Source organism: Rothia sp. 27098_8_27, assembly GCF_041432805.1.
GTDB classification, from domain to species: Bacteria; Actinomycetota; Actinomycetes; order Actinomycetales; family Micrococcaceae; genus Rothia; species Rothia mucilaginosa.
The window spans coordinates 1-57671 of the sequence record NZ_JAPWAJ010000005.1; the positions used below are offsets into that span (position 1 = coordinate 1).

The 57671-nt window shown below is 59.5% G+C and carries 44 protein-coding genes and 1 pseudogene (1 of these 45 running past the window's edge); 27 read left to right on the forward strand and 18 right to left on the reverse strand.

Going from position 1 to position 57671, the window contains the following annotated elements; genetic code table 11:
• Positions 1-162 precede the first annotated feature (162 nt).
• Complete coding sequence (locus tag O3675_RS06475; RefSeq protein ID WP_371571625.1) at positions 163-510, forward strand: hypothetical protein; 348 nt, start codon at positions 163-165, stop codon at positions 508-510.
• Positions 511-1033: 523 nt separating this feature from the next.
• Positions 1034-1699 (forward strand): hypothetical protein, encoded by a 666-nt coding sequence (locus tag O3675_RS06480; RefSeq protein ID WP_371571627.1) that lies wholly within the window; start codon positions 1034-1036, stop codon positions 1697-1699.
• Between the two features lie 110 nt (positions 1700-1809).
• On the opposite strand, the gene pdxT is transcribed toward O3675_RS06480, so the two are convergent.
• Together pdxT and pdxS are read right to left on the reverse strand one after the other, a co-directional pair.
• A complete protein-coding gene (gene pdxT, locus O3675_RS06485; RefSeq protein WP_070675261.1) occupies positions 1810-2448 on the reverse strand; it encodes a pyridoxal 5'-phosphate synthase glutaminase subunit PdxT in 639 nt (212 codons plus the stop codon).
• 115 nt (positions 2449-2563) lie between these two features.
• A complete protein-coding gene (pdxS, locus tag O3675_RS06490) occupies positions 2564-3469 on the reverse strand; it encodes a pyridoxal 5'-phosphate synthase lyase subunit PdxS (protein WP_005507298.1) in 906 nt (301 codons plus the stop codon).
• Positions 3470-3882: 413 nt separating this feature from the next.
• On the opposite strand from pdxS, the gene O3675_RS06495 reads away from it, so the two are divergent.
• Positions 3883-5400 (forward strand): MATE family efflux transporter, encoded by a 1518-nt coding sequence (locus O3675_RS06495; protein WP_371571629.1) that lies wholly within the window; start codon positions 3883-3885, stop codon positions 5398-5400.
• 89 nt (positions 5401-5489) lie between these two features.
• Here O3675_RS06495 and nadE read toward each other — a convergent pair whose 3' ends face one another.
• Positions 5490-6323, reverse strand: coding sequence for an ammonia-dependent NAD(+) synthetase (gene nadE / locus O3675_RS06500; RefSeq protein ID WP_005507295.1), 834 nt, complete (start codon positions 6321-6323; stop codon positions 5490-5492).
• A gap of 288 nt (positions 6324-6611) precedes the next feature.
• Here nadE and O3675_RS06505 point away from each other — a divergent pair, with 288 nt between their 5' ends.
• Positions 6612-6914: a recombinase gene (locus O3675_RS06505; protein WP_314644983.1), complete on the forward strand. Its 303-nt coding sequence runs from the start codon at positions 6612-6614 to the stop codon at positions 6912-6914.
• A gap of 107 nt (positions 6915-7021) precedes the next feature.
• On the opposite strand, the gene O3675_RS06510 is transcribed toward O3675_RS06505, so the two are convergent.
• The 3 genes from O3675_RS06510 to O3675_RS06520 form a co-directional block, all read right to left on the reverse strand.
• Entirely contained in the window at positions 7022-11062 is a 4041-nt protein-coding gene (locus tag O3675_RS06510) for a S8 family serine peptidase (RefSeq protein WP_371571630.1), read from the reverse strand.
• 360 nt (positions 11063-11422) lie between these two features.
• Positions 11423-15409 (reverse strand): S8 family serine peptidase, encoded by a 3987-nt coding sequence (locus O3675_RS06515; RefSeq protein ID WP_371571632.1) that lies wholly within the window; start codon positions 15407-15409, stop codon positions 11423-11425.
• 245 nt (positions 15410-15654) lie between these two features.
• A complete protein-coding gene (locus O3675_RS06520) occupies positions 15655-19602 on the reverse strand; it encodes a S8 family serine peptidase (protein ID WP_371571765.1) in 3948 nt (1315 codons plus the stop codon).
• A gap of 363 nt (positions 19603-19965) precedes the next feature.
• On the opposite strand from O3675_RS06520, the gene O3675_RS06525 reads away from it, so the two are divergent.
• The 7 genes from O3675_RS06525 to O3675_RS06555 all read left to right on the forward strand — a co-directional run bounded on the left by O3675_RS06525 (position 19966) and on the right by O3675_RS06555 (position 27890).
• Positions 19966-20592: a hypothetical protein gene (locus tag O3675_RS06525; protein WP_371571634.1), complete on the forward strand. Its 627-nt coding sequence runs from the start codon at positions 19966-19968 to the stop codon at positions 20590-20592.
• Positions 20589-21428, forward strand: coding sequence for a type VI secretion protein (locus tag O3675_RS06530; RefSeq protein WP_371571635.1), 840 nt, complete (start codon positions 20589-20591; stop codon positions 21426-21428). The genes O3675_RS06525 and O3675_RS06530 overlap by 4 nt, the downstream gene beginning before the upstream one ends.
• Positions 21429-21544: 116 nt before the next feature.
• The gene (locus O3675_RS06535; protein ID WP_371571637.1) at positions 21545-22501 is read left to right on the forward strand and encodes a hypothetical protein; all 957 of its coding nucleotides are present in this window, start codon (positions 21545-21547) and stop codon (positions 22499-22501) included.
• Between the two features lie 183 nt (positions 22502-22684).
• A complete protein-coding gene (locus tag O3675_RS06540; protein WP_371571639.1) occupies positions 22685-23647 on the forward strand; it encodes a pyruvate ferredoxin oxidoreductase in 963 nt (320 codons plus the stop codon).
• 267 nt (positions 23648-23914) lie between these two features.
• Positions 23915-24385, forward strand: coding sequence for a DUF4870 domain-containing protein (locus O3675_RS06545; RefSeq protein ID WP_371571641.1), 471 nt, complete (start codon positions 23915-23917; stop codon positions 24383-24385).
• Between the two features lie 236 nt (positions 24386-24621).
• Positions 24622-25914 carry an adenylosuccinate synthase gene (locus O3675_RS06550; RefSeq protein ID WP_049327414.1) on the forward strand — a complete coding sequence of 431 codons (1293 nt, stop codon included), beginning with the start codon at positions 24622-24624 and terminating at the stop codon, positions 25912-25914.
• Between the two features lie 374 nt (positions 25915-26288).
• On the forward strand, positions 26289-27890 hold the full coding sequence (locus tag O3675_RS06555) for a glycosyl hydrolase family 28-related protein (protein WP_070675297.1): 1602 nt from the start codon (positions 26289-26291) through the stop codon (positions 27888-27890).
• 56 nt (positions 27891-27946) lie between these two features.
• Here the strand turns inward: O3675_RS06555 and O3675_RS06560 are convergent, their stop codons facing one another.
• Positions 27947-28651 (reverse strand): S-layer homology domain-containing protein, encoded by a 705-nt coding sequence (locus O3675_RS06560; RefSeq protein ID WP_070675301.1) that lies wholly within the window; start codon positions 28649-28651, stop codon positions 27947-27949.
• 261 nt (positions 28652-28912) lie between these two features.
• Here O3675_RS06560 and O3675_RS06565 point away from each other — a divergent pair, with 261 nt between their 5' ends.
• Positions 28913-29950, forward strand: coding sequence for a magnesium and cobalt transport protein CorA (locus O3675_RS06565; protein WP_298700675.1), 1038 nt, complete (start codon positions 28913-28915; stop codon positions 29948-29950).
• A 37-nt stretch (positions 29951-29987) separates the two neighbouring features.
• Here the strand turns inward: O3675_RS06565 and O3675_RS06570 are convergent, their stop codons facing one another.
• The 3 genes from O3675_RS06570 to O3675_RS06580 form a co-directional block, all read right to left on the reverse strand.
• Positions 29988-30671 carry an integrase gene (locus tag O3675_RS06570; protein ID WP_371571643.1) on the reverse strand — a complete coding sequence of 228 codons (684 nt, stop codon included), beginning with the start codon at positions 30669-30671 and terminating at the stop codon, positions 29988-29990.
• Positions 30672-30957: 286 nt separating this feature from the next.
• Entirely contained in the window at positions 30958-32010 is a 1053-nt protein-coding gene (locus O3675_RS06575) for an iron chelate uptake ABC transporter family permease subunit (protein ID WP_049340173.1), read from the reverse strand.
• Positions 32011-32035: 25 nt separating this feature from the next.
• A complete protein-coding gene (locus O3675_RS06580; RefSeq protein WP_371571645.1) occupies positions 32036-33325 on the reverse strand; it encodes a FecCD family ABC transporter permease in 1290 nt (429 codons plus the stop codon).
• A 123-nt stretch (positions 33326-33448) separates the two neighbouring features.
• Between O3675_RS06580 and O3675_RS06585 the strand changes: the two genes are divergently transcribed.
• From O3675_RS06585 to O3675_RS06625, 9 genes are all read left to right on the forward strand, one after another.
• Entirely contained in the window at positions 33449-34468 is a 1020-nt protein-coding gene (locus O3675_RS06585) for an ABC transporter substrate-binding protein (RefSeq protein WP_371571647.1), read from the forward strand.
• Positions 34469-34754: 286 nt separating this feature from the next.
• Complete coding sequence (locus O3675_RS06590; RefSeq protein WP_371571649.1) at positions 34755-35666, forward strand: YwqG family protein; 912 nt, start codon at positions 34755-34757, stop codon at positions 35664-35666.
• Between the two features lie 41 nt (positions 35667-35707).
• A complete protein-coding gene (locus tag O3675_RS06595; protein WP_371571650.1) occupies positions 35708-36628 on the forward strand; it encodes a YwqG family protein in 921 nt (306 codons plus the stop codon).
• Between the two features lie 410 nt (positions 36629-37038).
• Positions 37039-38499 carry an O-acetylhomoserine aminocarboxypropyltransferase/cysteine synthase family protein gene (locus O3675_RS06600; RefSeq protein WP_371571652.1) on the forward strand — a complete coding sequence of 487 codons (1461 nt, stop codon included), beginning with the start codon at positions 37039-37041 and terminating at the stop codon, positions 38497-38499.
• Complete coding sequence (locus O3675_RS06605; protein ID WP_005507272.1) at positions 38499-39005, forward strand: CoA-binding protein; 507 nt, start codon at positions 38499-38501, stop codon at positions 39003-39005. The genes O3675_RS06600 and O3675_RS06605 overlap by 1 nt, the downstream gene beginning before the upstream one ends.
• Positions 39006-39325: 320 nt before the next feature.
• Positions 39326-40324, forward strand: coding sequence for an Abi family protein (locus O3675_RS06610; RefSeq protein ID WP_070615447.1), 999 nt, complete (start codon positions 39326-39328; stop codon positions 40322-40324).
• 483 nt (positions 40325-40807) lie between these two features.
• Complete coding sequence (locus tag O3675_RS06615; protein WP_311469068.1) at positions 40808-41626, forward strand: transporter substrate-binding domain-containing protein; 819 nt, start codon at positions 40808-40810, stop codon at positions 41624-41626.
• Positions 41627-41648: 22 nt separating this feature from the next.
• The gene (locus O3675_RS06620) at positions 41649-42323 is read left to right on the forward strand and encodes an amino acid ABC transporter permease (RefSeq protein WP_005509185.1); all 675 of its coding nucleotides are present in this window, start codon (positions 41649-41651) and stop codon (positions 42321-42323) included.
• Positions 42316-43065 (forward strand): amino acid ABC transporter ATP-binding protein, encoded by a 750-nt coding sequence (locus O3675_RS06625; RefSeq protein ID WP_005509186.1) that lies wholly within the window; start codon positions 42316-42318, stop codon positions 43063-43065. Before O3675_RS06620 ends, O3675_RS06625 begins: the two co-directional genes overlap by 8 nt.
• Before the next feature lie 99 nt (positions 43066-43164).
• Here the strand turns inward: O3675_RS06625 and O3675_RS06630 are convergent, their stop codons facing one another.
• Positions 43165-43956 (reverse strand): trimeric intracellular cation channel family protein, encoded by a 792-nt coding sequence (locus O3675_RS06630; protein ID WP_371571655.1) that lies wholly within the window; start codon positions 43954-43956, stop codon positions 43165-43167.
• 452 nt (positions 43957-44408) lie between these two features.
• Here O3675_RS06630 and O3675_RS06635 point away from each other — a divergent pair.
• Together O3675_RS06635 and O3675_RS06640 are read left to right on the forward strand one after the other, a co-directional pair.
• Positions 44409-45535, forward strand: a pseudogene (locus O3675_RS06635) (multidrug effflux MFS transporter).
• Positions 45536-45632: 97 nt separating this feature from the next.
• Positions 45633-46277, forward strand: coding sequence for an L-alanine-DL-glutamate epimerase (locus tag O3675_RS06640; RefSeq protein WP_371571657.1), 645 nt, complete (start codon positions 45633-45635; stop codon positions 46275-46277).
• A gap of 138 nt (positions 46278-46415) precedes the next feature.
• Here the strand turns inward: O3675_RS06640 and O3675_RS06645 are convergent, their stop codons facing one another.
• The 3 genes from O3675_RS06645 to O3675_RS06655 form a co-directional block, all read right to left on the reverse strand.
• Entirely contained in the window at positions 46416-46856 is a 441-nt protein-coding gene (locus O3675_RS06645; protein ID WP_371571659.1) for a GNAT family N-acetyltransferase, read from the reverse strand.
• A gap of 158 nt (positions 46857-47014) precedes the next feature.
• Positions 47015-47545, reverse strand: coding sequence for a carboxymuconolactone decarboxylase family protein (locus O3675_RS06650; RefSeq protein ID WP_049327399.1), 531 nt, complete (start codon positions 47543-47545; stop codon positions 47015-47017).
• A gap of 3 nt (positions 47546-47548) precedes the next feature.
• A complete protein-coding gene (locus tag O3675_RS06655; protein ID WP_005509190.1) occupies positions 47549-48130 on the reverse strand; it encodes a peroxiredoxin in 582 nt (193 codons plus the stop codon).
• Positions 48131-48356: 226 nt separating this feature from the next.
• Here O3675_RS06655 and O3675_RS06660 point away from each other — a divergent pair, with 226 nt between their 5' ends.
• Complete coding sequence (locus O3675_RS06660) at positions 48357-49007, forward strand: GNAT family N-acetyltransferase (RefSeq protein WP_371571661.1); 651 nt, start codon at positions 48357-48359, stop codon at positions 49005-49007.
• A gap of 17 nt (positions 49008-49024) precedes the next feature.
• On the opposite strand, the gene O3675_RS06665 is transcribed toward O3675_RS06660, so the two are convergent.
• Positions 49025-49342, reverse strand: coding sequence for an acylphosphatase (locus O3675_RS06665; RefSeq protein ID WP_303938200.1), 318 nt, complete (start codon positions 49340-49342; stop codon positions 49025-49027).
• Positions 49343-49607: 265 nt separating this feature from the next.
• Between O3675_RS06665 and O3675_RS06670 the strand changes: the two genes are divergently transcribed.
• Together O3675_RS06670 and O3675_RS06675 are read left to right on the forward strand one after the other, a co-directional pair.
• Positions 49608-51194 (forward strand): DHA2 family efflux MFS transporter permease subunit, encoded by a 1587-nt coding sequence (locus O3675_RS06670; protein ID WP_371571663.1) that lies wholly within the window; start codon positions 49608-49610, stop codon positions 51192-51194.
• Positions 51195-51544: 350 nt separating this feature from the next.
• Entirely contained in the window at positions 51545-52669 is a 1125-nt protein-coding gene (locus O3675_RS06675; RefSeq protein ID WP_371571665.1) for a zinc-dependent metalloprotease family protein, read from the forward strand.
• 122 nt (positions 52670-52791) lie between these two features.
• Here O3675_RS06675 and O3675_RS06680 read toward each other — a convergent pair whose 3' ends face one another.
• Positions 52792-53643, reverse strand: coding sequence for a hypothetical protein (locus tag O3675_RS06680; protein WP_005507255.1), 852 nt, complete (start codon positions 53641-53643; stop codon positions 52792-52794).
• 232 nt (positions 53644-53875) lie between these two features.
• Between O3675_RS06680 and O3675_RS06685 the strand changes: the two genes are divergently transcribed.
• Positions 53876-54964, forward strand: coding sequence for a C4-dicarboxylate ABC transporter substrate-binding protein (locus O3675_RS06685; protein WP_314689653.1), 1089 nt, complete (start codon positions 53876-53878; stop codon positions 54962-54964).
• A 163-nt stretch (positions 54965-55127) separates the two neighbouring features.
• Here the strand turns inward: O3675_RS06685 and O3675_RS06690 are convergent, their stop codons facing one another.
• Positions 55128-57251 carry an AMP-binding protein gene (locus tag O3675_RS06690; RefSeq protein WP_371571667.1) on the reverse strand — a complete coding sequence of 708 codons (2124 nt, stop codon included), beginning with the start codon at positions 57249-57251 and terminating at the stop codon, positions 55128-55130.
• 417 nt (positions 57252-57668) lie between these two features.
• A protein-coding gene (locus tag O3675_RS06695) for an ABC transporter permease (RefSeq protein ID WP_049350468.1) crosses the window boundary here: on the reverse strand, positions 57669-57671 show its 3' portion. Its footprint extends 840 nt past the window's final position; only the last 3 of its 843 coding nucleotides appear in the window; its start codon lies beyond the right edge, outside the window; its stop codon occupies positions 57669-57671.

Genomic DNA, 57671 nt, shown 5'->3' on the forward strand with positions numbered 1-57671 from the left:
TGTTTACCTCTTGAATAGGGTTCATGTTAGCTGTAAAGTAACCCACAATACGTAATATACGTGTTGCACATTACTTGTTTTTGAGAAGTTTTCACCAATGATGGTGCGCCATCAGCTCGTCACCGGCGTAGCGAGCGAACCCCAACATGAAAGGTGGTTCCCATGTTCTTCGGTATTTCTCTAATCCCGCTGGCGGTTTTACTTATCGTGGGTCAGCTGAAGAAAGCACCCCGAAAGTCGCCGAATGACCCGGGCTATCGGGAGCGGAAAGAGCAGGCGCGAAAGCATCTACGTACTCTGGATGTGCTCGGCGTGGGTTTTGCTCTTGCCCTGATGATTATTCAGTGGGGTGGCCCCCTGATGACGATTGCCTATCGGGCAGTCATTATTTGGGGGGTTCCCAGCCAGCTGTATAGGCTCTGGCAGAAGTTCAATGTGCCGCGTGGGGTACTCTTCGCGTGCGCTGTCGCGCTGATCATTATTGAGTTTGGGTTGGCGCTCCTGCCCTAACCCGCACCCTATAACAGTTGTGGCGGTGACCGAACAATGGTCACCGCCACAACTCTTTTTGGGATTAGACAGGGTTAGATTAGGCAGGAGCAGATTAGACGGGGTTGTCGGGGCTGGGCAGGGTTACCACCTCAGACCAGCGCGTATCCTGAGCGGCCGCACGGTTCGCGTCGCTCTTCTGCTTCACATCAGCGGGTGCCTGCTGCGCCGTAGCGGCAGCGTAGGTGTGATTAGCCTTGGTCTTCTCGTATAGCGCCAGGCACTCGGCTTCTGTTGATTCAGTCTCGGTGTAGCGTGTGGGTTATTTCGTAAATACTCACAAGGAATGGCAAAAATTTCAGCAAATTATCTAGGGTATTCAATCGTTGTTAGTGGGTTATCGCTTGTCAGACGTATTTATAGGGGAAGGAAAAGGCAATATTGGTTTTACTGAAAAAGACACATATTTTCATTGACCATATGTCAAATCTGTAGGTATAGTGGGGCGCAATACCTTACTACACCCACGTTATGAGGTGGCCACATGGCTCTCACCCCGAAGACCTTCTCCGACCGTCGCAGCGTTGTACGATGCGGTACCATCGCGGCTGTCCTGCCCCTGTTCCTTGCCGCCTGCGGTGGTGCAAACACCGCGGCAAGCAGCACCCCCTCACCCTCCACGGCGAGCGCCTCAGCAACGGCAAGCACCACGCCAACCGTCAGCTGCTCCTCATACTCCGCCGAAGCTATCGCCTCAGCAGAAGCCGCCAAGCCCGTTCCACGCACCGATGAACAGTACCCCGCGTACATCCAGTACCGGCACATCCTCGCAGACGGCGCCCACATCATTGAGCCCAGCGAAATCGACAGCAACTGCCACGCTGCACTCAAAGCAGGGCGGAGCACCCTCCCCGAATACGTTCAAAACATCGATACCTACAACGCCCGCCCCAGCGTCGGACTCACCGATCCCTTCGCCGGTAGCGAGTACCGAGACATCAAGAACCGCAACGAATTCATTCCCCACCGCGCAGATCTGGAAGAAGCCGCTTACCCCGAGATGATTATTCGTCTCTACGAAAAGTGGTACGAGGCAGCCCCCGCAGACATCAAGACGCTCAGCGACGCGAACCGTGCACGATTCTTCGCCACGAGCGCCTACCAGCAGTGGAAGGCCCAGCCTCAAACCCCCAGCAGCTCCCGCCCATAAGTCCACTCACGCATAAGCCCGCGCAAAAAGAGTTGTGGCGGTGACCGAACAACGGTCACCGCCACAACTCTTTAAACGCTCATTACCGGGCTTATTTTTTGGGGGAGGGGCTACTTGCCCTTCACCTCGCGTGCCAGAGCCAGCAGCTCCTCATGCACCGTCGTATCGCCCGTAACCTCCGGGTGGAAAGAAATACCAATCAGGTTGCCCGAACGCACACCCACAATCTTCCCCTCATGACGAGCCGTCACCTGCACACCCTCACCAGTGCCGGTCACAATCGGCGCACGAATAAACGCCGTATCAATAACCACCGCATCACCGGCAGGGGTCAGCCACGGCAGGCGCACCTCCGCAGAATCAACCTGCGAACCAAAAGCGTTACGACCCACCGAAACATCCAAAACACCCAGCGACTGCTGACCCGGTGCCGGATCATCAATACGCTCCGACAACATAATCAGGCCAGCACACGTACCCAGAGTCGGCAGACCCGAAGAAATCGCCTCAATCAGCGGCTCACGCACACCAAAAATACGGGTCAGACGGTCAATCGTTGACGACTCACCACCCGGCAGAACCAGCGCATCCAGACCCTCAAGCTGCTCACCGGTACGCACCCAACGCACCTGCGCGCCCAGGGACTCCAGCATCTCCGCATGTTCACTCACGCCGCCCTGCAACGCCAAAACACCAACCGTCAAACCCTCACCCGGCAAAACACCGGTAGGCTGAACCTTCTCAACCATCACCGCTCCCTTCACAAAACAACAAACACAACAAACACAAGGAGGGTGGGACCCGCCTCAGCGAACCCCACCCCCTCATCAAACACTCACCCCGAATACGGGGTGCGCGCACGAATTACCAGCCGCGCTCCGCCAGGCGGTGCGGTGCCGGAATGTCAGCAACGTTAATGCCGACCATAGCCTCACCCAGACCGCGAGAAGCCTCAGCAACCTTCTCCGGGTCATTGTAGAAAGCAGTAGCCTTCACAATAGCCTTCGCACGAGCAACCGGGTCGCCCGACTTGAAAATACCGGAACCAACGAACACGCCGTCAGCACCCAGCTGCATCATCATTGCAGCGTCAGCGGGGGTAGCCACACCACCAGCGGTGAACATGACCACGGGCAGCTTGCCGGTCTGAGCAACCTCACGAACCAGCTCGTACGGTGCAGCCAGTTCCTTAGCCTTCACGTACAGCTCATCGGGCATGGTGTTGTACAGGCCCTGTAGCTCAGCAATCTGACGCTTAATGGTGCGGATGTGCTTGGTCGCCTCAGAGACGTCACCGGTGCCAGCCTCGCCCTTAGAACGGATCATAGCGGCACCCTCGGTGATGCGGCGCAGAGCCTCACCCAGGTTGGTAGCACCACACACGAAAGGCACCTTGAACTGGTGCTTATCAATGTGGTTCACGTAGTCAGCGGGGGAAAGAACCTCAGACTCGTCAATGTAGTCGACCTTCAGGGTCTCCAGAATCTGAGCCTCAACGAAGTGGCCGATGCGTGCCTTCGCCATGACCGGGATCGAAACAGCATCAATGATGCCCTCAATCATGTCCGGGTCAGACATACGAGCCACGCCGCCCTGCGCACGAATATCCGCAGGAACGCGCTCGAGAGCCATGACGGCAACAGCGCCAGCATCTTCAGCGATCTTAGCCTGTTCGGGGGTGACGACGTCCATGATGACGCCGCCCTTGAGCATGTCGGCCAGGCCGCGCTTAACAAGCGGGCTGCCGGTTACGGTGTTGTTATCAGTCATGACCTTATCTTCTCACGTTCTGAGTGTTCGCGCGCACTCACGGAGGCGGATTTTCTGTTCTCTGACACAGTACGACCCCAAGTTCACGTCAGAATGACACAAAACGTCATGAAAAGCGGTCAGAGTAGGGCGGTTCGTGGGTTGAGCAGGCCCGCCGGATGCACGGGGCCGCCTCCCATAAACTCACACCCCGAGCGGCCATACGGCAGGTTTTACTCACGGTGAGCATCTACCCACCCGCGCTGAACATCGGTAGAATATAGAAGTTACGCCCGCACTCACCCCCACGCGGAAGCCTCAACGGCCCAGGGAACGAGCAAGACATTTCGGGCACCCCGGCACCCGCACATTCGCGGACATCAGCCGTCTATCTGACGCACACAAGTGACCGGACCACGCAGACCAAGGAACCTATGACGTCCCACCAGACTGAAAACAACGCGCCCAAAAACGGCGCACCCAACAACACCGCACCCTCCGCAGGACACGGCCCGCACGGCGCAAGCGAAGATCCGCAGAACATCTACCTGCTCAAAGACGCCCCCATCCTCAAGGCGCTCCTCTCCCTCGGCGTGCCCATGGCGCTCGGCCTCGCCATCACCAGCATCTACAACGTGGTGAACTCCTACTTCGTCGGCCACTACGGCAGCGTCGAAGAACTCGCCGCAACCGGCTACGGCGTGCCCGTCTTCGGCGTCATCATGGCAATCGCCGGCCTGTTCGGTCTGGGCGCCTCCACCCTCGCTTCCCGAAAGCTTGGCGAAGGCCAGCCCGCACACGAAATCCACCGCGTCACCTCCTTCGCCCTGTACTCAGCGCTCGGTGCCGGCGTTGTCGCCGCCATTATCGGCTTCATCCTTGCCGACCCGATTACCGGCATCATGGGTGCCTCCGGCGGCTCCTACGAACCGACCCGCATCTACGTGCACCTCATGTTCCTCGGCGCGCCCCTCGCGATTGGTATGTTCACCCTCGAACAGCTCGTGCGCTCCGAAGGCTACGCCAAGCAGTCCATGTACGGCATCATCGTCGGCACCGTCGTCACCTGCATCTTCGACGTGCTGTTCATCGCCATCATGGGCATGGGCGTCGCCGGTGCCGGTTGGGCAATGCTGCTGGCGAACGGCGCGTCCATGCTGTACTACCTGCTGTTCCTGATGCGTCAGAGCGAGAACTTCTCCGCGAACATCCGCGACTTCTCCCTCGACCCCGCCATCATCAAGCCCGTGGTCGCCGTCGGTGCCGCCGAGCTCATTCAGAGCCTCAACCTGATCTTCGCCGCCCTGCTGCTGAACAACCTTGCCGCCAGCTACGGTGATGACACCGTCGCGGCGTTCGGCCTGGCAATGCGCCTGAATATGGTGCCCGAAATGCTGTGTATGGGCCTGTGCATGGGCGGTATTCCGCTGTATGCCTACGCGTACGGTGCCCGCAACGGTGCCCGCGTGAAGGAGGCGCTGCGCACCGCAACGATTCTGTCTGTGGCAACTTCCGTGGCGCTCACTATCCCGGTGCTGATTTTCCGCCGCGAACTGCTTGCCGTGGTTGGTGATGAGCGCCTGGTCTCCACCGGCGAAGAGGTCTTGGTCGCGCTGATGCTTGCCGCCGTGTTCAATGCGGTTAGTATCGTGTTTGTTTCCTGGTTCCAGGCGGCCGGTAAGGGCGGCCCGGCAATGCTGATGACCCTCGGCATTGCGCTGCTGTTCTTCCCCGCCGTGTACTTCGGCAACATGTGGTTCGGCTTTAAGGGCCTGACCTGGGCGTTCCCCTTCACCCAGGTGCTCGCCTGCGCGCTGGGCCTGGTGCTGTTCCTCGCCACGGGTGGCGCGAAGGTACCGCCCGCTGAAGCTGAGGTTGAGACTGAAGGTTCTGAGGAATCTGACTCTGAGGCTGCCCAGGTTTCTGGCGCACAGCCCGAACAGAAGGCATAGTCCTCGGTCTGCATAAGCATAGTAAAAGCCCTGGACTCCCACCAAGGGAGTTCGGGGCTTTTACGTTAGTTCTTATGCCGGTTGAGGCGCTAGTTCTTCCACCAGGAATCAAAAATCGTCACCGGAGTAGTGCGCTTGTGGCGGCTACGCAGGTAAATCTGCTCCAGCTTCGCAGCTGCCGCCTCGTCGATTTCCTTACCCTCCAGGTAGTCATCAATCTGCGGGTACGTCAGACCCAGCTCATCCTCATCGGTACGGCCGGGCACGCCGTCCAGCAGGTCAGCCGTCGGCGGCTTAGCCCACAGACGCTCAGACGCACCCAGCACCCGCAGCAGCAGCTGGTTCTGGCGCTTATTCAGGCCGTACAGCGGTAGCAGGTCCGCGCCGCCGTCACCGAACTTCGTGAAGAAACCCGTAATGGACTCCGCCGCATGGTCGGTACCCACCACCAGGTAGCCGGGGCCGCCAGCAATCGCGTACTGGGCGATCATGCGGGCGCGCGCCTTCACATTGCCCTTGTTGAAGTCGCTCATCTGCTCGCCGGTCGCGGCAGCGTAGGCGGTGTCGAAGCCGTCGACAGCCTCCGCAATATTGAAGGTCAGGGAGCGGGTGGGCTGGATGAAACGCAGCGCCTCCTGCGCGTCCTCTTCGTCGTGCTGCACACGGTAGGGCAGGCGCACCGCCACGAACTCGGTGGTGCGGCCACGCTCGTTGAGGCGGTCGACCGCCAGCTGGCAGAGGCGACCCGCCAGAGTGGAGTCGATACCGCCGCTGATACCCAGTACCAAGCCGCGGCTTCCGGTGGCTTCCAGGTAGTCGCAGATGAACTGGATGCGGCGCTCCACTTCTTCGCGTGCCTGCTCTTCGGTCATGTTGGGCTTGACGCCCATTTCACGGATGATCTGTGCCTGTAATTCACGCATGACTTAAGTGTACGCTCCACCTTATAACCCGCGCGGTGAACCGCCGAGGGAGGCGAGGTAGTGTTCCACACGGTCCGTTCAGCGCGGCGCACGCGGCGGGTTCAGTATCGTTTCAGCCCTGAAAATACACAGCATACTCACCGGTAAAAACCCTGTGCGACAACCCGTGCAGCTGTTAGCATGAACATACGGTTCAAATACCGTTCAAAACAGCCGGTGATGAGGGAAAACGCCGCCACACCTGCTACGCCACAGAACACGTCAACCAAGGACGGTGAAGATAGCACCATGGCAAAAACAAAAACTGAACTCTACGACGAGCTCGTAGACATCGAAACCAGCCTCGAAAACCACCCGCTTACCTCCGGGAAAATTGCGGAGGCGAACATCATCATCGAGCAGATGAAGGAGCAGGGCGCCACCCAGGAAGAGATCAACGAGGCACTCATCCGGCAGGGGCTGCCTTCCCTCGTGGAGATAGGCAAGAGTACCTTGACGCAGTCTTTCAGCCTCTGGAAGCTGAGTCACCGCAAGTTAAAGGTGGAAGCCGCCATTGAGAAGCTCAACCGTAAAGAAGCCCGCCAACGCTAACTAGGCCGCCTCGGGCAGCGTGAGGCAAGCAAATACCCCCGGCAGATGCGTACGGCATCCACCGGGGGTATTTAGCGCTCAAATATAACGCTTCTATAACGCTCCGACTAGCGGTTATTCAGCACGCGCACGTTGTAGCGGTGCAGGAACGCCGCCATCGCGCCACGCTCAATCGGCTGAACCGGACGGAACGAACCATCCGGCCAACCCGTCGTAATCCGCTGATCGGCCAACCACGCAATCTCGCGGTAGAACTGGCTGCCGGTCGACACGTCGCTAAACGGCGACACCGCAGGAGCCGAATATGCCGGCGAACCCGCAAAACGGTAGAAGAACGCCGCCATAGCATCACGATTCACCGCAGCATTCGGACGGAACGTACCATCCGACCAGCCGGTCGTAATACCGCGGGCACGCATCCACTCAATCTCCTTGAAGAACGGGTGATCACGCGGCACATCCTTGAAGCTCGGAGTGGACGGTGCAGTGAACTGCGGCGAACCTGCCATACGGTAGAAGAACGCCGCCATCGCGCCGCGCTCCACCGAACCGTTCGGGCGGAACGTACCATCCGGGTAGCCGGTCGTAATACGACGCTGAGCCAGCCAGTTAATGTCATTCACGAACGGGTAATCCGCCGGAACATCCGTAAAGTGCGCGCTCGCGGCGGTATCCTCAGAGTTCGACGAGACACGCAGAACCTGCGCACGCTCACCCGCAGCCCCATTCACGCCGGACAGGTCGCCGGTCGCATTGTGCATGTGCAGGAACAGCGCAGAAACGTTCTTCGCGTCGCCGTTACGGTGCGCCACCAGCTGCGCGGAGGGTGCGTCCACGAACAGGTTCGGCATGCCCGCCTCTTCGCCGCTGAACCACAGCTTCGGCGCCGCATAGTTGAACACCACCGAATCAGTCGTATCAACCACGGTCGTAGCGGAGAACGCGCTCGAAGTGGTCACCGAGTACGAAATCTCGGTGGACTCGGCATTCGGGTCCAGACCCAGAACGCTCAGCGGAACAGTCATCACCAGGGTGTTCGAATCCATGATGTTGGTGTCCGTATCACCCCAGGTGCCGTTCAGCGGGTACAGAGCGTTCTCGATCGCCACCCACTTGCCGTTGCTGCGCTTAGAAACCTTCACCAGCGGGTAGTCCAGGCCCTTCTCACGCACCGTCTGCAGGCGGTAGTCGCTCGTGCCGTCCTTGTTGGTATCAACAAACACGTAGTAGGTGCCGCGCGGGGTCACCTCCTGCCAGTTACCCCAGGTGGAAATACCGAAGGACAGGCGCGCATCGGAGGTGTCCTTGCCGGCAGCCTTCAACTCAGCCACGTTCGAGGCGGCACCCACGTACTGCAGGTCCATGCGGGAATCCGAGCCGATACCCAGCTTCGCGGTCGGGATGCGCGGGCTCGAAGCGCCCAGCTCAAAAGCACCCAGCAGGGAGCGGTAACCGCCCTGATCCACCGCGGTACCCTGCAGGGTCAGGGTCTGCTCGGTCGCGCCGGAACCCTCCGCATCGAAGGCGATATCGGAGCCAGCCACACGCATCGCGGAGACAGGCTTCGGTGCCACGTGCAGTGGCATGCGCAGGGTCTTCACTGCAGCCGACGAGTCAGCATCGGTCAGGATCAGGCGGCCCGAAGCGCTCGCAATGTACTGGCGGGCACCCGAAATGGTCACCGTACCGGTCGAGTAGTTCACCGAATCCTGGTTCGGGTACATGGACGGGTCGCGGGTCTTCTCCAGCTTCGACGGGTCAATGCGCACCGTCACGGTGAACGTTGCCTTCTGACCGGCACCCACAGACACGGACTGCGGGTAGGAGAACTCCACACCCGGGATGCTCATGCTGCCGTCGTAAGATACGGCGTAGGTGTGCGCCACCGAGTCGGTGTTCTCAACGCTCACGCGGTGCTGCAGGGTCTGCACACCGGCGTTCGGGGTGTACTCGAGCACGCCGAAAGTGTCCGAAACCTGTTCGGGGCGTGCCGCGTTGAACAGCATGACGCGGTCAGCTACCGCCGCACGCGTGTTGATGCGGCCGGTACCCACGCGGTCCACCGCGTAGGGGTTGCCCCAGGCGTCTTGCATGTGGTGGTCGGCGGTGTTCATGATGGCGGTCTTAATCATGCGCGGACCGTACTCCGGGTGCGCCTGCATGATCAGCGCCGCAACACCGGCAACAAACGGCGTGGACATGGACGTACCGGTCTTCACGCTCGAACCGGTGCCGCTACCAACCTCGATGGAGGAAATGTTCGTGCCCGGTGCCGCAACGTCCGGCTTGGTGATGCCGTGCGAACCGTGCATGCCGCGCGCGGTGGAGGTGTTCGCCTGATCCAGCTTGCCGTTGGGCACGCGGATTGAGTCGCGCAGGTTCTCGCCGAGCTGCAGGGTCAGCTCACCCGAATCGATCTGCGCGGAAAGGCGCTCCACCTGGCTCTTTGCCAGGCGCACGCCCGGAATGGAGGAGTTACCGCCGATAGCGGTGTCACCAACCTCAGTGTTCGAGGTGAGCACCACGCCGGTTGCGCCCGCCGTCTGCAGGTTGTCGAAGCGTACCTTCGAGCCGCAGGGTGCGGTGCCGTCAGCGTCCGCCCAGTCGATGAGGGCCCACTTGCCCTTCAGCGCTGCGGCTTCCTCTTCGGTGAACGCCTCGCAGGCGTAGCGGTTACGGGAGGCGGCACGCACCACAGTGCCGCGCAGCTGCTCCTCGGTCGCCTTCGAATAGTCGAAGCTCACCGAGTAGTCGCCGTAGGTGTCCGCCTCATTCGCGGGGGAGAGAATCTTCACGCGGTCCACCAGCTGGGTCGAGCCGATGGAGTTCGCCACGGTCAGGCCGTAGGCGCTGGTGCCGGGGCCGCCCGAGTTGGAGTAGGTGTCGCCCACGGCGTTGTAGTTGTTGGCGTTACCCGCCGCGACCACGGAGAGGATACCCTCGCGGTAGAGGGAACCGACCGCGTAGTTCACGGTCTCATCGAACACGCCGAACTCGTTGCCGAGCGACAGGTTCGCGATGTCGGCGCGGTCGGAGAAGTCGCCGTCGTCGTTGGGGTCGAGCACACGGTCCAGGCCCTTGGGGACGAACGCGGTGGTGCCCTTACAACCGAAAATGCGCAGGCCAATCAGCTGGGCGTCCGGCGCGGAGCCGGGGCCGATCTTCATGTCCTTGAGCTGCTCTTCGGTGAGCTTGGAGTAGTCGCCGTGGAAGGTGCTGCCGTCCGCGTTCACACCGTAACCTGCCGCGGTGCCCGCCACGTGGCTACCGTGGCCGCCGCAGTCGAGCGGGTTGTTATCCGGGTGGGGAGTGGAGGTTTCCTTCTTACCGGAGTTGTAGTCGTCACCGACCAGGTCGTAGCCGCCAAGGAACTTCTTCGGATCGTAGGTGCCCTCGGGAATCGTGTCGGATGCCTTCGCCTTCTCGAAGGCTTCCTGCGTGCCGGGGCCGCCCAAATCGGCGTGCGTGTAGTCGATACCGGTATCAAGCACGACAATCTTCACGCCCTTGCCGGTGTAGCCGGTGGAGGCGGGGTTCGCCGGGCTCTTCGCCCACACGGAGAGCGTGTCCGTATCAATGAGGGTGCCGCTGTTCTGCGGTGCCATGTCCTCAATGATGCTGATGCGTTCCACATCGTCGCGGTTCGCGAGCGCACGAATCTGCTCGACGTTACCGTAGAGCGCCACGCCGCGCATCGTGTTGTGGGTGGTGTACAGGACCTGCGCGCCGGATTCCTTCGCCGCGGAGGCGCCCTGCTGCTGCACGCTGGCGCGGATTGCCTGCACCTGTGCTTGCGCGTTGACGGGTGCCTGCGCGCGGGAGCGGACCGCGTCCGGCTGGGTCTGGGCGTACGCACCCTGACCCTTGAATCGGACGAACACGGCGCGTTCGCCGGTGGCGCCGTCCAGGCTGGGGGAGAGAACTTCGTTGTTGTTCTCGCCGGTGCCGGTGTTCTGGTGGGGTGCATCCCGGTCTGCGCCGCGTACTACGCCCGGTGCCGCGTAGGCGGCGGTACCAAACGGCAGGGCGGTCAGCCCGAGGGTGAGCCCCAGAGTGAGTGCGCCGCAGCTGCGTGCCAGCTGCTTGAGGCGACCCGGCTGTGTGTGCCGGGCGGCTCGCGCGGGGGTAGCTTCAGGGAAGGTTGCCACTGAATGCTCCTTTTTAGTGATGGTGCGTTTCTTAGTGGTTTCTGCACCGAGGTTCTGCGCGGAGAGATATACGCCGAGGGGGTTCTGCACCGAGAGTGCTTCGGTGCGTCTGCACTGTGTTTCCAGTGCGCCTCCAGTGCGTCTGTGCGGCGTGAACGTCAAGGTTCATGCCGATGGTGAAGAAACCTTCACTTATTGTCTCAACGATTCTTTATATAACCTAGTCAGAATCGTATAACGGAACATTACGCGTAAATAGAAAGCACCCGACCACAGAAAAAAGGGAGCCGCACCGCCGCAGATAAACTGCAACGGTACGGCTCCCTCGGTAGAACCTATAGGTTCTTAGATTCCGGAACCCTAGATTTCAGGGCTTTCCTTCAACACACCCGTGCTGTAGCGGTACACGAACGCCGCCATAGCGTCGCGGTGCACCGGCTCTACGGGGCGGAACGAACCATCGGGCCAGCCGGTGGTTACGCCCTGCTCAGCCAGCCACGAGATCTCGCGGTAGAACTGCTTGTCGGTCGGAACGTCCGTGAAACGAGCCTGCGCGGGGGCAGTGTAATCGGGCGAACCGGCGTAACGGTAGAAGAACGCAGCCATCGCGTCACGGTTCACCGAACCCTCCGGACGGTAGGTGCCATCAGGCCAGCCGGTGGTGATGCCCTGAGCCTTCATCCACTCAATCTCCTTGTAGTAGGGGTGGTTGAGCGGAACATCCGAGAAGCTCGGAGTGGACGGTGCGGTGTACTGCGGCGAGCCGCTCATGCGGTAGAAGTACGCAGCCATGGTTGCGCGGTCCATGTTGTTCAGCGGGCGGAAGGTGCCATCCTGGTAGCCGCGGTCAATCTGACGGGCAGCAATCCACGTGATTTCACGGTAGAACTGGTTATCCGCCGGAACGTCGGTGAAGCGTGCATCGTGGATGGTACGCGCCACCTTCACGACCTGCGCACGGTCGCCAGCGGCAACACCGTTAGCGGTCTTACGGCCGCTCAGGTCACCGGTCGCGTTGTGCATGTGCAGGAACAGAGCCTGACGCTCCTTGTTGTTGTTCTTGCGGTGAACGGTCAGCTGACCGCCGTCACGGTCCACGAACAGGCCGGGCACGCCCGACTCCTCACCAGTGAACCAAACACCGGGGTTGAAGGGGGAGTACTCGATAGCCGAGGTGGTGTCCACGTAGGGGTTGCCATCGTTGTACCAGGTGTCGGTCTGCACCGTGTACTTGATACTCTGAGCCTTCTCAGCGGTCAGGCCCAGGTCCTTCAGCGGCACACCCAGAATCATGGTGTTGGTGTCCATGATGTTGGTGTCGGTGTCGCCCCAGGCGCTGTTCAGCGGGTAGCGAGCCACCACGGTGGATGCGTTACCGGAGATGGACCAGACCTTCACCAGCGGGTAGTCCAGACCCTTCTCGCGGGTCACCTCCAGAACGTAATCTGCGGCGGAGTCGTTATTCGTATCAATCTGAACCTGTACCTGACGGCCCCAGTGCATGCTATCCCAGGTGCCCCAGGTCGAAATACCGAAGAACAGAGAACCATCGTTCGGGTTCTTGCCGGCAGCCTTCAACGCCGGAGCATCCGAGGCGGCACCCACATACTGCAGGTCAACAGACTGGTTCGACGGCAGCTTCAGCTGACCGGACGGAATGCGGTCACTGACCGCACCCAGCTCAAACGCACCCAGCAGCGAACGGTAACCGCCCTGGTTCAGGGTCGTACCGCGCAGAGTCACCGTGGACTCCTTATCGGCAATACCCTTGTAATCAATACGGGAGGCATCAACACGCATCTTCGAGACGGGCTTCGGTGCCACGTGAATCGACTGGCGGATCGCCTCGCGGCCATTCTCAGAGAAAATCAGGCGACCAGAAGCACTCGCAATGTACTGGCGCTTACCAGCAGCCAGAGTCTTACCGGTCGTCCAATCCTGAGCAACCTGGTCGGCGCTCATCGCCGGGTCCATGGTCTTCTCCAGCTTGGACGGGTCAATACGCACGGTCACGGTCACGTTCTTACGCTCACCGGCACCCACGCTCACCTGCTGCGGGTAGGAGTACTCCACACCCGGGATGGTCGTGCTTGCCTCGTAGCTCAGAGTGTAGGTGTGAGCCTGCGAATCGGTGTTGTCCAGCACGATTTCACGCTGAACAGTCTGAATACCCGAATCGGGGGTGTACTCCAGCACACCAAACGCGGTCGAAACACGCTCGGGGGTCTTCGCATCGTACGCAATAACCTTGGTGTCCACGGCGGCGCGAGCATTCACCATGCCCGTACCCACACGATCCACCGCGTACTCCACACCCTGCTCATTCTTGATCGGGGTGGACGCGCCGTTCATCAGCGCAGCCTTAATCATCTGCGGGTTGTAATCCTGATGCGCCTGCATCACCAGAGCGGCAACACCGGCAACATGCGGGGTCGCCATGGAGGTACCGGTGAAGGAAACACCCTTATTACCCATACCCACAGCAGCAGAGACAATCTCAGTACCCGGTGCCGCAAGGTCAGGCTTAATGAAGCCATCAGAACCGTGCTGACCGCGAGCACTCGAGGAATTCAGATCAAAAGCGTGCGAGTGGGTGCTACGACCCGAAGCCTTGTAGTCCAGGTTCATCTCAACGGTCACCGGACCGGCAGCCAGAGCCTTCTCCAGGTCCTTCGTCGAAGAAGCAGTCAGACGCAGACCCGGAATGGTCGCATTACCGCCAATGCCGATGGTGTAGCGCTCAGCCTTACCGGCCATCACCACGCCAAGACCGCCGGCAGCCTGAACGTTATCGAAACGCACCTTCGAACCGCACGGGAACGTCAAATCGTCCTGATCCCACTCGAAGTAAACCCACTTACCCTTCAAAGCCTTCGCCTCTTCAGCGGTAAAAGCCTCGCAAGCGTAACGGTTACGCTTCGGCGCGGCAACAACCTCGCCGCGCAGCTGATCAGCGGATGCCTTCGAATAATCGAAGTTCACCGAGTAATCACCCTGCAACCACTCCAAACCAGTCTTCGTGGTTGCGCGGACACGGTCAATCGGCTGAGTGGAGCCGTAGGCGTTCGCCACCGACAGCGCCGCAGCCGCATTCGCCGGGCTACCCGAATCGGAGTAGGTGTCGCCCACACCGTTGTAGTTATTGGCGTTACCGGCAGCGGCCACAGTGAACACACCCTGGCGCGCCATCGTATTAATCATGTACGACTCAGGGTCGTCAGCCGGGGCGAACTCGCCACCGAGAGACAGGTTCACAATGTCGGCGCGGTCAGAGAAATCACCGTCACCATTCGGGTCCATCACGGTATCAAGCGCCTTCATCACAACACTCGAATTGCCGTAACAACCGAACACACGAATCGCCAAAATCTGAGCCTCAGGAGCAGTACCGGGGCCAATGGACATGCCCTTCAGCTGCTCCTCCGTCAGGTTCTTGTAATCGCCACGGTAAGTCGTACCGTTCGCCGTCACACCGTAACCGGCGGCAGTACCCGCCACGTGCGTGCCGTGACCGCCAGAACCGAAACCATCCGGGCGGCAATCCAGCGGGTTATTATCCGGCTGCGGAGTCGACTTCTCAGCCACCGACGCATTGTAGTCATCACCGACCAAGTCAATGCCGCCAATGAACTTATTACGATCAATCAGACCCGAATCAGCGGACGGAAGCTCCGTCATCGCCTTAGCCTTCAGGTACGAATCCACCGTACCGGGGCCACCAAAATCAGCGTGCGTATAGTCAACACCAGAGTCAACAACCGCAATCTTCACGCCCTTACCCGTGTACCCCGTATTCTCACGAGTCCACGTGGCAAGAGTCTTCGTATCAATCTCGCTACCGGAGTTCATACGCTCCTTCGCGATAATCGGCGAAATACGCTCCACATCCGGGCGCTCCGCTAACGCACGAATCTGCGCAGCATCACCAGTAATCGCTGCACCACGCATCGCATTATGCGTGGTGTACATCAGCTTCGCGCCAGAAGCAGCCGCCACAGACTGAGCCTGCGACTGCACCTGAGCTGCAATAGCCTGCACCTGCGCCTGACGGTTCGCCGGCGCCTCCTTACGTGCCAGAACAGCCGCGGACTGGGTCTGCTCATACGCGCCCTTGCCCTTGAACTGCACATACACGGTGATTTGGCCTTCAGCCTTCTGCAGGCCCGGGCTGATACGCGAGGCAGCGTCACCGGATGCGCTCGCAGTGCTTCCTTCGACCTGCTGGGGGCTCTGAGCGTGAGCTGCAGAGAAAGTGGCGGGAACGCCGAGAGTAAGGGCAAGAGCTGCACTCAAACCGGTCGCACCGACAGCCTTCATTCTGCGGCGTGGCGCATGAGGCGTTGTCATGGAATCCTCCTTCGGATTTTCTATTTTTCGATGGTGCTGTGTGCTCTGTGGTTGTGTATCGGTGATGTGTGGAGGCGGCCCCACCGGCAGACGACGAGTGAGTGCGTCCGCCGGTGAAACCGCCACCAAAACTTGAGAGGTTCCGGGCTCTTCAGGCCCCGGAGCCTGTCGGTTCTGGGTACCCCTCCCACCCCATGCAGGAGGTGGGAGGGGACCCGAACCGTTAGCTACCGGTTAGCTACCGTCTAGCGGCCGGCCTGGTTAGCAACCTTCTCGGTGTAGCGGTAGATGAACGCCGCCATTGCGTCGCGGGCAATGGGGGTCACCGGGCGGTAGGTGCCGTCCGGCCAGCCGGTGCTGATGCCCTTCGAAGCCAGCCACGTGATTTCACGGTAGAACTGGTTATCGGTGGAAACATCGCTGAAGTGGCTGGTTGCGGGCAGATCCACGTGCGGGGAACCCGCTGCACGGTAGAAGAACGCAGCCATGGCGTCACGGTTCACCGGTGCGGAGGGGCGGAACGTGCCGTCCGAGTAGCCGGTGGTGATGCCCTGAGCCTTCATCCACTCAATCTCCTTGTAGAAGGGGTGCGTGGTGGGCACATCCTTGAAGCTCGGAGTGGAGGGGGCAGTGAACTGCGGGGAACCCTGCATGCGGTAGAAGAACGCCGCCATTGCGCCACGTTCCACGGACTCCAGCGGGCGGTAGGTGCCGTCCGGGTAGCCGGTGGTGATGCCGCGCTGAGCCAACCAAGAGATCTCGGTGTAGAACTGGTCGCCGCGCTTCACATCGCTAAAGCGGGACGGAGTAATGTACTCGGTCTGCTGCTCCTTGATGTTCAGCACCTCGGCGCGGTTGCCCTTGGCGCCGTTGGTGCCGGAGAGATCACCGGTGCCGTTGTGCAGGTGCAGCAGCAGTGCCTTGGCGGGGGTACCGGATTCGCCGAGCGCGGGGATTGCGTCAGCGGAGCGGTGCGCCGTCAGGGTGGTGGTGGAGGCATCCGGGTGGAGGCCAGCCACGGCGGAGGAGTCGCCGCTGAACCACAGCTTGGGGCTGAAGGGGCGGTACTTGATCCAGCCGGTTTCGCTGACGTTACCCCACTCGTACTGGGTGGTTGCGCTGACTCGGTACTGGATGTCCGGGTTGTTTGCGCTGGTCAGGCCCAGGTCCTTGAGGGGTGCACTCATGATGAGGGTGTTGGTGTCCATCATGTTGGTGTCCACATCACCCCAGGCACCGTTGAGCGGGTAGTAGCCGAGCTCGACGAGGTTGCCGTTCTTGTAGCCGTAGAGGCGAACCAGCGGGTAGTCCAGGCCCTTAGCGCGGTCGGTGACCAGCTTGTAGTCGGCGCGGTTGTTGCCGTCAGTGTCGATTTCTACGGTGAAGGTGTTCTCGTAGGAGACAACATCCCAGTTCGCCCAGGTGGAGATACCGAAGCGCAGGGTGCCGTCATCAGCGTTGCCGCCGGCTGCCTTCAGCGCGGGCGCATCCGAGGAAGCACCGACGTACTGCAGGTTCGCCTTAACGTTGCTGTTCAGCGACAGGGAGGTGGGAGCCACACGGTCCACGCTCGCACCGTACTCGAAAGCACCGAGCAGGGAGCGGTAGCCGCCCTGGTTGACCTCGGTGCCGCGCAGCGAGATCTGGGACTTGGTCCAGCCGGTGTCTGCCTTCTGAGCCTCCTCGCTGGAGGGCTTCTGGGTGAAGGTGACGGTGTCTTCGGCAGCGTGCATGGTGCTCACGGGCTTGGGTGCCACGTGAACGGGCAGGCGCAGTGCCTTGGTGCCGTCTTCGGTGAGGACGAGTCGGCCGGATGCGCTGGCAATGTACTGACGGTACTGTGCGGGAACGGTTTCGTTGCCGGTGTAGTAGTCAGTTGCGTTCTGGGTGGTGTCCATTGCTGCGTCGCGGGTCTTCTCCAGCTTGGACGGGTCGATGCGCACGGTGACTTCGAACTTCTTAGTTTCACCGGGTGCGAGGGTGACCGCGGAGGGGAAGGAGTATTCCACGCCGGGAATATTAGTGCTTTCAGCGTAGGACAGGGCGTAGGTGTGTGCCACGGAGTCGGTGTTCTCGACCGTCACCTCGCGGGTGAGGATCTGAACGCCAGCATCCGGTGCGTACTCGAGCACGCCGAAGCTCAGGGACACGGTGCCGCTCTTGTCAGCGTTGTAGACGAGGGACTTCGACTGCACGGCAGCGAGGGTGTCGACTCGTCCGGCGCCCACACGGTCCACCGCGTATGCGGCACCGGATTCGGTGCGCACATCGTGGGTTGCGGTGTTCATGAGGGCGGACTTGACCTGTGCGGGGGTGTAGGTCGGGTGGCTCTGCATGACCAGGGCAGCGGAGCCGGTTACGTAGGGTGCCGCCATGGAGGTGCCGCTGAAGGTCACGGAGTTGTTACCGGTCGCCACCGCCGCGGAGGTGATGTACGAGCCGGGTGCCGCAATGTCGGGCTTGGTGTAGCCGTAGCTGCCGTGGAAGCCGCGGGCACTCATGGGGTTCAGCTGATCCAGCTTATTGGTGTCCACGCGCAGGGAGGACTTCAGCTCGTTGCCGAGGCGCACGGTCAGGGGCTTGCCTGCCGCTTCTGCTGCGGTGATCTGTGCACGCAGGTCCTTAGCGGCGGATGCTGCCAGGCGGAAACCGGGCAGGGTATCGTTACCCGCGATGCCCAGGCCGGGCTCTTCGTCGTTGCCTGCAAGCAGCACGCCCTTGGCGCCTGCCGCCTCCAGGTTGTCGAAGCGCACCTTGGAGCCGCAGGCGAGCTCACCGTCGTCTTTAGCCCAGTCGATGAGCACCCACTTGCCCTTTACAGCTGCCGCTTCGTCGGCGCTGAGGGCGTTGCAGGCGTAGCGGTTGTTCTCGGAGATTGCGGTGAGTTCACCGGTGAATTCCTTGGTGCCCGCCTGTGCCCAGGGGTAGGAGACGCTGTAATCGCCGCGTACCTTGCGGGTGGTGCCGGTGGCGGGGTCGGTCAGCTCTGCCGCATCCACAGCACGGGTGGAGCCGTAGGCGTTAGCTACGGTGATTGCGCTGGCTGCGGTGGCGGGGTGACCGGAGTTGGAGTAGGTGTCGCCGCGCAGGCTGTAGTCGTTGGCGTTACCTGCGGAGATCACGGAGAGCACACCGGCGCGGGTGAGCGCGTCAACGGCGTAGGCTTCGGGGTCGTCCTGCGGGGAGAATTCGCCGCCCAGGGACATGTTGACGACGTTCACACGGTCGGAGAAGTCGCCGTCACCGTTGGGGTCGAGGGCACGGTCAAGCGCCTCAATAACGACGTTGGTGCTGCCGCTGCAACCGAAGACGCGGAAGGCGTAGATTTCAGCGTCGGGGGCGACGCCGGGGCCAATCTTCATGGTCTTGAGCTGCTCTGCAGTGAGCTTGCTGTAGTCGCCGGTGAAGGTCGTGCCGTCGGAGTTCACGCCGTAGCCTGCCGCGGTGCCCGCCACGTGGGTGCCGTGGCCGCCGGTGGTGCAGTCGAGCGGGTTGCCGTCGGGGGTTGCGGTGTTGGTGCCGTCGTAGGCGTCACCGACGAGGTCGTAGCCGCCAGCAACCTTGGTGCGGTTGATGAGTCCGGAGTCTCCGGAGGGCAGCTCGGTGAGCTTGGATGCCTTCTCGTAGTCTTCGAGCTTGCCGCTACCGCCGAAGTCGGTGTGGGTGTAGTCGATGCCGGAGTCGATGACGGCAATCTTCACGCCCTTGCCGGTGTATCCGCCTGCACCGGCGGGGTTGGTGGTGCCGGTCCAGGTGGCGAGGGAGCCTGCGTCAATAGCGGCGCCCGCGTTCTGGCGGTACTTGGGCAGGATGGGTGAGATTTTCTCTACGTCGGGGCGGTTGGCGAGTGCCTTGATGGACTCTGCGTCACCGCGCACTGCCACGCCGCGTACTGCGTTGTGGGTGGTGTAGAGGACCTGCGCGCCGGACTGGCTGCTGACTTGCTGTGCCTGGCTCTGCACCTGGGAGGCGATTGCCTGCACCTGTGAGCTGGTGTTGACGGGTGCCTGCACGCCGGCGCGTACGCCTGCGGGCTGGGTCTGTTCAAAGGCGCCCTTACCTTTGAAGCGGACGAAGGCGGTGACGGTGCCGCTGGCGTTCTTCATGCTTTCGCTGAGTACTTGCTTGACGGCGTCGGGGTCTTCCGCGGCATGGGCTGTGGTGCCCAGGGCTGCGAGGGGGCTCAGCGCCATGCTGAGGGTGAGTAGCCCGCTGCCGATTCGGCGTCGATGCGACCGGCCGCGGGGGTTTGGGGAGGCGGTGTGTTGCACGGTGCTCCTTTGCTTGGCTCCCGGGGTGTTTCTGGGAGGCTGGTGTGTTTTTCTGGTGGGTTCCAGCTGAGCTTGAACACACTAGATGTGAACTAGGATACACCTCAAAATGGCTTGTGAAGCGTTTATTACTTCTAAATGCATCAAATTGTGGACATGTTCGACCCTTTTCTTTTTCACGCTTTTCATTTGCACTCGGGTTCAGGTTCTTTTCAGGTTCGGTTGTTACTGTAAAACCATCTATTGAACATCTATCAAAAATGCTGGGATAGGGAGGGTCGAATCATGGTCAAGCGACGCGTTTCCACTGAGGATTCTGTTCTGCTGATGTCCTCCCAGGTTATTTACGGTCGCCCCGGCCCACGGTTGGAACGCATCCATAGGGGAGAGGTGCAGGGCATCCTCACAGAGTACAGCTCATCCGCCTGGCAGATTGGCGAGGTGGCAGGCTACGCCCCCATGGAGAAACCACCCGAAACCCTGGATATGAAGAGCCTTTTCACCGACTGGAGCGGCTTCACCTGGTATGTCCTGGGGCCGCTGCTTCGGATGGTGTTCTGGTCATCTTTCTTTATCGTGCTGATGAGCCCGATACTTTTCAGCCTGGGTTTCAGGGGAGTGGGCGAGGAAATGGCGATGATACTTGTCATTTTTTTGATTCCGCTCTTTTATTTCCCTCCGCTGATTTTGCTTGTGGGCTTTGTCGGCCTCGTCGCAGAAATCTGGTTGCTGCTCCTCTGCGCAGGAAAGTTTCTGAATGCTGTTGGGGATGCTGTCGAATCGACGCGCCTGCTCGTTAGGCAGCACAAGGTTCAGCAGGATTTTCAATTCCGGCTGGTGTACGAGTGCACCCCGACCACTGTTAGTTCACCCGCGGTATCACCGCATCACACTGCTGAGGAGGAATCATGACCACCGATAAGAACCAGCCCATCGACGACCAACCCGTTTCCCCTCATCAGCGTGTTTTGAAGATGGCACCGCAGGTGCATTACGGTCGCCCCAATTCGCAGCTGATGCGCATCCACGTGGATGATGTTCAGGGGACTCTCCTCAAGGAAGAATTACCGGAGGAGCACGGCGGCGAGCTGGTCGGGTACAGCCCCCTGCCGGTTCCTTACCGTAAGCCTGGCACTGGTAGACGCGTGGTGGAGGCGCTGGCGTACCTAGCATTGGCTATTGTGGCGGATCCTTTCGCCTATCTCTTGGGTGGTTCTATCCTGAGCGAAGAAACCCTGACAAATCTTTTTGTGGCGTCCTTCGGATTTGCGATGCTGAGCTTCGGCATTCTTCCGCTGGTGCTGTTCATCTTCTCCCTGGGCGCTGTCATCAATTTTCTTGCTGTGATGGTGAGTTCCATCTGGAGGCGTGGGGACGAGGAGAGGTTCACGTTCCGGTTAGTGTATGACTGCACCCCGTCCGAGAACCTGGATTCTGAGGCGCATCAGGAGGGTGACGATTCACCTCATCAGCTCATTGACCAGCCGGTGCTTGACGCTGGTACTCCGCCCACTTCGTTCCAGAAGAAGGAAGCGCGGTTTCTGTTCTTTGCCGTTTCCGTGCTGAACCCCTATATTGCGGCGGGGATTCTCTCCATTACGGGACTGTTCGGGGCGGGGCCACTGGTCGCAGCTCTCTTTGTGACGGTGAATCAGGTGAGCGCAGGACTCATGGGGATTCCCGGCATTATCTGGTGCATGGCGTGGATTCTGAGCCTTGTGCGGCTTATCGAAGCGGACGAGGCTTAAGCAGACCAGCCACTGGCTCAAAGAACAGCCGCGGGATTGAGCCCCCGCACACTGAACACACAATGTAGACAACACAGCAGACACATAACAGCAGACAAGCATTGGAGGAGGTTGCCGTGGCGGAGCATAGCGAAGCACCGAAAAACCCGCAGAACCCGACCGAGAAGAGCGATGGTAAGTATCAGCCCCTGTGGGATACGGATCAGCCCGCCCCCGATTACTCGGCTTTGCTGCTTCATGGAACGCCGGTTGCCGCGCCGACCGGGGAGATTCCCGAGCCGGTGAAGGAGGTCCTGGCGATACAGAAGGTTCGTTCTGCATCCGCGCCTGCCGATACGGTTACACCCGCCCTGACAGCGCCCAGTCCCGCTGTGCCCGATTCTGCAGCGCCCGCTCTGTCGGTTTCTGCTCCCGCACCCTCTGCGCAGGCTGCAAACTTTTTCCCGTCGGCGACAGGGCACCCGGTGCTGAACCGACCGCTGTACGGTCGCCCGGGCCCTACGATGCGCCGCATGTCCCCCATGGGCACGGATGCTGGCGCATCTGCACACCGGCAGGTGCCGACCGCTTTTCCTGCCTGGATGGATGAGAAAGTAGTCGGTACTCCGCGACCTATCGGGTATATCTCAGCAACCCCACTTGCGGGCAAGGTGCGCGGATCAGACCTGTGGCGTAAGGCCTGGCCTGAGCTCATCGCCCTCTTCTTTATCGGGGTGGTGTTTAACCCGCTCACCTATATCCTCTTAGCTGGTGATGCTGGCGGGCATCTCTTATACATCTTCTTGATACTTACCACAGTGACTTTCGGCCTTCCGCTGTTGCTGTGGGTTGGTGCGCTGACTTATACGCTGGTCCGAGTGAGCCTAAAGTACCGGGCGCTGAAGTGGGAGGCTATGCCTCTCGGGTCGTTCTGGTTCTACCTGGTGTATGACCGCCTGCCCAGGGATGCCGAGGAGATGCAGTGGATCCTGGGTGCGGCGTCTTCGATGTCTTCGGTGGCGCCAGCCCCTCAGCCGCCGAGTGCCCCGAGCCCTACCTCAAGCCCTGTTCCAAACTCAGCGGATGCATCGTAGCCGCCTTCCCGTGGGTCCCTGGATTCTTGTAGCGCTGAACCCCCGACAGTGTTAACACATGCGTGTTGGCGCTTGTCGGGGGCTTTTTCTCAGCTTTTATCGGGCAGGTTTCAAGGGACTGCCCAGCGCACGCTGGTACGGTGGTGCCGCTAGGAGTATGTCTGGTAAGCGAAGGAGACGACCATGGCAGACCGACTCACTGAAAAGAAGGAAGCTGCAAAGAAGGACGAGGCATACCAGCCCCTCTGGGACACCGACCAGTCCATCCCGGAATACATGGCGCTACTCATGGACCAGCAGACCTCAGAACAAGAAGACGCTGAGCTGCACGAAGCCTCCGACAGCGAAGACTCCGACGGTAGCAACGAACCGGAAGACGCATCAGAAGATGCTCACGAAAACGAAGTAGAAAACCACCCGGTAGCGCTCGCCTTCACTCAGTCCACCGGGCCCGCCCAGCCCACCCAGTCCACCGGGTCCGCCCAGCCTGTACTCTCTGCCCGTGAGCGGGCGCAGGCAATGCAGACTCAAACGATGCACGCCTACGGCGAGTACGTTCAGTTGGAATCCCTCGGTTTGAGCCCGGGCGCTATCCTGCCGGTCATCCCCGATCTGCTCTTCGGCACCCCCGACTCAAAACTCATCGAAATGCGCCTGCTCGACCGCTCCCACGACGAGTCCGCACCCATGCAGGCGTGCGCCGCCCACCTGAACCCGGTCAAGGTTGAGGAGAACCCCACCTCGCGGGCGGCAATGATCCAGCCGGTAGGCTACGTTCCCATCAATAATCCGTTTGCTGGCTCCAACATTGAAGAGATCGAGAGTCAGCGCACATTCTGGAAGACCGTGCTTATTGTCCTGCTGATACTGAACCCGTTTGTGCTGGTTCCTCTGGTGAGCATGTTCGATAGTAGTGCCGGCATGTCGATGCTGCTCTTCTTCATCACTATCGGTGTTGGATCATTGTTTGTGGTGCCGATCCTATGGATTATAGGTATTGTTCAGGCGGTGAAGCATAAGAACCGGCTGAGGGAACTCCTCCAGAAAATAGAGACGGCACATGTCGAGTTCTGGTACTACCTGGTGTACAACCGCCTGCCGGACGACTACACGGGTATCAACGGCTACACGAAAGAACAGAAGTAGTCCCCACACCGTATAACGACTGCCCCTCCACGCACGTAACACCGCGTGGAGGGGCAGGGCGTCTTTTTTGTGTCATATTCGGGTTTCTTTGTCTGTTGTCCGGCGAGGGTTAATATTCCATTTACTTTGCCTTGATAGGGTGAAACCATCACGAGCGTTGCGACTAAGCAGAGCGAGGCGGGCACCCGCCGAAAACGGCGAGTTAGCCTGCCGCCGCACCTCAACGATTAGCTGTATCCACTCATCGATAGATTAAGGAAAAGAACGATGTCCCAGAACCCGAACCCTGAACAGTACAACCAGTACTCCCAGCAGGCACCCTCCTACTCGCAGGCGCCGGGTCAGCAGCCCAACGGTTACGTAGTCTCCTCCAAGGACGACCAGAACATGGCGATGCTCGCGCACCTGGCTTCTGCGATTCTGTCTCTGCTGTCCTTCGCATCCGCAAGTATTCTCGCGCCGCTGGTCATGTGGTTCATCTACAAGGACAAGCCCGGTTACGGTTTCACTAAGGAAGCATCCCGCCGCGCGTTCAACTTCAACTTCTCCCTGTGGGTCATCAGCATGGCTTCCTGGCTGCTGATGGTGGTGTCTTTCGGCATCCTGGGCATCATCCTGTGGGTTGTCCCGCTGGTTGTGGCTATCCTGATGGTTATCTTCCACAGCCTGGCTGCTATGGCTGCGAACCGCGGTGAGCAGTACACCTACCCGATGACCTTCATCGAGATCATCAAGTAGTCTTCATAAGCTCATACCGGTAGCGCCCCCGTCCGAATATCGGATGGGGGCGTTGCCGTGCCCGGTGAGGCTCACCGGCACCGGATCCGGCACGCCTAAAGCCCCGTAACACGGGACTTAAAGGGGCGGGCACGGTATCATTAGAAGAGGTGTGCCTACCCGGATCATGAGGCGGTAGGTCGCCGCCGCGCCGTGAAATCCGGTGCGTATCTTCAAGGCTTTCAAGGAGCACAAAAATGTCAGCTGTCGTGATTGTGGGCGCCCAGTGGGGCGATGAGGGTAAGGGTAAGGCAACCGACCTGCTCGGCCCCCGCGTAGACTACGTGGTCAAGCCCAACGGCGGTAACAACGCCGGTCACACCGTGGTGGTGAACGGCCAGAAGTTTGAGCTGAAGCTGCTGCCCGCGGGTATTCTGAGTGATAACGCCGTCCCCGTGATTGGTAACGGCGTGGTTGTTAACCCCGAGGCTCTTTTCGCTGAGATTGACGGCCTTGAGGCCCGCGGCGCTGACACCTCCCGCCTGAAGATTTCCGCTAACGCACACCTGGTCGCACCCTACCACCAGACCATGGACAAGGTGACCGAGCGTTTCCTCGGCAAGCGCGCTATCGGCACCACCGGCCGCGGTATCGGCCCCGCCTACATGGATAAGGTTGGCCGCCTCGGCGTGCGTGTTCAGGACATCCTGGACGAGTCGATCCTGCGTCAGAAGGTTGAAGGCGCACTGCGCCAGAAGAACGAACTGCTGGTGAAGGTCTACAACCGCCGCCACGTTGAGGTTGACGAGATCGTCGAGTACTTCATGTCCTACGCTGAGCGTCTGAAGCCGATGATTGTAGACACCACCCAGCTGCTGAACAAGGCACTGGACGAGGGTAAGACCCTGCTGATGGAGGGCGGCCAGGCAACCTTCCTGGACGTTGACCACGGCACCTACCCGTTCGTGACCTCCTCCAACCCGACCTCCGGCGGCGCATGCGTCGGTTCGGGTGTGGGTCCGACCCGCATCTCCCGCGTGATCGGTATTCAGAAGGCGTACACCACCCGCGTGGGTGCTGGCCCCTTCCCGACCGAGCTGTTCGATGAGATGGGCGAGTTCCTGCGCACCACCGGCGGCGAGTTCGGCGTGAACACCGGCCGTCCGCGTCGTTGCGGCTGGTACGACGCCGTGCTGGCGCGTCAGGCTGTGCGCATCAACGGTTTCACCGACCTGTTCATCACCAAGCTGGACGTTCTGACCGGCCTGGAGAAGATCCCGGTCTGCGTGGCTTACGACGTTGACGGTGTGCGCCACGACGAGATGCCGATGACTCAGACCGAGTTCCACCACGCTAAGCCGATTTTCGAGTACTACGACGGCTGGACCGAGAACATTTCGGATGCGAAGAGCCTGGATGAGCTGCCCGAGAATGCCCGCAAGTACGTGCTGAAGCTGGAAGAGATTTCTGGCTGCCGTATCTCTGCGATTGGTGTGGGCCCGGACCGTGACCAGACCATCGTGGTCCGCGACCTCATCAACGAAGACTAAAAACTGACGCGAAGGACCCCTGGCGAGGCTTTAAGTGCCTCATCGGGGGTCCTTTTAGCTGCGATAATTTGTAACATACTGTCTTATTTAGGGCACTATTTTGAATTAGTGTCATTCTGACGTTGATAAATGCTTATAGTAATGAGTAGACTTTTCTGTAGTCAGGGTTAAATAATTATCTAATATGAGGTTTATCTTTAAATGAATAAATCCAAAAACCATAAATACGGATAAAATTTATTTTGCGTGAGTGATAAGATTAGATTATCCAAGATATACCGCATCGGTATACAGGATTTAAGTGCTAATGCGTCATAAAATACTTATGTGCTGGATGCATTTAATATTCTCACTCAACACGATTGGAGACAGCGATGTCTGCATTATCGCGCCGCTCAATGATTGCTGGCGCCGCATTGTCAGTTCCGTTTGCCTCAGCAATGGTATATGCTGATGCGCATGCTGATGAAGTTCAAGGTGGAATTACTCCGCAAAATCACACGAAAAACTACATTAATCTCCTGAGTAATCCGCAGGTGAAAGCTGATGGGTCTCAAGATTGTACTCAGGCCATTAATGATGCAGTAAGGACTTTGGCTTCAGCTGGAGGTGGAGCTCTAGAAATTCCTGCTGGAAAGTACAGGGTCAGTGCTCCTTTTATTCAGCTACTTGACCGGGTTGAAATCTTTGGGCATGGTAAGGCCACACAGATTATTGCTCATCCTGGCGGTGGCCTAGTGCAGAAGGACGAAGACGAAGCGGAGTGTGTTGGTGTTTTCCACGTTGGATCTTACCTTGTTGCTGGACCGGAAAAGCCAAAGCCAGGTGATAAGGGGGCCAATCAGTGGTTCTCTGAGGCCCCTATGCGTTTTGGGGTTCGTGATTTAGTTATTCGTACGAATGCTGATAATGTCCGTCTAAATCGGGATGACCCTTATAGTCGGGCTCGGCACACTCCCATTATGAAGGGTGTGGCGGGAGTTATTTTGCATACGTACTATGCAAATAAAAACTATCGGCCTGAGCCTGAAGCAGTTGCAACACTAGAGAACCTTGAAATCTGGGATACAGATATGGGAGTTGCTATTTTGGGTCTCCATGACCGTGCGATGAAGGTCCATGACATTCGCGTGCGTATGACATGGAGGCAGGGATTCCTTGTGGGTAAACCTATTGGTCATAAGGCAATTAATGTGGATGGTATCGGTGCAGCTGATAATAAGTTCAGTATGTTGGATGTATCCGATGCCAACAAGTGTGGCAGGAATTATGCCGGCATTGAGGTCTACGCTTCGCAGTGTAAGTTTTCACAGTCAACGAGTTGGTATAACCACCGGTATTCGTCTGGAGAATCGCTGTATCAGTCGCGCCAGGAGGGGAAGCCACATTACGCATATGCAGGTAAGGCTGGTGCAGGCTGGTATGTTGCGGCAAGCCGTAATATGTTTATCGGATGCACTGCTCAAGAAAATGGGGGTCATGGCTGGGTAAGTGATTTTGAGCGTAATATCTTTGATGGTTGCATTGGCGAATCGTCCAGCTACTTCGATACAGTTCATGGTCAAGCTCAAAATAATCAAGCAGCCAATTGGTACATTAGCAATTGGTCGCATGAATGTAAGTTCATCGCTCCACGTTCCGATAATCCTCATAAGGTAGGTGATGGTGCTGTAAAAGCGGAGAAAGATGTACGTGCTGCACGGTGGGGCTTCTACTTTGAGCAAAATTGTAGGGATATTGTGGTAGCTGGTGGTGATGTCTATGATGAGCATCGTAAGAAGCATCCAGATAATTACCCATGGAAATTTCACTTTGGCCCGTGGCGTGCAGGGTATATGGATGTCACAATTAATAACTTTGTCATGCGGTATGGAATGCATGACATTGAAGAAGAATCCAAGAAAAACCGGAAATATTTTGACAAAAATTCTAATTACAGTCGCGGTATTTATGAATCTAATTCTGTGGAATTTTAAATAAACATTTGGGGCTCTATATCAATATCATTATTGATATAGAGCCCCAAAATATTCTATAAGATTCCCATCAAATCCAATCTGTAGAGGGTATATAGAATATCTGAAAAAGTAACTTCATCATTATCGATATACCCACAGCTCATGTTTGGTGAACCATACCAGCTACGTGCCTTGTGCATGTCGCTATTTTCTTTAACGCAATGTGCGTATTCTTCGGGGATGGGGGTAAGGTTGACCGTCGGCTTACCGTGCATTCGATAAAGGAAAATGAGCGCAGTATCAATGTACGCGGTGGCGTCGTAATGGAACTTTCCGTCTCCCCATCCGCTGCTGATACCTTCACGAGTAGCCCAGATAGCAATAGGGTAGTGCGGGTCATTGACCGAGATATCGCTGTACGGTGAAGTAGCAGGAAGGTCCTTAACCACGGGCCTGCCCTTCACATGGTACAGAAACTCAAGAAGCTGCCCACGAGTCATCGCAGGCTGGGGAGCATTCTTATTCTTCTGAAGATAAAGACGGCGGCCGTGAGTAATAAGTCCAGTGCACTCCGCCCAAGCGATCACCTTATCCTGATAATCACCCGGGGTATTGTACTCAGACTCATTAATGCAGGTGACTTCCAGTTCATCACCCGGAAAAGGAGAAAAAGTCTTAGGGTGTAATTGCGCCGCAGAAGCAGGCGCCACCGCAGACAACAAGAGAGAGGCAGCGGCAAAAGTACACGCCGCCCCCTTCACAAACGGTTTCAACAGCATCGTTGACTCCTCAAAAGAAAATAGTGGTTGGTTCTAAGACAATCACAGTCTTATTAACTAGAAGTTTAGACTTTATTAGTTCTCAAGGGAAGGTTGAAACTCTATAACCCCCAGATATCTTAAAAAGAAAATCCAAGACTCACCACAACACCCCAGCCTCCAGCGCCTCCGAACCTGCACATGTGACCAGGCGGGGCGTGTGCCGTATGCTGGAAAGAGCGCCCACACACGTGGCGCCAAAGCGTTCAGAGGAGGAGAACGATGACCTACATTACCGGAGCCATCTACCCCAGCGGCGACCGCATCCGCATAGGCGCACCCGAAGAAGAAACCCTCAACGCCTACCAGCAGCCCAACACCGCCGTAGCCCTCGGATACGCCAACCCCGACATCCACGAACTACACGCCCTGCAAAAAACCTTCAACCTGCACGAACTCGCCATCGAAGACGCCGGACGAGGCCACCAGCGCGCCAAACTAGAACGATACGGCGACTCCCTCTTCACCGTCATCCGCCCCGCCATCTACCTCGACAAAGAAGAAGAAGTGCGCCTCAGCGAACTGCACCTCTTCACCGGCCCCCGCTACACCCTCGCACTCGTCCGCGACGAACAACGTAGCAACCAGCGCATCAACGACCAGTTCAACCTGCTCTACGCCACCCCCGATGCATCCCCCGCCCGACTGCTGCACCGCATCCTCGACAGCACCGTCGACGGGTACGCACCCGTGCTCGATGGCCTCGAAAACGACAGCGACGAAATCGAAGACATCCTCTTCTCCCACAGCGAGCGGCGCGACGCCAACTCCCTCGCACGGCGCATCTACGAACTGCTCAACCAGGTCATCGACTTCCAGCGTGCCTGCCGACCCCTCGAATCCATGATCGGCCGCATCATCGAAGGGATGCGCACCGGCGCGCTTGACCCCTCACCCTACCCGGGCGTATCCGACGAAGAAAAGAACGAAGAAGCGGTCGAACTCGCCCGGCAATTCCGCAACGTGCTCGACCACGTAACCCAAACAAAAGAACGCCTCGAAGACCTTCGCAGCTCCCTCGAAAACGCACTGCGCGTGCACGACACCCTGCTCGGTCAGCAGCAGAACGACGACACCAAGAAAATCTCCGCCTACGCGGCACTGCTCATGGTGCCCACCATCGTTGGCTCCGTGTACGGCATGAACTTTGAGGTCATGCCCGAACTCAAATGGGAGTTCGGCTACCCCGCCGCGCTGCTACTCATGGTGGGTTCCTGCCTGCTTCTCTACTGGTTCTTCAAGAAGAACAAATGGCTCTGATATGCGCGTATGCCGCATAAGGCATACACGATATACCTTATGCGGCGCGGTCGTACTGGGCACGCATCGCGCGGCGGCAATCACGACGCTCACGCTTGAACTTCTTACACACAGCCTCCGAATCGGCAAACATGTAGAAGTCCTCCGGCTCAGCCGACAAACCCAAAGTCGACAGCTCAACCAGCGACAGCATCGCGTAGAACATCTCACGGCGCAGCTCAAAATTGCAGGCACCCGGAGCGGACTCCACCGCGAACACGCCGCCGGTGCACTCTAGCGCGCGCATTGCCCAGTGCTGAGTCCACAGGTCACCATTGACCGGGCTCACGCCCAGGCGAGTCAGCGCCAGGCCGGTGCCCTGCACACGCTCAAAGCGCAGGCACATCTCCAGGTCCTTCTCCAGGGGGAACACGAACAGCAGAGCGTTCTGCGCCGCCGCACGCAGCTCAGCCAGGTTCGCCTCGTAACCGGAAGCACCCTGAGTCAGGTGACGCATTACGCGGCCCATCGTCGAAGACGCCGGTGCGGTGCGGAAGCACGAACCGTCAGCCACCAGCTGCTCCAGAACGCCGCGGAGTTCCTCCACGTTGAACCGCTCCATGCGGACGATGGTGCCCGCCTGCATCAGCAGGTTGAACTCTGCATCACGGCACAGCTGCTCATCGGCGGTGCAGGAAATCTCTGCGTGTGCGTACTGGCTCTCGTGAGTGGTGTTTTCCATGACCGTTCCTTCCGTAGATGCTGAATCAACCTAGCGGCAACACCGCAGGAGACGGCGTGCCCGGTCGGAAGGATCGTCCCTTCCAACACCTACACTCTATGAGCGACCCCTGACACGATAAGCAGTTTTTAATCAACCCCGGGGTAAAACTGGGAAAATTCCGAAAAATTCTGAAGCCGCCCGCGAAACCCAGTGAAACCGCCCGCGAAGCCCCGTGAAACAGAGAAAACCGGGTGCCCCCACAGTGGGGAACACCCGGTCACTCATACGGAGTAAGACGGCGCAACTAGCGCTGACGGTACAGCAACCACAGCATATACACGCCACCCAACGCGCCCGTCACCAGGCCCACCGGAATCTGGAACGGCGCCAACGCACGAGCCGACACAAAATCAGCCAGCACCAAAATTACCGAACCCAGCAACGCCGAATGCCACATCGCCATACCCGGAGTGTTCCACAGGCGGCGCGCAATCTGCGGGGCAACCAGCGCCAAGAAACCAATCGGGCCGGCAACAGAAATCGCCACAGCCACCAGGAGTACGGCGGCCGCCACCAGCATGTTCACGGTCCTCTTCACCGGCAGACCCAAACCCGCTGCCAAATCGTCGCCGAGCTCCAAGACGCGCAGGCGATGCGTCAGCATCAGCACCAGCGGAATAGCCACCAGCAACAGCACCGCCTGCACCGACATCTGGTTCCATGAGAGGGCATTCAGCGAACCGTGCTGCCAGGTCTTCGCCGCCTCCGCCTTCTCCAAATCACCGCGCGTAATCAGGTAATCATTTACGGAACTGAGCATCGCACTCACCGCAATACCAATCAGCACCATCTTCTGACCCATCGTCGCGCCACCGCGCACACCCGCCAGAAGCATCACCACAGCCGCCGTCGCAAAACCGCCAATAATAGCGCCCATGCCCATACCCACGCCGGTAGAACTCAACGACCCAATCAGCACCACAGACAGGGCACCGGTCGCCGAACCCACCGTGAAACCGATAATATCCGGCGAACCCAGAGCATTACGCGAAACCGACTGAAAAATAGCGCCCGACAAGCCCAAAGCCGCACCCACCACCACGGCGGCAAGCATACGCGGCAGACGCTGATTCAACACCAGCTGACGCTCAATCTCCGTGCCCTCACCCTGAAAAATCAGGCGAAACACCTGATCAGGGCTCATCTGATAACTACCAAACACCAGGGAGGCGACCGCCGCCACCACGAGCACCGCCACCACCAGCAGGGTACGCGGAATAGGGGTGCGGTAACGCCCAGGGATACGCACAGACCCGGCAACAACAGACCCGGCTACAGAACGAGACACAACGCTCACAATAAAACCTCTCAGAAACCGGGACCTACGAACCAGATACGCCAGTCGAACCAGACGAACCACCCACAACAGGGCGGTGAGCACGATGCGCACCGTGCTCCGACACGTGAGCCGGGCCCGCCTCGTCGTGCGCCTGCGCCTTCGAACCCAAGCGGCTCTTCTTCGCACCGCGCGCACCGGCACTCAAACGCAGCACCAGAACCATCAGCACCGGGGCACCAATAAAGGCGGTCACAATACCCACCTCAAGCTCACTGGGCATGACCAGAACGCGACCCAAAATATCGGAGGCAAGCACCAACACCGGGCCGTACACCAGCGACAGCGGCAGCACGCGTGCAATATCGGAACCCACCAGCAGGCGAACCACATGCGGCACGACCAGACCCACAAAACCAATTGGGCCCGCAACCGCAGTCGCCGCACCACACAGCGCCATGATTGCAATAATCGTCGCGCCACGCACCATCGTCACCGGCACGCCCAAGCCGGCTGCCGCATCCTCACCGAGTGCCAGGGCACGCAGAGGACCGATTAGCATGAACGACAGCACCATACCCAATGCCACAAAGGGCAGCGCCGAGAGAACCTGCTCAAAGGTGCGGTTCTCCAGCGAACCCACCACCCAGAAACGGTGCGAATCAAAAGCCTTCGAATTAAACATCGTGATAATGCCGGTAATCGTGCCCAGGCAGGCATTCACCGCCACACCCGTCAGCACCAGACGCGCCGTCGAATCCAGGTTCGGTTTAGAATCCACCAGGCCCATGACGAACACCAGCGCCGCCGCCAGACCCGAACCGGCCAGCGCCAGCCAGAGCTGAACGAACGGGGACGACACCCCAAAAACGCCCACACCGACCACCACGGAGGCGGCAGCACCCGAGTTCACACCCAGCAGACCCGGCTCAGCCAGCGGGTTACGGCTCAACGCCTGCATGAGCACACCCGACACCGCCAACGCGGCACCCACCAGCAACGCCGCGGCGGTACGCGGGGCACGCTTCGCCCAAATCAGCTTCGACTCGATGGTGTTCGCCTCCGGGTGGAGGAAACCGTCAATCGAGCGGTCCAGGGTGAACAGGCGCGAACCCACCGTAAACGACAGGGCGCAAAGCAGCACCAGCAGAACGCCGCCAATAATGAGCGCAACCGCCAGACGCGAGATAGACTTGCCGCCCTGACCGCCCGAGGAGGCGCCAGATACGGCGTCCGAAGAAGCGGAGAGGGCACGAATTTTCGCCAGGGAGGCAGCGCTGACGGTGGAGCCTTCGCTGACGGCGGGTCCGGAAGGGGTGGTGGTCTGTGGGGTCATATGCCTTGGAGGTGGTGGGGGAGCGGTGCGCTCCCGTGCGGACGGAGGATGCTTAACGTATCAATAGATGAGTATTAAGTATCGCATATGCATATATGAGGTTATCCTAATAAAATGGCAAATATGACGAACAAGATCACCCGCCGCTCCTTCGGCGCACTCGCACTCGGTTCCTTCGGTGCCCTCGCCCTGGCGGCATGCGGCTCCTCCAACACTTCCGGCTCTTCCTCCGCGTCTGCTTCTGCGACCGGTAAGAAGGTGGCACCCTCCGCCCTGCCCTCCGGCATGGGCACCACCGTTGTTGACGGCGAATTCCCCCGCACCGTCAAGCACTTCCGCGGTGAAACCACCATCAAATCCGCACCCTCCAAGGTCGTGATTCTCTCCACCGGTCAGCTCGACGGCGTGCTCTCCCTGGGCATCGTACCCGTCGGCGCGGCAACTGCCGGTGACGCCGACCTGGTCCCCACCTACCTGAAGACCAAGTTCTCCGATAAGTCCGCAGAGCTCGACAAGATTGCCAAGGTCGGCAAGCGCACCGACCCGGACGTTGAGGCCATCGCAAACCTCAAGCCCGACCTGATCCTTATCAACAACACCAACAAGAAGGACGAGCTGTACGAGTCCCTCGCCAAGATCGCGCCGACCGTGGTCACCGAGGGCACCGGCATCAACTGGAAGCAGGACTTCCTGCTGATTGCCGCCGCGCTGGGCACCACCGAGAAGGCTGAGAAGCTCATGGAGGAGTACAACACCAAGGCGAAGTCGGTCGGTCAGAAGACCGGCAGCGAGAAGACTTTCTCCTTCCTGTACGCTTCCGCTGACCGCACCCGCATCTTCGCGAAGTCCTCGTTTGTGGGCTCCATCTGCGCGGATGCGTCCCTGGCACGTCCCGCAGCTGCGCAGGTTGAGAAGACCTCCATCGACCTGAGCTCCGAGCAGCTTGACCAGGCTGATGGCGACTACCTGTTCTACGGTGTGCAGGGCGGCGACGAGTCCAAGCTGACCGGTGAGGCACTGTGGAGCACCCTCAAGGCTGTTACCGAGAAGCACGCGCACAGCGTGGATGCTGACATGTTCTTCCTGAACGCTGGCCCGGCTGCCGCGCTCGGTGTTCTGGAGACCATCGAGAAGGCGCTCTAAGCCTTTCGTCATCTCGTGTAGAGAGTCGTGAGAGACTCACCGGAAAGCCCCGTCTACTTACCCCGCGCGCATATTGTGCGAGGGTGAGGAGGCGGGGCTTTCTGCACGCTCTGCACCAGCGTTTCTGCCCGCCGGATGCACGGGTGACCTGCACGGGTGACCGAAACCGGTGCGCGCCCGCCCGAAATAGGGTCTAATGGGGGTAGAAGGCGCCGCGGTACCGTTGCCTCACGCCTTCACACGGAACATTTCACACCGATTAATTCACCGACGAAACGAGTACATCATGCCGATGAATAACCCCTCCGAAGAGACCCTGGCGCAGGCACGCAGCGTCATTGACGCGCTCAACGAGCGTGGCGCTCGCAAGCAGGCGATTCGCCTGAAGGTAAGCCGCCCCGATGCGCCGCTGCCGCAGACCGCCTCCAAGTTTGGTGGCCGCCCGTACCTGCCTGCTGGCGAATCCGCACCGACTAATGAGAAGGGCGAACCGCTGGGCATGATTGCGCAGATTAACTGCGCCGACCTGCCCGAGAATGACCTGTACCCGGCGACCGGTATGCTGCAGTTCTGGATTAACCCGAACGATGAAGAGTGCTTGTGGGGTTACGACTACGAGAACCCTCTTTCGCAGAAGAATCACCGTGTTGTCTACTACGAGACGCTGGATGAACCGAACCCGGATGTGCAGTTCCCGGTTCCATTCCCGACCATCGACTGGGGTGATTACGGCTGGCCTCTGGGACCTGAGGGCATGGATGTTTCTGAGGCAACCACCGAGTACGCACTTGCCTTCGAGACCTGGGAGCAGGGCTTCCTGGACGGCGGCTACGAAATCTACGACCAGTTCGCTGACGCCTGGGACGAGATGTACCCGGACCAGAAGCTCCCCGAAGAGCCGAACGCACGCGATGACGCCTCCTACAACCTGCTGGAACCCTTCGAATCGGAGGAGAGGGATTACTCGCATATCGGCGGCTACCCCTCGTTCGTGCAGGAGGACCCGCGCGACGAGTTTGAGGAGCTGCGCGGCCACACGGTGAACCTGCTGACCATCGAGTCGGAGTGGGGCGAGGACGCTGAGGAGGGCGTGTACGTGATGTGGGGTGATGCCGGCGCGGCGAACTGGCTGATTACTCCGGAGGCGCTTGCCGCCCGCGATTTCTCGCAGGTCGTCTTTGAGTGGGCTTGCGGCTAGGCACCGTACTACTTTCACATCATCAATGAGGAGATTCTAAGATGCTCGACAACAAGCCCTTTAAGGACATCGAAAAGCAGGTGAAGCACGTTATTGACCTGCTCAATCAGGAGGGTGCCCGCAAGAAGGCTATCGCCCTGAAGCCTTTCGTTCCCGCTGAGCCGCTTCCGCAGACTGCCTCCAAGTTTGGTGGCCGCCCGTACCTGCCCGCTGGCGAGTTGCCGCCGACCAATGAGAAGGGTGAGCCGCTGGGTATGATTGCGCAGATTAACTGCGCTGACCTGCCCGAGAACGACCTTTTCCCGACCACTGGCATGCTGCAGTTCTGGATTAACCCGAACGATGACGAATGCATGTGGGGTTACGACTACGAGAACCCGCTGTCGCAGAAGAACCATCGCGTTATCTACTACGAGACCCTGGGCGAGCCGAACCCGGATGCACCGTTCCCGAACGTGGATTGGGATGAGGGCGGCTGGCCCATCGGCGGTTTCGACTGTGAGAGCGGCCCGCTCGAGATTGAGTACGGTGTGACCTTTGAGGTGCGCGAGCAGGGTGTGACCGCCTCCGGCTACGACTACTACGACGTTTTCGGCGCGAAGTGGGATGAAACCTACCCGGATGAGAAGCTGCCCGAAGCGCACGAGAACCCGTACAGGAACCAGCCGCGCCGCGAGGCCATCTATGAGCTGACGGAGCCTTTCGAATCGGATGAAGAGTACTCCCACATGGGCGGATACCCGTACTTCGTGCAGAATGACCCGCGCGACGAGTTCAAGGAGCTGCGCGGCCACACGGTGAACCTGCTGACTATCGTCTCCGAATCGGAGAACGAGGAGAACGAAGACGAGGAGATTGAGATCATGTGGGGTGACGCCGGTGCGGCGAACTGGCTGATTACTCCGGAGGCGCTTGCCGCCCGCGACTTCTCGCAGGTCGTCTTTGAGTGGGCTTGCGGCTAAGAATTAGCGGTACAACTTTATGCAGGAATGTTGTGAATTTATTCTTCGCAACGTCATAACAACATCATGGCAAGACTTGTCATGATGTTGTTATGATGCGCTGTCTTCATCACTCTTAGAATTTTGAAAACACCGGAATTGCAGGCTAAAACTGGGCATTCCTGTCGGTCTCATTGACCGCGCATCATAACAACCGTCATAACAACTTCTGTTATGACGGCTGATATGATGCCCCGCTAAGACCCGTACGGCAGTCCCCGCTCACCAAAAATAGCCCCGTCATAATCCGCAATAAACGACATATAGGTACCCGCACTTGGTGCACCCCGCCGCGGGTGGCACAGTATAAAGTCGAGCCACTATCGAATCCCCGCCCATCCCCGGCGGGCAGATACACCAGGAGCAAACCAATGGCTGAACACACTTTCGGCTTCCGCACCCGCGCACTGCACGCGGGCGGCACCCCCGACGCCGAGCACGGATCCCGCGCGGTCCCCATCTACCAGACCACCTCCTTCGTCTTCAAAGACGCTGACGACGCCGCGAACCTCTTCTCCCTGCAGAAGTACGGCAACATCTACTCGCGCCTGTCCAACCCGACCGTCGCCGCGCTGGAGGAGCGCATCGCCTCCCTCGAAGGCGGCATCGGTGCGGTAGCGACCGCCTCCGGCATGGCTGCCGAGTTCATCACCTTCGCGGCTCTGTGCCAGCAGGGCGACCACATTGTGGCTTCTTCCCAGCTGTACGGTGGCACCGTCACCCAGCTGGACGTGTCCCTGCGCCGCTTCGGCATTGAGACCACCTTCGTGCCCGGCACCGACCCCGCCGACTACAAGGCGGCACTGACCGAGAACACCAAGGCGATCTACACCGAGATCGTGGCGAACCCCTCCGGTGAGGTTGCCGACCTGGAAGGCCTCGCAGAGGTCGCCCACGAGGCGGGCATCCCCCTGGTCGTGGACGCAACCCTGTCCACCCCCTACCTAATCCGCCCCATCGAGCACGGCGCGGACATCGTCATTCACTCGGTCACCAAGTTCCTGGGCGGTCACGGCACCACCCTCGGCGGTATCGTCGTCGAGTCCGGTCGTTTCAACTGGGGTAACGGCAACTTCCCGTCCATGACCGAGCCGGTTCCCTCCTACAACGGCGTGTCCTGGTGGGGTAACTTCGGTGAGTTCGGTTTCCTGACCAAGCTGCGTTCTGAGCAGCTGCGTGACTTCGGTCCGTCGCTGAGCCCGCAGTCCGCGTTCAACCTGCTGCAGGGTGTTGAGACCCTGCCGCAGCGTATGGACGCGCACCTGGCGAACGCTAAGCAGGTTGTCGCCTGGCTGGTTGAGGATCAGCGTATCGCCTACGTGAACTACGCCGGTCTGGAAGACCACCCGCACCACGAGCGCGCGAAGAAGCTGCTGCCGCTGGGCGTCGGTTCCGTGTTCTCCTTCGGCGTGAAGGCGACCGAGAAGGCTTCCGGCCGCCTGGTCGGTGGCGAGTTCATTGGCGCCCTGCAGCTGGCAAGCCACCTGGCGAACATTGGTGACGCCCGCACCCTGGTGCTGCACCCGGGTTCGACCACGCACCAGCAGCTGACCGCTGAGCAGCTGGCTGCTGGCGGTGTCGGTGAGGACCTAATCCGCATTTCCGTGGGTCTGGAAGACGTTGAAGACATCATTTGGGACCTGGATCAGGCGCTGACCTACGCAACCGGCCTGAACCACGCCGGTGAGCGTGTGGGCGAGTCCAGCGCAGACAAGGTTGTGGAGGCTGAGGAGGCGGTCGCCGCCGCTAAGGCCGCCGAGGACGCTGCCGCCGCTGAGGCTGCTGCTGGCGCATCCTGCTCCCTGCCTACTACCACTCAGGAGGAGAAGTAATGACTGAGAAGCGTACCTGGGTGGGTCCTTCCGCCCCTGAGCGTCTGAACATTCTGCGTAATACCCGCACGATCGCGATTGTGGGTATGAGCGATAAGATTTCGCGTGCCTCGTACTTTGTGGCAACGTATCTGCAGTCGGCGTCGCCGTACAAGCTGTATTTTGTGAACCCGATTCTGGCGGCGAAGGGCAAGCTTGTGCTGGGTCAGCCGGTGTACCCGGCGCTGCAGGACCTGCCGGAGGTTCCGGATCTGGTGGAGATTTTCCGCCGTAATGAGGACCTGCCGGGCGTGGTTCAGGAGGCTGTTGACCTGGGCGCGAAGACCGTGTGGATGCAGCTGGGCTCTTGGAGCGAGGAGGCTGCCGCGATTGGTGAGGCAGCCGGCCTGAACGTGGTGATGGATAAGTGCGTGAAGATTGAGCATGCGCGTTTCCACGGTGGCCTGCACCTGGCTGGTTTCAACACGGGCGTGATTTCTTCGAAGCGTCAGGTGCTGTCGAAGTAAGCAGCCTGTGCTGTGTAAGCCGCTGCGGCTTGTAATTACAAAAAATCAGGCGCTCGTTAGCGTTTGAATGGAAGGGGGCGTACCCGGGGACCATCCCGGGTGCGCCCCTCCTTCTTTGATAGTGGTACAGTGACATAAGTAACCAGAAGGTAACAGGATAAAATGCCGAGTCTCCTTGAGGAGAGAGCGGCTCAGTGTTATTGTTGTAGTAACAGCCCCCCCTCCGCCTCTGGGTTTACCTAAGCGCATCTCGAGGGGGTCCTTTTTTACGTACTTGGTTCTACGGCGAACTAAAAGCAAGGAGCATCAAGACTGTGCGTATGGAAACGCAAGTATTTCTGCCTTCAATTAAGAAAAGGCTGGAATATATGGTGTCTAAAGGATATTTTTCTGAGGAACCTGTATTGGCTAGCGGCGACAGTGACATGTTGGAATATACAAATTTCCACTATTTGTTGGGGTACTGCCGTAATTACCATAAACTCAAGAAAGAAGGGGCTATACCAGGTAAGCCAGCCCTTTCAGAAGTCTTGGATATAGTCCGTATGGATACACAAGTTTCATCATTAATCTATAACTACTTAAGGCAGGCTGAGCAGGCGCTACGTACCGCATGGGTGCATGTTTTTTGTGATGAACGTAGCCCCTTCGAGTATCTCAATCCAGATGCTTATTACTCTACGAATCAGAACAAGACGGGGGAAACACTCACAAGGGATATGATGCGGCATATCCTGCGATACCGTGAACCCTATGTTCGTGAGCGGATTGAAAAATGGTGGAAATCTTGCTCTAGAGATCCCCACACACGGTTGGAACATTTGGAAGACTGGGGAGATATCGAAGAGCTTCGAAAAAAGATGCAGAGAGAACTCCCTCTATGGTCAGTTGTGGATTCGTTCTCTATGGGGGTTCTTTCTCGTGCAGTTAGTCAGAGCATCTTAGTCGCTGCAGAGGAATCTGTAGACATTGAAAAGATGATGCTCTATAAAAAGACTGCGGAATATATGGGGATAAACCATAAGCACTTTGAGGGCCGTCTTAAGTCTCTAACCACTCTGAGAAACCGGGTAGCTCATGGTTCTCGTCTCTGGATGATGCCAACGACTGACACCTCTGCGAAGCCAAAAATTTTTAAGAAGGACCTCCGCGAGGCGGACCGGAAGGGTATGCTGGTCAGCTTCGCTAACGTTGCTCTCCTGCAGGGAAACGCTCGTCGTCAGCGGGAAGCTTGGGACGCGATAAAGGCTCTAGTGGAGCAGAATCAAAGCTACTGCGTTGGCGTAGGTTCGCAGAAAATCTTCGAAAAACAGCGATAGTCCTGCAGCTACCTTGCATTATGATGCTGGCGTTCTCGTGGGACTAAGAGAGGGGCGTACCCGGGGTGATTCCCGGGTACGCCCCTCCTTCTATGCCCGGTGTAATGCCCGGTGTAGTGCCGGGTGTAGTGCCCGGCAGGGCATCCGGCGTGTTTGGGCGAGATTGAGGGCGCAGCATCGCCCCTAGTGGAGGGCAGTTCAGCTTTAAGGTAAACCTACCCTTATGTTCTGGGGTGCTGAGCCGGTATCCTAGTGTGGAGCCCGGCGGCCGGTACTCAGCACACACGCGTACCGACCGCCGGGTTTTCCTCTCTTGCAGATTGTGACGGAATATTACGTTGAATTCTTTCCCACCGGGAATAGCTGTACGATAGCCAGCGTTGTACCCGCAGAGTAAGGGGCACACCGCATGATGCCCCCGGGTTAGCGCAGAGTGACAACCCGCACCTACAAGAGCATCGACTACGACGCAAAGGAAGAAACATGTCCGCAATGATTAACCGCCGCACCGTCCTCGCAGGCACCGCCTTCACCGGCCTGGCTGCACTGCTCGCAGCGTGCGGTTCGTCCAGCAGCAGCACCGCATCCAGCACCAACAAGCTGGAGGCTATCAAATCTGCCGGCAAGATCCGTGTGGGCCTGGAGGGCACCTACCGCCCCTTCTCCTTCCACGACTCGAACGGCGCCCTGGTCGGTTTCGAGAAGGAAATCATCGACCTGGTCGCTAAGGATCTGGGTGTGACCGCAGAGTTCACCGAAACCCCCTGGGATTCGCTGATCGCCGGCGTGGACGCTGACCGCTACGACATCGTCATCAACAACGTTTCTGCAACCGACGAGCGTAAGCAGAAGTACGACTTCTCCGTACCCTACCTGTACTCCGAGCCGAAGGTCGCCGTGAAGAAGGACTCCTCCCTGCAGAACGTGAGCGAGATTTCCGGTCACTCCTCGGCGCAGTCTGAGACCTCGAACTTCCGTAAGATGGTGGAGGCGAAGGGCGCCTCGATCGTGGTTGTTTCCGGTTTCGACGAGGCTATCGAGCAGGTCCTCTCGGGCCGTGCAGAGATGACCGCGAACGACTCCGTGTCCTTCGCTGAGTACTTCAAGGAGCACCCGGACGCTAACCTGCGCCTGCTCTCCGGTGACCTGGGCACCGGTAGCAACTCCTCCATCCTGCTGCCTAAGGGCCAGGACGCCTTGCGTAACGCTATCGACGAGTCGCTGAAGAAGCACCTGGGCAACGGTGACATCAAGGCGATTTACGAGAAGTACGTGGGCGAAGACCTCTCCCCGAAGAACTAATTAAAGGAGCTGAGTTCCGTTCATGGAACGCTACCTGAATCTTTGGGCTGAGTCCCTGCCTCAGCTGCTGGGCTCGACCCTGGCAGTGACTATTCCGCTGTCGCTGATTTCCTTCGCGCTGGCGCTGCTGGTGGGCATTGTGTCTGCTGGTGCGCGTACGAGCCGCTTCGCCCCGGTGAACTGGCTGGCCTGGCTGTATATCTGGGTCTTCCGCGGCACTCCGCTGCTGGTTCAGCTGTTCATCGTCTTTTACGGCCTGCCGAAGGTCGGTATTGCCCTGGACGTGTGGAGTGCCGCGATCATCACGATGAGCTTGCACACCGGCGCGTACGTGGCGGAGACGTTCCGTTCCGCGGTGGCGGCTATTCCGCGCGGCCAGTTTGAGGCGGCGGCAACCCTGAACTTCACCCGCATGCAGACCCTGCGCCACGTGGTCATTCCGCAGGCGGTGCGTATTGCGCTGCCGAACCTGGGCAACAACTTTATCGACCTGATTAAGGGCACTTCGCTGGTGTCGGTCATTTCGATGGTTGACCTGTTCCAGACCGGTAAGCAGATCGCGTCGCGTACTTTCGAGCCGCTGGCAATGTACTCCGAGGTCGCCATCATTTATCTGGTGATTTTCACTCTGCTGACCGCCGCACAGTCGGCGCTGGAGAAGTACAGCAACCGTTACGTGAGGAGCAACAATGCTTAGCGTTGATTCCCTGTCGAAGAGCTTTGGCGATACGCAGGTGCTCAAGAACATCAGCCTGGACATCCCCGACGGTGAGACCACGGTGATTCTGGGCCCGTCCGGTAGCGGTAAGTCCACTCTGCTGCGCTGCCTGAACCTGCTGGAAACCCCGCAGTCTGGCACGCTCACCATTGACGACGCGCAGGTGGATTACAGCCAGAAGCTCACCGACGCGCAGGTGCGTGATATTCGTTCCCGGTCGGCGATGGTGTTCCAGCAGTTCAACCTGTTCCCGAACTACACGGCGCTGAAGAACGTGGCGCTCGCCCCGACCCTCAACGGCACCCTGAATGCTCAGCAGGCGCAGGAGCGTGCTCGCGAGCTGCTGGCGAAGGTGGGTCTTGCCGACAAGGTGGATTCCTACCCGGACGCTCTCTCGGGTGGTCAGCAGCAGCGTGTGGCGATTGCCCGCGCCTTGGCGTTGGAACCCTCCTACCTGCTCTTTGATGAGCCGACGAGTGCGCTGGATCCCGAGCTGGAGGCGGAGGTGATCCGCGTGCTCATGCAGCTGGCGAAGGAGGGCCGCTCCCTGGTCATCGTGACGCACAATATGGCGTTTGCGAAGAAGGTCGCGGATCGTATCGTGTTCCTGGAGAACGGTACCCTGCGTTATAACGGTGAGCCGGCCGGTTTCTTTGCTTCGGATGATGAGCGTATCCGTAAGTTCTTGACGGTGTACGACAGCACCGAGTACACGATTTAGTCGTACTGCATATAGTAAATATGGGCTGGTTTCTGCCGGTCAGATAATCATCTGACGTGCGGAAACCAGCCCATATTCTATATTCAGCATATATTCGTTCTACTCTGAAAGCTTCTTCGAGCGGCGGTACTCCTCCAGCTGCTCAGGACTGACCACCTGTAGCTGGTCGGTGAGCGGATTACCCGGCGACCAGCCCTCATCCTGAACCGAGTTCTCTTCACGGTTGAAGAAGGTGAGCAGGCGGGGGCGGTGCACCTGAAGGCCGCCCGGGGTGGTCGGCAGCTGCCAATTCTTCATATGGGAGAGCACACCAAACACCAGGCACAAGAGAATAGACAGTGCCATCGCCAGGTTAGGGCGGTGGAACAAGCCGGTTACCAGAGCGGTTTCAGAAGCACCCATAAACGCGACCGTTGCGTACAGGGAGTTGCCGCCAAAGATCGCCGGAATGCGGTTGACCATAATGTCACGGATAACGCCGCCACCGACCGCGGTGGTGATGCCCAGGGCGATGGCGGGCAGCCAGTGCAGGCCCAAATTCAGGGACTTAATGGTGCCGGTTGCAGCCCAGCATCCCATGCCAACGAAGTCGACAACGAGCATGGTTCGGGTCGCCCAGCGGGCACTCAAATCGATGCTGTACGCAAGGATGGAAGAAACGATAGCACCCACCCAGTAGCCGCCGTCAGTGAGTGCCACGGGCAGTCCGGAGTTCAGTAGGATGTCACGAATCATACCGCCGCCCATGCTGCAGGCGACCGCGAGCAGCAGGAAGCCCACAATGTCGAATCGGAAGGCGCGCGCTACAGCACCACCGAGCAGGCCGTTAGCGACAACGGCGGCAATGTCGACGATGCGGAATACCTGATCTGGGTCAAAGAGCTCGTGCATGGGCGTTCTCCTGCGTACGTGATGCGTGTGCTGTGGGTGTCGGTAGGGGAAGTGCGCGCTACGGGGGGTCGGGTGACGACGTTATCACCGCATCCGGCTCTGTCTGCCTGTGCGCGTACCTGAATTGGCACCGATTTATTGTAGACCCGCCGCTGCCTCTGCTCCTAGTTGAAAGGTGCTCATGACGAGCTCTGAGACGTAACGGAGAAGCTTGTGGGCGCGCTAAAAGATGGGCGTAGAATGAGTGAATCTCCACCCCCCAATGCTGTGAGGCGCGACCTCACTATTTTGTGGTGCGCACAGTCGGGGGCGGTAGGTACGACACACAACATTCACGATCATATAGTTCATAGAATCTAGGGTTTATGACCTCATCTTCTTCTGCCCCCACTCATCCAGATAGCTACGGGACGAAACGCACCCTTCTGCTGTACATCACGCTCAGCGCTCTCATGGCGTGTACTGCCCTCGCAACGGATATTTTCCTGCCGGGCGTTCCCGAAATCACCGCGGAACTCGGTTCCGGCGAAGAACTCATGATTACCAGCTTCCTGCTGGGTTTCGCGTCTGCGCAGCTGATTCTGGGCCCGGTGAGCGACCGTGTGGGCCGTAAGATTCCACTCTCTGCGGGCATGATTGTTTTTGCCCTCGGCGCCGCATGGTGTGCTGTTGCTGACACCATGCCGGAGCTTATCATCGCCCGTATTCTGCAGGCGGTTGGTGCCTGCACCGGCCCGATGCTGGCGCGCGCTATCGTGCGTGACCTCTACGAGGGAACTCGCGCCGCGCAGGTGCTCTCCACGCTCATGCTGATTATGGCGCTCGCCCCGATTCTCGGGCCGCTCATGGGTGGCTTCCTGGTGGTGGCTGGCGCTGGACTTTCTGGGCTATTGCTGCCGTAGCGCTCGTTATATTCGGGCTGATTCTGTTCCTGCCCGAGTCCCTGCCCCCGGCTAAGCGCGATAGCGGCTCGATTCTTTCGGCGTTCGTGAACTATCCCGTGCTTTTTAAGAACGGCCCGTTCATGCGTTACGTGCTGTGCGTGTGTTTCTACTACATTTCCATTTACGCGTTTATCACGAACTCTTCGACCGTGTACATCACCCACTTCGGCGTGGACCCGCGCTACTACGGTCTGCTGTTCGGCATGAACATGATTGGCGTGATGAGCCTGACCGCTTTCAACAAGCGGTGGGTGAAGAGCTACAGCCTGCGCGGCATCCTCAAGGTCGCGACCCTGGTCGCCACTGTGGCGGGTGTGGCGCTTGCTACCACCGCCGTGACCGGTGTGGGTGGCCTGCTGGGTGTGGTGGTCACGGTGTTCTTCGTGTTTGGCATGAACGGTGTGGTGGCTGCCTGCACGAATGCCGCGGCGCTGAACTCGGTGGAGCCCGCTATCGCCGGTACGGCTGCGGCGCTGCTGGGTTCTTTCCAGTACGGTAGCGGCATCATTTCTTCGCTACTGTTAGCATTGAGCCCCCTGAATGCGGTGGAGTCTATGGCAATCATGATGTTTGCCGGTGCGGCGCTGTCGGCGCTCATGGTGTGGCTACCCTCCCGTAAGCGGAGCGCTCGCTAAGCTGGGTCTAAACGAATACTAGAGGCATGTGGCCCGGTCGTTTGATAGACCGGGCCACATCGCAAATCGTTATCTGCGTAAGGTGAAAGGAGCCGCCGTGACGGTATCGCGTGACGAAGTTTTCGAAATCCTGCGGGGCGTGGTGCCCCGCCTGGAGGAGGCGCTTCCCGGCTGGTCGGTGCGCCCCAACATCACGGGTACCGGCGCGGTGGGGCTCTACCTGGACGGCCCCGCAATCTACCAGGACGGCGAGCCCCTGGCCGGCGTGAACGCCGAGGGTGAGCCGGTCGTTCGGCACCTGTGCGGTACGATTCAGACCGCCGACCGCGGTCTGCCGCAGGAGCTCGGGCAGGTGCGCTACCAGTACATCCTGGGCGTGAGCGTGGCGGAGCACGAGAGCGAGTATCCCGAACTGGCCGACCTGGCGAGCGTGGGGGAGCCGAGCTGGGTTCCTGCGTTGAGGGCCCTGGAGGTGCTGGTGGAGTCCGAGGGTCGCGAGGCGCTGTTCATCAGCCGCGGCGGGTACGTGCCGGGTCGCCGCGCCCTGGGTAAGCGCCGTGTGGCGCTGCGGCGCGAGTTCTTCCCCGGTAAGCCCTGGCTGGGTTTGGGCACGATTGACTGGTGTGCGGGCGTGCGCTCGACCCCGGTGTACGCCGAGGATTTGATGGCTCTGGTGGCCGCGGCGACGCGCTTGGCGAACGGCTGGGATGCCGCCCTGCGAGCGGACTCGGCGACCAGCTGAAACAAAAGTAGCTAAAACAAAGCGGCGCATCCGACCCGCAAAGGGGTGGACGCGCCGCTTGTTTCAAGCTCTAACGCTTAGTGGGTTTAGCCCAGTGCCTCAGTTAGCCTGAACGGGTCGAGCCGTATGAGAATTGCCTTATCGATAGCATGCAAGGGTGATGCATCCTGCTGCCTCTACGGGGGCGTAGCCGTAGCGTTTGTAGAGCGCAATGGCGTGATCACTAGCGGTGTCGGTAGTAATGAGTCGCTGTCGAATGTCTTCTCGGTCAAAGTCCTCAATGACACGCTTTAGAAGCGCAGAACCAATGCCCTGTCGTTGGGCGTGCGGATGCACTAGGAGATCCTGAATGTAGGCGATAGAGTGTCCGTCCCCGACGGCGCGGACTAGCCCGACGAGCCGTCCCGTTCCGTCCGTGGTTGCCTCTCGTGCGGTGTAGAGATACCGGGACCCTTCCACCATCGGGATGAGGCGTTCGGGCGTTTTGGTATAGGCACTCCAGCCCACAGAATCGTAAAGCTCAGTAAGTTCTTCCACGCTGGGAAGGGGGCTGGTGGAGTCCAAAATACAGTACCGCATACAGGCATTGTATAGCGCCAGATCGGGGGAGTTAGGGAACTGCCGTCCAACACGTTTTTAGCTAGTGCAGGGCATAATCTGGGCATAAAGTAAGCGGCGCATCCGACCCGTAAAGGGGTGGATGCGCCGCTTGTTTCAAGCTCTAACGCTTAGTGGGTTTAGCCCAGTGCCTCAGCCAGCTGGATGCCCTGTGCCACGCCACCGAGGGTTGCAGCAATACGGATCAGGTCGTTGACCTGCTCCTTGGTTGCGCCCTCTTCACGCAGGGTGTGCTCGTGAGCCTCAACGCAGTGGGAGCAGCCGTTGACTGCGGACACTGCCAGAGCGAACATTTCGAAGTCCAGCTTCTCAATGCCACCGTTCTTACCGATGATCTGCATACGCAGGTTTGCGCGCTGGTCATCGTATGCACCGTTCAGGAAGCCACGGGTGCGGTAGAAGATGTTGTTCATGCCCATGATGGATGCAGCGCCCAGAGCAGCCTCGTAAGCGGTGTCGCTCAGGTGCTCCTTAGCCTCTGCAGCAATCTCAACAACAACAGAGTCAACCTTGGTTGCTGCTGCGGTTGCGAGGATTGCGCCCCAGAGCTGCTGCTCGGACAGGGAGGTGATGCGGGGCAGGGAGGACAGGTTGAGGTTCATGTCCTTCGCGTAGGAAGGCAGAGCCGAACGCAGGTTATCGATGCTCATGGATTACTTCATCTCCTTGAATGCGTCGATGGTTGCTGCACCCTTCTTCCAGTTGCATGCGCACAGCTCGTCGGACTGCAGTGCGTCCAGCTGGCGGAGCACCTCGTCGGTGTTACGGCCGACGGAGTCAGCGGTAATGGAGACCGACTGGATGGTGTTGTGGGGGTCGATGATGAAGGTTGCGCGGTCTGCAACGCCGTCCTTGTTCAGGATGCCCAGTGCTGCGGTCAGTTCGCGCTTGAGGTCGGATGCCATGACGATGGGCAGGTCCACGAGCTCTTCGTGGGAGCGGCGCCATGCGTAGTGGGTGTACTCGTTGTCAACGGAAACACCGATCACCTGGGTGTCGCGTGCCTCGAACTCGTCAGCGAGCTTGCCGAATGCTGCAATCTCGGTGGGGCAAACGAAGGTGAAGTCCTTCGGCCAGAAGAAGACGACGCGCCAGGTGTCTTCGTCCAGACCCTCGGAGGAGACGGTGGTGAAGTAGTCTTCGGGCTTGGTTGCTTCGATGTCAGCCAGCTTACCGGGGACAACGCCGGTGAGCTCGTATGCGGGGAACTGGTCGCCGATGGTCAGAACTGCCATAGTGTTCTTCTTTCTGCTTTGTGCCGCGCGGATTCGTTGCGCGGCGCTTGTTCTAAATGGTGCCCATTGGGCGGGCTCGATAACTATTTTATTATGAATAATTCATAATAATCAAGTGATGACGCATTAAAACAGAAGTGTTTAACTATGATTTGCATCACCGAGCATTCTAGGATGCTCACAAAAGCTTTTCCGGCGCACAAACCCCAGGGGTTAAGCTCGAATCATGACCCCCGAACACAGTAACTTCCCAGAACACAGTGACTTCTCAGAACACAGCGAATATGTAGAGCCCAGCCAGCCTGAACTCATTACCGAACGCCTCACCCTGCGCCACCTGCGCGAGGCGGATATCCCCAACATCGTGGAATCCTGCCGCGACGAAGAAACCCTCCGCTACACCCGCATTCCCTTGAACTACACGCGCGCCGACGCCGAGGACTACCTGCTCACCACTGCCCGCCAGATTGCCGCCGGGCAGATCCAGCGCTGGGCGATTGACGCTTCCGGCGTGTTTGCCGGAACCATTGAATTGCGCCTGGCTGACGGTACCCCCGAAAGCCCCGGAACCCGCGCCGAACTGGGCTATTACGCCGCCCCGAAGGCGCGCGGCAAGGGCTACATGACCGAGGCGCTGCAAGCCATCCTCGGCTACGCTTTCGACCCGCTCGGGTTGGGTCTTGATACCGTCCGCTGGACCGCCCTGGCGGGTAACGAGGCATCCGAACGAGTGGCGGTTAAAGCGGGTTTCACCGGCATCTACGACGATATTGACCCGAACTCCGGCCGCCCCGACGAGAACGGTCACCCGGTGCAGCATCGGGTACGCCGCGCCGATATGACCCGCGCGCAATTCGCGGCGCTCTGGGCTAACTAGGCTCGGAGGCTATCTAGCTACCGAATGCCGAAGCCGCGGAACGAGCTGCTCGGCTCCTCCCACTCGACGAGTACCTCATCCACGCGCCCGGCGGTGTCGTCACCGCGCAGCACATCCACCAGGCGAGCGCAGGAGGCGGCGGTACCTTCCGCGACGACTTTCACGCGCCCGTCGTCGAGGTTTTCGGCGTAGCCGGTCAGGCCCATGGGCTTGGCGGTTCCGGCGCACCACCAGCGGAAACCCACACCCTGCACTTTGCCGCTGACGAAAGCGACGAGGCGGATTTCGGCGGGTTCTGCCGGGGTGCGGTCGGTGAAGAAATCAAAGAAACCCATGGGTCCTCCCGGGGTCATCTCATTGTGAGTGGTCTGATGGGGGTGAGCGCCGGTGGTGGCGCCCGGATTAGCTTCTATAGCTTCAGTCTAGAGGGTGCGGGGTGCCTGTCGCCTGGTTGCCGCGCACACACGCCGTGAAGAGCTGAATAAGGGTAAAGCAACCGAAGCTGCGCCCTGAAAAGGAGTAACATTAGGGACATTCACTTAGCGGCAACGCTGAACACACAGGCATCTACCCGCATACAACCCATCCCCTGGAGGATCATTGAGTTCACGCCCTAAAAAAGCGCCTCTCGTCGGTAACCCGGCGAAGGCACCCTACAAGCCCTGGCCTGCTCTCTGGTCCCTGGTTGTTGGCTTCTTCATGATCCTGGTGGATGGCAATATCGTCACCATCGCCCTGCCGCACATGCTGCAGGATTTGGAGGCGTCCCTGTCGGCGGGTATGTGGGTGACGAGCGCCTACCTGCTGGCGTATGCGGTGCCGCTGCTCATTACCGGTCGTATGGGTGACCGCTTCGGTCAGAAGAACCTGTACATGATTGGTATGGGTATTTTTACGCTCGCCTCCCTGTGGTGTGGTCTGGCGGCGGACGTTGAATCGCTCATCGCTGCCCGCGTGGTGCAGGGCCTAGGCGCATCGCTGATGACCCCGCAGACGATGTCTCTGATTACGCTGATGTTCCCGCCGAATGCGCGCGGTGTCGCCATGAGCATTTGGGGTGCGACGGCGGGTGTCGCCTCGCTGGTCGGCCCGATTCTGGGCGGCGTGCTGGTGGACACCCTTGGCTGGGGCTGGATCTTCTTCATCAACATTCCGGTTGGCCTGGTCGGCCTGTTCTTGGCGTGGCGTAACGTGCCGGTGTTCGAGCAGAAGAAGCACAGCTTCGACTGGTTGGGTGTGGTGCTTTCGGCGGTCGGCCTGTTCCTGCTGGTTTTCGGTATTCAGGAAGGCGCCACCTACGACTGGGGCACCATCACTGACTCGTTTATGGGTACCGGTATTGCGGTGAGCGTGTGGGGTCTGATTATTGCCGGCATTCTGGTGCTGGGCCTGTTCATCGGGTGGCAGGCCATTAACCCGCGTGAGCCGCTGGTTCCGCTGAGCCTTTTCAGTGACCGTAACTTCTCCGTGTCGAATGTGGCTATTTCCGCTATGGGTGTGGTTGCTATCAGCATGGCGTTCCCGCTGACCCTGTACCTGCAGCAGGTGGAGGGTCTGGACCCGACCCAGGCCGCGCTGATGACCGCTCCGATGGCGTTGTTCTCGGGTGCGTTGGCACCGGTGGTGGGTGCGCGTCTGAACCGTAACGACCCGAAGTGGATTGCGGTGATTGGTTTTACGCTGATGGTTGTTGGTTTTGCTCTGTTGCGCCCGACGATGGTTGCGGAAGGCAACCTGTGGCTGATGGTTGGCCCGATGATTATTCTGGGTGCGGCAAACGCCTGCATTTGGGGTCCGCTGTCGGTGTCGGCGACCCGTAACCTGCCGCCGCAGCGTGCCGGTGCCGGTTCGGGCGTGTACAACGAGACCCGCCAGATGGCGTCGGTGCTCGGGTCGGCTGCGATTACCACGATTATGGCTTCTGCAATTACCTCGCACCTGTCCGCGTTGGGCCCTGCTGCTGCGGCGGGCGGTAGCTCTCACGGCGGTGCTGCTGGAGGCGGCGTACTTCCGCAGATTCTGCGTGAACCCTACGCGGCGGCAATGGCGGATTCCATGATGCTTCCGCTGGTTGCTGCGGCAGTGGGTGCGGTCGTGTGCCTGTTCTATGCCTCCATGAAGACCTCCGAGGCGAAGGGCGCCGCACAGAACGCTGGGGCAGAGTCTGAGGCAGAAAACACTAAATAGAGGCTTATCAGAGCGCTTTTACGGCATAAGCGGTGCATAGCCTGAGATACGGTGCAAATACTGGGACAAGCTATATACGCTCTGTGTATGATGAAGCGGGTCACCGTCGAACAGAAGGGGAGCCAAGAATGGTTCCTTTGCCTCCACCGGAGGGTTCGGCAGTGACCCGCTGTCTTTTAAACGCCGTGCTCACTTGCGGCACACCGGCTGCACACCGGCGACAGCGACACATATGACCACCGCACCGCGTGGCTTGGCTACCGTTTGATACTTCTACTCACCAGAGATGCACTGTACGCAACGTCAGATGGAGCAATCTAACGCGCGGTCAAAACACGAAGAGAGATCCCATGTCTTTTCTGACCTCAACTCGCGTAGTGCGTACTGCGCTCGCCTCGGCAGCCCTGCTGGTGCTCAGCTCGGTTGCAGCTCCCGCAGCGCAGGCGTACAACCCCGATATTGACGGTGACGGCATCCCCAATACCTGGGAAATGAAGGGCTACGACGCCGACGGCGACGGCAAGGTAGACGTGGACTACCCCGGCATGGGCGCTAACCCGCTGAAGAAGGACCTCTTCGTCGAGATGGACTACATGCCCGGCCTGCTCGCTAGCGAGGAAGAGCTCGACCGCATCACCGAATCCTTCGCGCAGTTGCCCCTCCGCAATCCGAACGGCACCACCGGCATCAACATTCACCTGGACGCCGGTAGCGCCCGCAGCGCTAAGTACAACCTCGGCGGCGGCAACGAAGTGGCGCACGAACAGCTCGACAACACCATGACCAAGTGGGCCGAAATCCGCTCCAAGAACATGGACCCCAACCGTGAAAGCGTCTTCCACTACATGATTTGGGGTGACGCCTACGATGAGTACGGTTCCTCCGGCCTGGGCTACGTGGGTGGCCGCGGCTTCATCGTGACCGTCGGCCCGCGCTTCTGGGGCAAGTCTGCAACCTCCGACGTGCGCGTGGGCACCTTCATCCACGAGCTGGGCCACAACCTCGGTCTGGGTCACGGCGGCACCGATGACGTGAACGACAAGCCGAACTACCTGAGCGTCATGAACTACATGTACCAGATCTACGGTGTGCGCCGCGCCAGCGGTGAGCTGAAGTTCAGCTACTCGACCCGCACCTACAAGACCCTGGACGAGAACAATCTGGACGAACGCGCCGGCTTCGGTCGCAACGTCTACGGCTGGCTGTACTTCCGCAAGCCCGCCTGGGAGGGTATCGACTTCAACGGCAACGGCAAGATTGATGACGAGCCGGTGTCGGTCGACCTGAACGGTGACGGTCAGCTGACCGAACTAACCGCCCCGAACGATATGGCGACCCTGAAGTTGCAGGCTGAGGGTACCGAGGCGCAGGGCGGCGTGTACCGTTCCGAGAAGCACCTTTCGGCTGAGATCGACCACAACGAAATGACTGCTGACCTGGCTCGCTCCAAGGGCATGGTTCCCGCGAAGGACTAGCCTTTAGCGACTGTCGGCGGTAACCGATACGCTGAGCCTTAAATAGGGCGAGGGGCCCGGCATCCATAACGGATGCCGGGCCCCCGGTGTTTAAATTCCGCTGTCTTAGCGGGTCATTTCCTTTAGCGGCTAATGGTCGCCGAAGCGCGCAAACCAGCCAGATCCTGGAAGGTGTACTCGCCACCCTCGGTCAGCTGCATTGCGACGTTACCGCTGGTGATCTGAGCGGTGGTGGTCAGGGTGTAGCTGGAGGTCACCTCGGTGAAGTACACCGGAACCAGCGACGCCAGCACCTGCGCGTAGCTCACGCCGTCCTTCGCGGTGGCTTCCAGGTAGTCGGAGGTGCGGATGTCCAGTACGCCGGTCCAGACGTTGTCTTCGATGACCGGCTCGTAGAACTTCGCAGTGTATGCGATGCCGTTGAACGCCGCCACGGCGGGGTTGTTGGTCTTTGCGCCGCCCGCACTCTTGGCGAGTGCCGGGATCTCAACGTCGTTCTCGGTGTCCCACAGCAGCGGGTCGGTGACGTCCTCGGCGGTGGGGAAGGTGAATTCGAAGGTCACCTGCAGGTGCGCCTGAGGGTACAGCCAGGAGCTGCCCTGGAACTCGCCCTTGGAGTTGATGGGTGCGGAAATCCACAGGCCCGCACCACCGTACAGGCCGGCGCCGACGCTACCGCCGGGGGTGAAGGTGCCGCCGCCGCGGCTCTGCGGGGTGGTGGAGGTTGCGGTGATGTTGGGTACCTGCACGGTGTAGGAGTCCAGGCCGTAGCGGGTATCAAAGTCGTTGGCGGGGTTCGAGTTGAACGCCTGAGTGAAGACACCGAACTTCAGGGTCGGGGTTTCCTGCGCATCGGTGGACGCCGCGTAGGCGGGTACTGCCGCTGCGGTCGCGATGACGGGGGTGCTCCACGCGGCACCCTTGATGAGTGCGCGGCGGTTCAGGCCATTAGTGGTGTTCGAGGAAGAAGTCATGGGATCTCTCTTGTCATTAAGAATGTGGTGATGCATGTGATTTGAATTACTGATACTCTAATGTAATTCAGCTCATCTTCAAAATTATCTCAACTTTTACCTCAATGTATGAACATTACGGCACCCAGCTCACCTAGCGCGTGAAACGGGAGCATCATGGAAACCGTGGAGAACGCCCTCCCGGAAAACTCCATCGAAACACCACCGGTCACCACACACTAAGGAACACAACATGGCATTTCTGAAGAGCGCACGCGTCACGCTTGCCTCCCTCGCAGTGCTCTGCCTGGGCACTATCGCAGCCCCCGCAGCAAACGCCTACAGCCCCGACATCGACGGCGACGGCATCCCCAACACCTGGGAACTGAAGGGCTACGACGCCGACGGCGACGGCAAAATCGACGTCGACTTCCCCGCAATGGGCGCAGACCCCAACCACAAGGACATCTTCGTCGAGATGGACTACATGGCAGGTCTGCTGCCCAGCGAAGACGAGCTGGACCGCATCACCAAGATTTACGCCGACCTGCCCATGCGCAACCCCGACGGCACCACCGGCGTGAACATCCACCTGGACGCAGGTAGCGCCCGCAGCGCCAAGTACAACCTCGGCGGCGGCAACGAAATCAGCTACCAGGCACTCGACAGCGAATTCAAGGCGCTCCACCGCATCAAGGCGACCGAAGGTAAGTTCAACCCCGCCCGCGAAGGCACCTTCCACTACATGATCTGGGGCGACTACTACGACAACAGCTACTCCTCCGGTATCGCTAACTTTGGCGGTCGTAACTTTATGGTCACCGTCGGCCCGCACTTCTGGGGCGAGGCAAGCAGCAACATCCGCGTGGCAGTGTTCGTGCACGAGCTCGGCCACAACCTCGCACTGAGCCACGGCGGCTGGGACGAAATCAACTACAAGCCCAACTACTACAGCGTCATGAACTACCAGTACACCCTCACCGGCGTGCCCATGGCTGACGGTAGCCGCTACTTCGGCTACTCCACCGCCGAATACCGCATGCTCAACGAGGCGAAGCTGTACGAGGCGCGCGGCTTCGGTCCCCGCGCGGCTGGCTTCCTGTACAAGGGCAAGCCCGCCAACCAGCCGATTGACTTCAACGGTAACGGCAAGATCGACACCGAGCCGGTGTCCGTGGACCTGAACGGTGACGGCATGATCACGAACCTGGGTGCGGCAAGCGATGTGAAGATGATCCGCTTCCAGGCGACCGAGCACCCCGAGAAGGACAAGGGCCCCGAGCACATTGAGCCGAGCGGCATTACCGCCGAACACGCTCGTTCGCTGGGCCTGATTAAGTAGGCTGAATAGGCGGTGCAACGCCGACAAAGAGCCCTGTCAGCTCAGTAAAATGGCATAGCAAAAGGTGCGGATACCGAATCATCATTCGGTATCCGCACCTTTACTCTATGTAGATTTTAGCTCAGCGCAGCTCTCAGCTCAGCGTGTAGCTCAGCAGCAGAGCCTAGACAGCCTCGCTCACGCGGCCGGTATCCACCAGCACCTGCGCAATGTGGCCCAGCGCCTCCTCATTCTGCAGCGAAGAAACATCGCCCAAAGAACGGCCCTGGTACAGCTCACCGAGCAGACGGCGAGTAATCTTACCCGAACGGGTCTTCGGGATATCGGCAACCGCCACAACATCCTTCGGCTTAGCAATCGGGCCAATGTGCTCACGCACGTGTGCGGTCAGCGCCGCCTTAAGCTCATCCTCAGTCAGGTCCTTACCCTCATCGGTGAGCGTCACGTAGGCGACCGCCTGGTGACCGGTCAGCTCATCCTCCACGGGGCAGACACCAGCCTCCACCACGGCAGGGTGAGTCACCAGAGCCGACTCAATCTCAATCGTGGACAGGCGGTGACCCGAAATGTTAATCACGTCATCAATACGGCCGAGGATGTACACGTTACCCTCTTCGTCTTCCTTCGCGCCGTCGCCAGCGAGGAACCAGCCGCGCTCGCCGTAGTGGCGCCAGTAGGAATCCAGGTAACGCTGCGGGTTCTGCCACACGGTACGAGCCATGGACGGGCCAATCTTATCGACCACGATGAAGCCCTGCTTGCCGGGTTCGACCGGGTCGCCGTGCTCATCCACCACGCGGGTGGATACGCCGGGAACGGCGCGGGTAGCGCAACCGGGCAGGGGAGTGCAGTGCGGGGTGCCCTCCGGGTAGGTGCCCTCGGGCGCGAATGCGGGGTCGTGCGGGCGCGGGGAGCACACGGTCGAACCGGTTTCAGATTGCCACCAGGTGTCGATGAACGCCGCGGTGCCGCCGCCCACGTGCTGACGCAGCCAGCGCCACGCCTCCGGGTTAATGGATTCACCCACCGAGCCGAGCAGACGCACGGTCGAGAAGTCGTACTTGCCGGGCTCCGGGCCGTTCGGGAACGCACCCATGAGGGAGCGAATCAGGGTCGGCGCGGTGTAGTAGTTGGTCACGCCGTAGCGTTCGATGACCTCGAAGTGGCGACCGTAGTGCGGGGTGTTCGGGGTACCCTCGTAAATCACCTCGGATACGCCGTTAACCAGCGGGCCGTAGATTTCGTAGGTGTGCGCGGTCACCCAAGCGAGGTCGGCGGTGCACCAGTGAACGGTGGACTCAACCTTTTCCGGGTTATTAACAGCCGACAGCTCGTCGGGGCGCAGCACGCCGTTCTCATCCACGTAATCCGGCAGCAGATCGTACAGCAGTGCGTGGGTGTACGCGGTCTGCACCAGGTATCCAGCCATGGTGTGCACCAGACCCTTGGGCTTACCGGTGGTGCCGGAGGTGTAAATGATGAACAGCGGGTCTTCTGCGTCGTGCAGTTCGTAGGCGTGGGTGTCCGGCTGGTCGTCCACCAGGTCGTGGTACCAGACGTCGCGGCCCTCAGTCCACGGCACAGCGGCGTGCGCTACCGGGTCGGAGGCGCTGGTGCGGTCCACCACGATCACGTGCTCAATATTGTTCTCACCGGAGCACGCCTCGTCGGCGTTGACCTTCACGGGAACGACCTTGCCGCGGCGGTTCTGACCGTCGGTGGTGATGAGAACCTTCGCGCCGGTGTCTTCCACACGGAACTTCAGCGCCTCGGCGGAGAAACCACCGAAGACGAGGGAATGGATCGCGCCAATACGCGCGCAGGCGAGAGTGAAAATAATGGTTTCGGGGATGACGGGCAGGTAGATGACCACACGGTCACCCTTGCGCACGCCCAGGGACAGCAGGCCGTTCGCTGCCTTCGCGATGCGGCGCTGCAGCTCGGCGTAGGTGATGGCTTCGCGGTCGCCGGGCTCACCTTCAAAGTAGAGGGCGACCTTGTCGCCGCGGCCCGCCTCCACGTGGCGGTCCACGCAGTTGTAGGCGACGTTGAGCTTGCCGCCCTCGAACCACTTAATTTCGGGGATCGTGAACTGTTCGATGCCTTCCTCATCGAAGCCGAGGGACTTCGGCTTCTCGAAGCGGTGCGCGGTGTGCCAGGGCTCAGCCCAGGTGAGGCGCTGTGCCTGCTTCTCCCAGAACGCGACGCGTGCCTCGTCAGATTCGAGGGCGGGGTTCGGGGTGGGGTTCAGCGGGTCGGTGAACGAGTAGGGGGTGGGCAGTCCCATTATTCTCCCATCGGTTGCTGGCATTAGCACCCTTGCTTGCCGTGCCGCTGTCTGTGTGACCGTGGGGTCTGTGTGTGCGTTGGCGAGGGGGTTGCTGCGACGTCACGGAGCCAGGTCTCTCGGTCGCTCTGGATGGTTTGCCTTCTTAGTAAAGCGCGCTCCGGGCCAGGAAGCAAAGGAGCCCGTCATATTCGGAATGGTGAGTACCAGTTCGTAATATAACGACATATTTAAAGACCCCGCCCCGCGCTCACTGCTGTGGGGCGCGGGGCGGGGCACATCATCATCATTCAGTAGGCGACAGGTTTCCCCGCCGACTTCTTTCTCCGGCGCGTAGCGATGATTTGCTCACTGTCGGGAGCAACCACGCGGCGGACATCTCTCCTAAAACTCAGCGCGAACGCCGAGCCTTCTCTATTA

Coding starts and splice junctions, on each gene's coding strand:
- O3675_RS06475 (WP_371571625.1), top strand. CDS start 163: ATGTTCTTCGGTATTTCTCTAATCCCGCTGGCGGTTTTACTTATCGTG.
- O3675_RS06480 (WP_371571627.1), top strand. CDS start 1,034: ATGGCTCTCACCCCGAAGACCTTCTCCGACCGTCGCAGCGTTGTACGA.
- pdxT (WP_070675261.1), bottom strand. CDS start 2,448: ATGGTTGAGAAGGTTCAGCCTACCGGTGTTTTGCCGGGTGAGGGTTTG.
- pdxS (WP_005507298.1), bottom strand. CDS start 3,469: ATGACTGATAACAACACCGTAACCGGCAGCCCGCTTGTTAAGCGCGGC.
- O3675_RS06495 (WP_371571629.1), top strand. CDS start 3,883: ATGACGTCCCACCAGACTGAAAACAACGCGCCCAAAAACGGCGCACCC.
- nadE (WP_005507295.1), bottom strand. CDS start 6,323: ATGCGTGAATTACAGGCACAGATCATCCGTGAAATGGGCGTCAAGCCC.
- O3675_RS06505 (WP_314644983.1), top strand. CDS start 6,612: ATGGCAAAAACAAAAACTGAACTCTACGACGAGCTCGTAGACATCGAA.
- O3675_RS06515 (WP_371571632.1), bottom strand. CDS start 15,409: ATGACAACGCCTCATGCGCCACGCCGCAGAATGAAGGCTGTCGGTGCG.
- O3675_RS06520 (WP_371571765.1), bottom strand. CDS start 19,602: ATGGCGCTGAGCCCCCTCGCAGCCCTGGGCACCACAGCCCATGCCGCG.
- O3675_RS06525 (WP_371571634.1), top strand. CDS start 19,966: ATGGTCAAGCGACGCGTTTCCACTGAGGATTCTGTTCTGCTGATGTCC.
- O3675_RS06530 (WP_371571635.1), top strand. CDS start 20,589: ATGACCACCGATAAGAACCAGCCCATCGACGACCAACCCGTTTCCCCT.
- O3675_RS06540 (WP_371571639.1), top strand. CDS start 22,685: ATGGCAGACCGACTCACTGAAAAGAAGGAAGCTGCAAAGAAGGACGAG.
- O3675_RS06545 (WP_371571641.1), top strand. CDS start 23,915: ATGTCCCAGAACCCGAACCCTGAACAGTACAACCAGTACTCCCAGCAG.
- O3675_RS06550 (WP_049327414.1), top strand. CDS start 24,622: ATGTCAGCTGTCGTGATTGTGGGCGCCCAGTGGGGCGATGAGGGTAAG.
- O3675_RS06555 (WP_070675297.1), top strand. CDS start 26,289: ATGTCTGCATTATCGCGCCGCTCAATGATTGCTGGCGCCGCATTGTCA.
- O3675_RS06560 (WP_070675301.1), bottom strand. CDS start 28,651: ATGCTGTTGAAACCGTTTGTGAAGGGGGCGGCGTGTACTTTTGCCGCT.
- O3675_RS06565 (WP_298700675.1), top strand. CDS start 28,913: ATGACCTACATTACCGGAGCCATCTACCCCAGCGGCGACCGCATCCGC.
- O3675_RS06570 (WP_371571643.1), bottom strand. CDS start 30,671: ATGGAAAACACCACTCACGAGAGCCAGTACGCACACGCAGAGATTTCC.
- O3675_RS06580 (WP_371571645.1), bottom strand. CDS start 33,325: ATGACCCCACAGACCACCACCCCTTCCGGACCCGCCGTCAGCGAAGGC.
- O3675_RS06585 (WP_371571647.1), top strand. CDS start 33,449: ATGACGAACAAGATCACCCGCCGCTCCTTCGGCGCACTCGCACTCGGT.
- O3675_RS06590 (WP_371571649.1), top strand. CDS start 34,755: ATGCCGATGAATAACCCCTCCGAAGAGACCCTGGCGCAGGCACGCAGC.
- O3675_RS06595 (WP_371571650.1), top strand. CDS start 35,708: ATGCTCGACAACAAGCCCTTTAAGGACATCGAAAAGCAGGTGAAGCAC.
- O3675_RS06600 (WP_371571652.1), top strand. CDS start 37,039: ATGGCTGAACACACTTTCGGCTTCCGCACCCGCGCACTGCACGCGGGC.
- O3675_RS06605 (WP_005507272.1), top strand. CDS start 38,499: ATGACTGAGAAGCGTACCTGGGTGGGTCCTTCCGCCCCTGAGCGTCTG.
- O3675_RS06610 (WP_070615447.1), top strand. CDS start 39,326: ATGGAAACGCAAGTATTTCTGCCTTCAATTAAGAAAAGGCTGGAATAT.
- O3675_RS06615 (WP_311469068.1), top strand. CDS start 40,808: ATGTCCGCAATGATTAACCGCCGCACCGTCCTCGCAGGCACCGCCTTC.
- O3675_RS06620 (WP_005509185.1), top strand. CDS start 41,649: ATGGAACGCTACCTGAATCTTTGGGCTGAGTCCCTGCCTCAGCTGCTG.
- O3675_RS06625 (WP_005509186.1), top strand. CDS start 42,316: ATGCTTAGCGTTGATTCCCTGTCGAAGAGCTTTGGCGATACGCAGGTG.
- O3675_RS06630 (WP_371571655.1), bottom strand. CDS start 43,956: ATGCACGAGCTCTTTGACCCAGATCAGGTATTCCGCATCGTCGACATT.
- O3675_RS06645 (WP_371571659.1), bottom strand. CDS start 46,856: ATGCGGTACTGTATTTTGGACTCCACCAGCCCCCTTCCCAGCGTGGAA.
- O3675_RS06650 (WP_049327399.1), bottom strand. CDS start 47,545: ATGAGCATCGATAACCTGCGTTCGGCTCTGCCTTCCTACGCGAAGGAC.
- O3675_RS06655 (WP_005509190.1), bottom strand. CDS start 48,130: ATGGCAGTTCTGACCATCGGCGACCAGTTCCCCGCATACGAGCTCACC.
- O3675_RS06660 (WP_371571661.1), top strand. CDS start 48,357: ATGACCCCCGAACACAGTAACTTCCCAGAACACAGTGACTTCTCAGAA.
- O3675_RS06665 (WP_303938200.1), bottom strand. CDS start 49,342: ATGGGTTTCTTTGATTTCTTCACCGACCGCACCCCGGCAGAACCCGCC.
- O3675_RS06675 (WP_371571665.1), top strand. CDS start 51,545: ATGTCTTTTCTGACCTCAACTCGCGTAGTGCGTACTGCGCTCGCCTCG.
- O3675_RS06680 (WP_005507255.1), bottom strand. CDS start 53,643: ATGACTTCTTCCTCGAACACCACTAATGGCCTGAACCGCCGCGCACTC.
- O3675_RS06685 (WP_314689653.1), top strand. CDS start 53,876: ATGGCATTTCTGAAGAGCGCACGCGTCACGCTTGCCTCCCTCGCAGTG.
- O3675_RS06690 (WP_371571667.1), bottom strand. CDS start 57,251: ATGGGACTGCCCACCCCCTACTCGTTCACCGACCCGCTGAACCCCACC.